The following is a 57,671-nucleotide window of genomic DNA, read 5'->3' as shown; positions in this document are numbered from 1 at the left end:
AATTCTCCAGCTTGCTCAGTAGTCCAGGCATAGGGACGCTGGTACAGGGGAATGGTGAAGACAAAATCATTGCTAAATACTTTCTGAATAGGATATTCAGTAGCTTGAATTTTGACGGTACTCATGGGTAGCTCCTTGAGCGACTATGTTGGCAAATGTTTCGCTAAGGTTAGTGTTCCCTGCCGTCGCTACTAAATTGAAATGCTGCCAGATTGGTTAAGTTTTTTGATGGCTTGGTTGATTTAGGAATGAAGGGTGTGAATTTTGGCGGTCGTGGCAATAAAACAGACGCGATCGCTTGGGATAGATGCAGAAAGCTAGAGGTGCGCGATCGCTACACTATCGCAACCAGTTGTTGAATCATCACCGCCAGCGTTATCAAACCTAAAAGAGTCATCAATCCCGCAGGCATAAATTTGCGAGTTTTAAACAACCGGATGGCAAAGACAATGATGAGAACAGCGGTGACAACGGTTGCTAAAACTAGCCCCCAGGCTTTTCCCTGCAATAGCATCACGCCGCCGAGAATGAGTAATAAGCCGCTGATGCTACCAGAAATCAGCGACGCTTTGCTTTTAGCTTGAGCGTAGCCCATGATGCCGCCTACAATGGCTAGAATTCCATAAGCGATCGCAGCGATAGTACCCGAATTCATCTAGTTAAAACCTCATTGCTTGAGTAGAACTCATTTCTAACGTCGGAAGACAATTTACCATAGCTGAGATACACTACTCAGTTCAGTTCATTAATGGATACTCAAGCGATCGCCTCAATCGAATTTCTGCAACGTCAAGCTGCTTCTCTGTTACTTTATCAATCCGTCCTCCGTGGCGAAGTTGGCACGGCTTTCCTGAATCTGCTACAAGTTTTAAGCAGCAGCAACACTAATGGACTGGCTTGCCTGCAAGCTTACGGCACTTGGTTTCAAGCTTTAGCCGCCAGAAATCAGGGTTGGCAAGACTACCTGATTACCCAGATTCTCAGAACTGACAATCCTTTTAGCAAGCAAGTCCAGCAAACGTCTTTACTGTCTCCAGCGCTGGTAGCTGCTGCCCAGCAAGATTTACAAGCCTTGCAGAGCCTCTACAATTGCAGTAGCGACCAGTTGAGCCGGTGGGTGCAAACCGCAGCTAAGTTACTGGCGGCACCAGTTGCCTGGAACCAGCAGCAGGATAGGGTAGGCGCGATTCATGAATTGCCCATCTGGGAGAAATTCCAAATGTCAGAAAATTGGGTAGATGTGCTGGAATCTTTAGCCGCTCATTATCAACAATATGGAACAGGGTTGTTTTCCGTCTATCGGGCTTTACGGTGGCAATCTGGGCAGTTGGTAGGCATTTCCTATGCCGATCCCGTGCAGCTTCCAGAATTAGTCGGCTACGAATCGCAGAAAGACTCTTTGCTGAAGAATACAAAATTTTTACTTGCTGGTTATCCAGCTTTGCACGTTTTGCTCTACGGCAGTCGTGGGAGTGGCAAATCTTCTTTAGTGAAGGGGTTATTAAATGAGCCTGATACCGTCAACCTCCGCCTCGTCGAAGTTGCCAAATCTGACTTGAAAGATTTACCGGCAATTGTAGACCAGTTGCGGGGGGTTCCTCAGAAGTTCATCATTTTTGTTGACGATCTCTCCTTTGGGGAGGATGACGATGCTTTCAAAGCTCTTAAAGTGGTGCTGGAGGGGAATTTAACCGCCCGTCCTCAAAATGTGGTAGTTTATGCGACTTCCAATCGACGGCATCTGATTCGAGAATTTTTTAGCGATCGCCCTCGTCCCAAGAACAATGAAGAAATTCACGCCTGGGATACGGTTCAGGAAAAGCTATCGTTTAGCGATCGCTTTGGTCTGACGTTAACCTTTGAACCTGCCGATCAGAACACCTACTTAAGTATTATTCGCCATCTCGCAGCTCAAGCCAATATTTCCCTCTCCCAAGAAGATTTAGAGTATCGTGCCTTACAGTGGGCAACTCGCCACAACGGGCGTTCTGGACGTACAGCACGGCAATTCATTGACTTTCTCAGGGCAGATTTAGCCGTTACTGGTTCAGAATCTCGTAGATTAAACACATAATTAGAATCCTGTTCGTATGAATTAGAACTTAGGAACCGCTGACTTTATCTCACCAAAAATGATATGCGATCGGTTAAGGTAAGCAATCGGATTTTACTGGGTTTAATTGCCTTCGGTGTGAGTTTTTTCCTGAGCCTTATTACTAACCGAGATTTCCCAAAAGCCTTGGTTACAGGTTTAATTACTGTACCTGCGACCTATGCAGGAGCTATTGTTGTACAAATTAAACAAAGAAAGCAGAAGTTTTTTCTACAAAATGAAATTCGAGCGATTTCTGACGAAAGACAAAATTTAGAAGATGATCTCTATTATTTGGAGTCAAGCCTAAACCAATTGCACGGACAAATAGCAGAAAGCTATAACCGAAGAGAGGTCATTAATCGGGAAGTATCCACTTTAGGAGCCTATAGATACCAACTAGAAGAACAAGGGTTTATTCTCCAAACTCAACTTGAGGTTCTGGAAAGACAAAAAACAGAACTTAATGAATCCTTGTTGGCTGCAACAGCGGAAAAACAGAAAATAGAAACTAGCTTAAATTCCCTAAAAACAGAACTCAAGAAACTGCAAGAGCAAGTTACAGATAATCAGAATCAAAAAACAATTCTTGAGCAAGAAATCACTAACCTTAAAAAACAAAAACGCCCTTTACAATCAGAAGTAGATAATCTGCAAGCTCAGATTCAGACGCTGGAAGCACAGAGAACAGCGTTGAATCAATCTCTGGTGTCTTTGAAAGTAGAATTAGGTCAATTGCAAGGGCAAGTATCCTCTTTGAAGTTGGAATACAAGCAGTTAAAAAGTTGGAATTTGAATTCCCAAAAAGCTCAAAAAGGGCAATCCCAGGCAATCCCTTTTATAGAAATACAAAAAAAACAATCATCAGAAAATTTATCAGCGGAATGGATTGCTCTAAAAACAAAACTTACAAATGATGATATTCAGATAATCAAAGCCATAGTAGAGCAAAAAAATCCAGGTACAACGCTCAAGAAAATTGCTGAGACAAATATAACTATGCCTCAACTATTGATAGATGCAATAAACGAACATGCTATAAATACCATTGGCGATTTTATTATTGAACCAGGTTCGGCATCGATTCCGCCTGAGATTGCAGAAGAACACTTGACAAAAGTGAAGAAGATGCTCGAAACTTAGTTTTATAAAACGAACGATTTATCAAAATTTATTATAAAAACCTAAATAAACCAAATCAAAAACCTTACTTCATTCCCCGTCGGTGAGACGGAATGAGAAACGTCAAAGCTTTGCTCGCCTTAGCAACAAATAAACTATTTTAAAAAATGACAAAACTCAAAATTACCAAAAGAATATCGAATGCTTTAATCAGTTCTCTTGGTGCAGGTGTTGTTCCTAGAATTGGTCTGGAACATATTGCTGTCGGACGAGAAAAAGAAGTCAAAGCTATTTTACAGGATTTCGAGAATATTGGCGAAGGCGGTGCCGGATTTCGCTTCGTTGTAGGACGCTATGGTTCCGGTAAAAGCTTTATGCTACAACTGATTCGTAACCACGCGATGGAAAGAGGTTTCGTAGTAGCTGACGCTGATTTATCTCCGGAAAGGCGACTCGCAGGAACTGACGGAAAAGGGGTTGCAACTTATCGAGAATTAATGCAGAATCTTTCCACCAAAATTCGCCCAGAAGGTGGCGCTTTCACGCCGATTTTGGAAGGATGGATTAATAATATTCAAAACCAAGTTGCACAAGAAAGCGGGATGCGACCCAACGACACTGGTTTTGACGATCAAGTGGAAGAGAAAATTCGGGAAGTCGTTAAGGATATAGAAGGCTTAGTTCACGGGTTTGACTTTGCAAATGTCATCATCGCCTATTGGCGCGGCTATCGTTCTGATGACGATGATAAAAAGGAGGCGGCGCTGCGTTGGTTGCGGGGAGAATTTGGGACTAAAACTGAGGCAAAAACCGCGCTGGGAGTGCGTGTCATCATTGACGATGAGACTTGGTATGACTACATTAAGCTAGTTGCCAAGTTTGTTGCCGATATTGGCTATAAAGGACTTTTGATTTTAGTGGATGAAGCTGTTCATCTATATAAAATTACTCATACCGCTTCCCGTCAAAAAAACTACGATAAGCTATTGGCAATGTTCAACGATACGATGCAGGGAAGAGCAGAAAATCTCGGCATTTTTATCGGAGGAACGCCCGAATTTGTGGAAGACAAACGCCGGGGGTTGTATAGTGATGAAGCATTGCGATCGCGCTTAAGCAGCCGTGTCAAAGGAGGTCATCAGGATACCTCAGCACCCGTCATCCAGCTAGAAATATTAACCCAGCAAAATATATCCGAGCTTTTGCACCGATTGGTAGATATTCATGCTACCCATTACAACTATAATAAAACTCTGAAACCGAGTGACTTGCAAGAGTTTATGCAAGAAGTTGTCAATCGCTTAGGTGCAGACAAATTCTTGACCCCACGTGAAGTTGTCCGCGACTTTATCAGTATTTTGAATATCCTCCAGCAAAACCCCAGCATCTCTTTTAGAGAACTTATTCATGGTTCTAATTTTAAACCGACTTCTCCCGACAAAAACCCAGAGGTAGATGGGAATACCGAATTTGCAGAATTTACCCTATGAGCGAACAGGCTTTTGATAAATTAGCACCTTTTATTCAAGAATATATCTACACCCAAGATTGGACTGAATTAAGAGACGTTCAAATTGAAGCCTGTAGAGTTATTTTTGACACAGATGCTCACTTGTTAATCGCCGCTGGAACCGCCTCCGGGAAAACAGAAGCAGCTTTTCTTCCCGTTTTAACCTTATTACATCAAAACCCATCTACAACGATTGGGGCACTTTATATTAGCCCGATAAAAGCGTTAATTAACGACCAATTTGAGCGTCTAAATGACCTTTTAAAAGAAGCAGATATTCCAGTCTGGCACTGGCACGGTGATGTTTCCCAGACTCGGAAGAAACAACTTCTAAAAGACCCGAAAGGGATTCTGCAAATAACACCAGAATCTTTAGAAAGTCTCTTAATTAATAAAAATACTCAACTGTTTCGCTTGTTCGGAGACTTACGTTTTGTCATTATTGATGAAATCCATGCCTTTATGGGTTCCGAACGGGGTTGCCAAATTCTCTGCCAGTTGGCACGCCTTTCAAAATTTGTAAAAAATCCCACCCGTCGGATTGGTTTATCGGCTACCCTTGGCGATTACTCACTCGCTGAAGACTGGCTGCGACTGGGAACCGAAACGCCAGTCATTACTCCGGATATCGAGGGAGGAAAACGAAAAATCAATCTGGCTTTAGAGCATTTTTTTGTTTCTCCCGTTGAACCAGATGAGACTGATGATTTAGTTTTTAGTCCTTACTACAGGCATATCTTTAATATCACGAAATCTCGAAAAAGCCTGATTTTTGCTAACAATCGCTCAGATACAGAATCAGTGATTGCCAGTCTGCGTGAAATAGCTGAAACTGAAGGATTACCAGATATTTATCACGTCCATCATGGCAGTATTTCTACCTCGTTAAGGGAAGCGGCTGAGGATGCGATGCGCGATACAAAAGTTCCATCGGTTACTGCTGCAACTATCACGCTTGAATTAGGAATCGATCTCGGTCAATTAGAGCGAGTCATTCAATTAGATGCGCCTCTTTCGGTATCCAGTTTCTTGCAGAGATTGGGACGTTCGGGAAGGCGAGGAAGTGCGGCAGATATGCGGTTTGTTTGCGCGGAAGAGGAGCTATCAACAGAGGAATCACTTCCTAATCAAATTCCTTGGCAACTGTTGCAATCTATCGCGATTATCCAACTTTACTTGGAAGAACGTTGGATTGAGCCAATCAAGCCGGTTAAATATCCTTTTAGCCTTTTATACCACCAAACAATGAGTATTTTAGCAGCGATGGAGGAACTCTCCCCTGTAGCTTTAGCTCAGCAAGTTTTAGCTTTACCACCTTTTGCGGCTATATCTAAAGATGATTTTAGGCAATTGCTACGAAACTTGGTAGGGCTTGACCATATTCAGCAGACTGAGGGAGACAAATTAATTATCGGATTAGCGGGGGAGAAAATTGTAAAAAATTTCCATTTCTACGCCGTTTTTTCTGACACAATTGAGTATGCTGTCAGGGACGAATCGATGGAAATTGGCAGTATCCTGATGCCTCCGCCTGTTGGCAATTGCTTTGCCTTGGCAGGGAGAACGTGGGAAGTTTTGGATAGCGATGTTAAAACAAAAACAGTTTTTGTCAAGCAAGCGCAAGGTCAAGCGAAAATTTCGTGGCATGGTGGAAGTAGCAATATTCATACAAAAGTTCTTGAACGGATGCGAAAGGTTCTTTTTGAGGATACGCAGTATAGCTATTTGCAAAGTAATGCTAAAAAGCGCCTGAATGAAGCTCGTCAATTAGCTCGATTTTGGGAACTTGAAAGAAATAACATCGTTTCATTAGGAAGCAAAACTTGCTGCATTTTTCCTTGGATGGGGACTGTCGCTTACCGCACCCTGGAAAGGTTTCTAAATTTCTTTGGTAGAGAGTCTCTGGATATCAAGAAAATTGGGGGGCAAGCTCCATACTTTATGACGGTTAAACTTGGAAAAGATGGGGTTGAAGAGCTTGGCTCGGAAATCCTGACATTTTGCAATAAAAGGATTACAGCGCTAGATTTAGTTGCTGTTGAAGAACCTTTAAAAATGCAAAAGTATGATGAGTTTATTCCTAGCAACCTGCTTCGCAAAGCTTTTGCTTTCGATTGTCTAGATGTTGGAGAACTGAAAAACATTATTAGTGGCTGGTAAATGGGAGAATAGAAAGGCTAAAGAACACGTAGAACAAAGTTTAAGGCGAAGCGATCGCATCTATCTATAAATGTCATTTACTTATACCCGAACAATTCGTTTTCAGGATACCGACGCCGCTGGTGTTGTCTACTTTGCCAATGTCTTGGCAATGTGTCATGAAGCTTATGAAGAATCGCTGATAGCGTCGGATATTAATCTCAAGTTATTTTTCGGCAACCCAAATGTTGCGATTCCTATTGTTCATGCCAGCGTTGATTTTTTCAGTCCGATGTTTTGCGGGGACAAGGTAATTATTCAGTTAATTCCTCAACATCTTTCGTCTGAAAAAGTTGAAGTTAATTACCAGTTTATTGCAGAGAATCGGGTAGTCGCGCAAGCAATTACTCGGCACGTTTGCATTGATTCAGCTACTAGAAGTCGAAAAGAAATTCCGGCGGAGATGATTCGATGGCTCCAGCAATGGAAGGAAGAAGAGGCATAAACCGCAAAGAGGCAAAGGACGCGAAGAGACAGTATAAGAGAGAGTTTATAGAGTGCGTTACACTTCATTATGCTGTCACTCAAATACCTGACTATAAGCAATTTTTTGTAGCTGTTCACGGTTTGCTTTTCCCTGAGCGTTTCTTGGTAATGTTTCTACTGGCACCCAATATTTAGGGCGTTTAAATTTGCTCAATTTATCTTCAATTTCTATTTGTAGAGTATAAGTAGAAATGTCTGATTTACTGGGAACATAAACGGCTGTTACAACTTGCCCCCAGTTAGAGTCAGCTAAACCAATTACGCAGACATCATCAACTAAACCTGTAGCTCGAATTGCGGCTTCTACTTCAGAGGGGAAGACGTTTTCGCCACCCGTGATTATTTTGTTACTGCTACGACCGATAATATTTAAATTACCTTGTTCGTCAATAAAACCTAAGTCATCTACTTGGAAATATTGTTGGTTAGGAAATTTTTCGGGATAGTAACCAAGTGCCAAAGAACCAGATTGAATAGTAATAGTTCCTACTTGGTTGATTTCTAATATCTCGCTGCTAGAACTACAAATTGTTACTTTGGCATGGGGGAGAATCTGACCGCAATTGTTAGTACCGTTGAGAAAATATTCTGGTTTGAGGGTGGCAATTTGCGAGGCGGTTTCTGTCATGCCATAAGTGGGTGCTAAGCGGATGCTGTGGCTTCTCGCCTCTTCCAGAAGTTCTATCCACGCGGGGGCACCTCCCAAAAGCACTGTCTGAAATCCGGATAACCAGGCGGTTAAATCTGGATTGTGGAGGAGACGTTGCAGTTGAGTGGGTACTAATGATAGAAAGAAATTAGATGGCTCAATCTCGCATTGTTCCCTAAATTCTAATTCTTTGAATGGCACAATTGCCAATCTTCCGCCAGAGGTGAAAGAACGCATAAATTGCATCAAACCGCTGACATGATACAGGGGCAATACACAAAAAGAATTTACTTGATTTATTTGAAAATACTGTTTAAAACCTTGTACGGATGCCATTAAGGTTTCCCAGGTGTGGATAGCAAATCGAATCTGCCCTGATGAACCTCCAGTGGGAATCATAATCCAGTTGTTGATAGTTGTAGAGACGCGATTTTTGTCTCTACAAGATGAGGAGGTTAAAGGATAAGGGCAATCTCCCCAAATTAGGTCTGGTTGGACTAAATCAAAAACTTGTTGCCATTCGTGTTTAACCCAATTGGGATTACAAAGAAAAACTGGGCAACCAGCGGCACAGGCAGCGATGAAGCTGGCAATAAATTGGATTGGTTCTCGCTCTGCTAGTAATATTTTTGGTTTATTTTCCGAGTTCGCAAGCGGGGTTAATTGATTAAATAATTGCTCGGCAATATTAATAAATTTGCGACTGTCGTAACCAATCAGCCAATCATCGTTAGCACGCTTTTTAAGATAGTCTAGCGGCGATTCCATAAGTTCTTCAATCAGATTTCTTCATCTTCGTCAAACCAGTGGTTGATGCCAAAACCAACGGCTCGATTGTGACGAGATAATTCTGCTGCTAGCTTTAATGCTGCCTGTCTACCAATCGCGGTTTCAAAGACGGAGGAGAAGACGGCATCAATTTCATGTTGTTGGCAAAATTGGCGCAAACGGGATGAGGAACCGGCGATGCACGGCTTAATCACAAAAATTCCCCGCCAACCCTCATGGTACGCAGCTTCCATCTGGTCAATTGTAGCCACGGATTCATCTAAGGCGATCGCAGTGGCGTAGCACATACTTAATTCCGCCATCCCCTGAAATTGAGCCACAGACAGCGGTTGTTCGAGAAATTCAATTTCTACAGGTAATTCCTCCGCCTTAACATTGTCGCAAGTCCACAGCCACAGGTTTGCTTCCTCGTAACTGAGTCCTCCATTCGCATCCAAGCGCAGTTTTGCCGATGCTGGCAGTGTTTGGATAAGTTGTTGGAAAATTTCTAGTTCGTTGGCAATTGGATAAACGCCAATTTTCCATTTGAAGGTGCGATATCCCTGGTTCCAAAGCGTCTGCCATTGGCTTAAGGCAGCTTCGCCAGCAGGTAATAAGCCGCTGTAGGAAATAGACTTGGCGAATGAATTCGCGGCTACACAAACGAAGTCCGCCTTCGCAGACTGTAGAGATGCGAAACTTTGCGTCTCTACAAATAGATTTGATAGATTTGAAAATTGCCCTTCGCTTTGCTCAAAGCTAAATTCTGGCAGGTTTGGTTCGTATAGCTGCGACTTTACTCGGCAGGTATCTTCCCAAGCGGACTCGAAGCCAAATTGACAGGCGGGAAGGGCAGATGGGATGGAGAAAATCATCTCATCGGTAATTTCCTCCGGCAGCTGGCGACAAAATGACAGGGCTTGCTCTAAGGTTTCGGAACCAAACCAGCTCAGGGGGGCGATTTCGCCCCAGCCGACTTGCCCGTTCTCATCAGTGAGGCGGAGGATGATGCCGTCTCGAATGTCCCAGTTGCCGTGACTGGTAGAGAGCGATCGCACAAACCTCCGCCGGTAAGGACGAAACTCAAACCGATATTGCATGAGCTATAACGGCAGTACAAATCCCAATCCCAACAGCAGTCCACTCCAAAAATGTAGGGCTACTGCGATGAATTTGCTGTTACTGACCTTCTGCGGTTGATCGTGATACTGATGGACGTGGCGGCATAATTTGATGGCGAAAGGCAAACTCGCAAAGCTTAGCAACGTCCAAACGGGGAAAATTTGCAAAACGACAAATAGCCCGGTTAGCGCATAAATGCTGCCGCTAAACCAAGACAGCAGCTGCGATCCTGTTTTAGTGCCCAATCGGACAATAGGCGATCGCTTCCCGGCTGCCAAATCGTCCGCAACCTGGTGAAAATGAGAGCAAAACAAAATTAAACTCGTGGCAATCCCTACAATAATAGACGCTGCGAGGCTGGTCATCGACCAGGTGCCGGTTTGACTATAATAAGCTGCCGCCACTGCTAGGGGGCCAAAGCAAATAAAGCAGATAATTTCCCCCAAACCCTGATAGCCTAAGCGAAAGGGAGGCCCCTGATAGCTGTAGCCCAATGCACAGCTCAGGAGTACCAATCCGATGACTGTGAGGTCTTGTTGCCACCATGCGATCGCTAAGATTCCCAGTACACCAACCCCTAAAAATAGATTTGCCAGCCAAAAAATTAAAGATTTGTTACCTGTTAAGTTAACTAGAGAGTGGGCTTTGTTCTTATCAATACCCGTCTCCGAATCAAACACATCATTGCTGAGATTCAGCCATGCAATAATCAAAATTGCTGACATTAAAAATGTAGAAAATATTGCTCCCTGAAGCACTTGAGTTTCAGCAAAAGCAACAGATGTTCCCACCCAAATTGGAATAATAGCAACGCTGTACATGGGCGGCTTAATCGCTGCCATCCAAAGCCCGGTGTCGCTGATGTTTGCCCCTCCACTGTTGGGATGATTAATCAATTTCGTATCCATTAGTCTCAATTTATGTTATTACCAAGAAGCTACCAGATTTTACAACTCTAAAGCCGTGATAGGATATTTGCTACAGACTTTGTTACAAGCCCTTTAGTAGGGTGACAGAGGTTTCCAGTTGTGTCTTGACCTATGGAAGACTAGCCTATGTCAAATTTTAAGCAGGTTCTTTCAAAACTAGCTCCTCGTTATGACCTCCCGCATATTCGGCTCGGTCAAATCACACATTCTATCTAAACAGTGTAGATTTAGATACAATGTTTAAGAGTTTTTAAAATCTAATCAATGAAGATACCCCTGCGGTAATCATCCTGAAATTCAAGTTAAGGAATCATTGAAAGTATGACGACAAGCTTAAAAGCAGGCGAAAGTTGTAGAATAGAAATCCAACACAGCAACCAATACATAGGCTTAGCCTTATTTTTCAAAAAATATTTTTGGGGGATTATTAAGAATTTAAATAAGGTTATTAGTAAGCAAACCTTACTTTTAGAAAAGAGGGGAAGGCTGGCAGATACGACCAGTTTTCAACGGACTGCTATTATTCTATTGGCTCTTAGGATAGGTCTGTTCGATTACTAAACAATAAACCAGGAGCCACAGCTAATCAGTTGTATTAACATCAAATTGCCAACCTATCCTCCCTTCCATGCTAGTCACACCCTCTCTTAAAAATCTTTTTCTAGACACTCACGAACTGCATCAGTTTCTTTTAGCCTTTAAGCAGACCGCCGTACAAAAAGAACAGACACAGATCCTGAGTATTTCTCAAGAAATTCCAGCAGTCGATCCGTTGGTTGTCCTTCAGGCGATCGCGAGACCCGACCAATTACACTTTTACTTTGAAAAACCAGCACAAGGAGAAGCGATCGCAGCCATCGACACCGCAGCGGCGCTAACACTAGAAAGCCCCAATCGGTTTGACAAATCCCAGGAGTTTATTCAATCTTGCCTTGCCAATACCACGAGTATTGGCGAACTTACTCTACCTTTTTCGGGCGCTCATTTTTTCTGTGCTTTTACATTTTTTAATAAAAATCTAGAATCGGATTCTCCTTTTCCTTCCGCCACCGTATTCCTACCCCGATGGCAAATTTCACTAAAAAATCAGACTGCGGTAGTCGTCGCAAATATTCCAATTGATACCGAAATCAATGTTCAAAATTTAACTGAAAGCTTATGGCGTACATTTCAGGCAATCAGAGTTACTGGTTTAGAAAGGTTTCATAGTGCATCTTTTCTCGATATTGCAATTGATGCCAGAAAACTATTTAAGAAACACGATGTTGCAGATGTAAACCATTTTAAATCATCGGTGGTTAAGGCTTTATCATCAATTCATGCAGAAAAAATTCATAAAATTGTTTTGGCTCATGCCCTTGATGTTATCTCTCCCATTCCTTTCCAGTTAATTCCCTCCGTCAATCATTTACGAACTCGCAATCCTGATTGCAATATTTTTTCCACCAGTAACGGCAAGGGACAAAGTTTTATTGGTGCAAGTCCCGAACGTTTAATTAGTATTCATAACCATGAATTAGTAACGGACGCTCTGGCAGGTTCAGCACCCAGAGGGAAAATAGCCAGTGAAGATGCGGAATTAGCGAATCGGTTACTAACCAGTGAAAAAGAAAGACGCGAACATCGAGTAGTCATTGATTTCATTCGCGATCGCCTCTTCCAGCTAGGTTTAAATCCTCAAGTATTGTCCCAACCACAGCTATTGAAACTCTTAAATATTCAGCATTTATGGACACCCATTCAGGCGAAAATACCGGCAGGCGTTCATCCCTTAGAAATCCTGGCTGAACTCCATCCAACACCAGCCGTTGCTGGCGTCCCCAGTGAGAGTGCCCAGAAAGAAATTTGCCGCTATGAAACCTTCAATAGGTCATTATATGCCGCGCCGCTCGGTTGGATAGATCGCCAAGGAAACAGTGAATTTGTTGTGGGAATTCGCTCAGCACTCATAGATGGCTGTCGTGCCAGACTCTACGCCGGTGCCGGTATCGTTGCTGGTTCCGATCCAGACAAAGAATTAGCAGAAATTCAACTTAAACTCCAGGCACTTCTAAAAGCCTTAGTCTAGGCGAAACTCTCTATTCTCTCTTTCTTCCTTTGCTTCCTATAGCGCTAACGCGCATGGCTTTGCTAGAGCGTCTTTGCGGTTCATTCTTCTTTTAAATGCCTGTTGATTTTCGTAACACCAACTCCCTTTGGGCTTCAATCCTAACCGAAACCTTAAAACGACTAGGATTAACCACAGCCGTTATTTGTCCGGGTTCTCGTTCAACACCTCTTACGGTTGCTTTCGCTCAAACTGATGAGATAGAAGCCATTCCTGTTTTGGACGAACGATCCGCTGCATTTTTGGCATTAGGAATTGCGAAAAAATCTGGATTGCCGGTGGCATTAGTTTGCACTTCTGGAACTGCCGGGGCAAATTTTTACCCAGCCGTAATTGAAGCCAGGGAAAGTCGAATCCCGCTTTTAGTTTTAACCGCCGATCGCCCCCCAGAATTGCGAGATTGTCATTCTGGACAGACGATCGATCAGGTGAAATTATTTGGCAATTATCCCAACTGGCAAGCTGAGTTAGCGTTGCCTTCTCTAGAGATGGGAATGCTGGGTTATCTGCGGCAGACAGTGATGTATGCGTGGGAAAGAACGCTCTTTCCAACTCCAGGCTCCGTTCATCTTAACATCCCCTTCCGCGACCCTCTCGCCCCAATTCCTGACGGTGCTGTAGAGATGCGAAATGGTGCGTCTCTACTAGAAGAAGATTTCTTTGCAAATTGTCAGCCATTAGGAGCAACTTTCAACCTGCAACCTACCACTTTCAACACCCTACAGGAGTGGATGGAATGTGATAAAGGAATTATTATCGCTGGGACTGCACAACCGAAAATACCGGAAGAGTATGCGATCGCGATCGCGCACCTCTCCAAATCTTTAAAATGGCCTGTATTAGCTGAGGCGCTATCTCCGTTAAGGAACTATCGTCAACTGAACCCTTATCTAATTTCTACCTATGACTTAATCCTGCGTAATCAGCAGTTGGCGCAAAAACTAACACCAGAAATGGTCATTCAAATCGGTGAATTACCCACGAGTAAAGAACTGCGAAACTGGCTAGAGAAAACTCAACCGCGCCGATGGGTAATTGACCCCAGCCACCACAATTTAGATCCCTTGCACGGCAAGACAACCCACCTGCGAATCTCTGTAGAACAGCTATCTCAAACCTACCCAAATGAACTTGTAGAAACGCAAGCGATCGCGTCTTATCTCAGCAGTTGGTGTGAAGCCGAATCAAAGGTGAGGAAAGCCATCGACCTAACGATGGCAACAATAGACGTACTTTTTGAAGGAAAAGCCGCTTGGTTACTTTCCAAGACGCTACCACCGGGCACTCCTCTGTTTATTTCTAATAGTATGCCGGTGCGAGATGTAGAGTTTTTCTGGGCACCCAACAATTTTGGAATTCAGCCCTTTTTTAATCGAGGCGCAAATGGCATTGATGGCACCTTATCAACTGCTTTGGGAATTGCACATCGCAATCAAAGCGCTGTGATGCTGACGGGTGACTTAGCTTTATTGCACGATACTAACGGCTTTCTACTGAGAAATAAATTTATAGGACATTTGACCATAATTTTGATTAACAACAATGGCGGCGGTATCTTTGAAATGTTGCCGATTTCCAAATTTAACCCACCCTTTGAAGAATTTTTTGTCACCCCACAGGATATAAATTTTGCTCAGCTTTGTGCTACTTACAATGTAGAGCATGAATTGATTACATCCTGGGAACACCTGAAGCAACGATTAAATCCATTGCCATCTCAAGGAATCCGGGTTCTGGAGTTGCCAACCAATCGCAAGGTAGATGCCAAGTGGCGCAAGGAGAATTTAGGAAAATTTGCAGCGGATATCCTGTGAACGTTAACTCTAGCGAATCATTGAGCCTTTCATTCTAACGGATCGTCAGAATCTTTCTCCTGCTGTCTCCTGTCATATTCTTCAATAAATTGAGCGATCGCATTTTTCTGTTCTTCTGTTAAACAATCCTTTTCAAGAAGGTTCCTAAGCCGGTTAATCACTAAAGATAGGTCAACGTAGGGTTCAAGTAAATTCGACTCAAACCCGTAGCCTGTGGTTTGACCCACATTAGACTCAGATTTTCTAAATGCTTTCTCAAAAAACTTCTCAAAAAAATTAATCAGCCCTTCGTCGTTTTTAATCGCCTCTTCAACCCACTGTTTAACTTCATCCTCGCTTGTTTGCTCCCGCCAATAATACAGGATATGTGCTAAACCTGGCGTTTGTAATAGGGAGTTTTGCTGCACAGCGTTTTGCACCTTATTTAAGGCAACTTCTTCAAGCTCATCAAGGTGTTGTGCGCTGACAAGTCTTTCTTCTTCTGGATTTGATTCACTAGCTCCAAACTTACCGTATTGTTGACCTAGGGCGACTACTTTGCCCACAATTGTTAAAACTGCCTTACCCTTTGACATCGCCTGTTTCAACACCTCAAACCGTGCTGGTTCCTCAAGACGACGCAACATCTGTGAGATGATGCGCTCGATTCTGATATCATTTCCAAAATCAAACATTCCGCACGGTTCGTCTTCAGGACGCAAAAGGCGATCGCCCACATCAAATAAAGCTTGCACAATTGAAGGAATGCTATTTAAAGGAATTTCTTTTTCAGTGTAATCTTCAAGTTGTTCCAAAAATGTCCGAACTTGCGTCGTACCCTCAGGACGTTTTTGATTAGCGAGTTCTACAAGAGTTTCTCCAAATTCCTTCGCATCGTCTGACAAAGCAAGGATAGCTTTCATCTCAGTATTCGATAGTTCACCTTCTGGTAACGCCAGACGGAAGTAAACTGGAAACATTTCTAAGCTGCATACCCGGAGTTGTCTGCGCCATGTTAACTGCTGTTGTGCTACGTAGTTAGAATTACCCCAAATGGCTGATAACTTAGGAAAGAGGCTTAATAGCAGCCGTTTGACTGGCTCTTTATCCTCATCTTGAAGCTGGGCAATCCAAGAATTGTAAAGGGGTTTTAGTTCGCCTACTTTAGCGCTTAGAAAACTGGTGGTATTGATGTCTCCTGCAAAAGCTTTAGGATTTTTGCGAATTTTGTCATATATCGTTGGGCAAAAGACTCGCAACGACTCAACAGCAATGAAATCCACTGAATTTACTTCACCTTGAACTGCCGGGTACGTCATGCTTAAGGTGTTGGTCAAACGAGTAATATCGCGAGTGTTGGTAATAAAGTGGTCTATCCCTTGATAGTAAATATTGCCCCAATAATTTCTATCTAATAGCTGCGTTGGGGTGTCAGAAAGTACGCTATTCAGTTTTTCAAAAAGTAGCCTGCGGAGTAAAATTTTATTGGGAATCGGTAGCTCAAAAGGAACTTGAACAAGTTTTTCAAGATAGGCTTCTCCAGTTGTCCCCTGCGTGCCTGCAAGTGCTTTAAGGGCAATTTCTTTATCGCAGACTAGGACATAGACAACATTTGTAAAATTTGGGATGGCTTTGACAACGCGAAACAACTGTCTAATTTCGTCAGTGGCAAGCCTGTCAATATCGTCAATTGTTACCACGATTCGCGGATGCTGCTTTAGCAGTGTGTCTTCGACTTCTTCTTTTAAGTCGGAAGTATCCTTTTGCTTATCGTCAAATATTTTTTCTACTACCTTACCTGCTGGAGCGTAAGGAATAGGAATTTCAGCAAACAGTTTACCAAAATCAGCTAGTCGATCTTTTAAGCCCTTCGGTACAGATTTGAATTCACTCAAAACAGCCTGTAATTGGTCAATGAAGCTCCTTGTGATATCTTCGTGCCCGGAAAATAACCAGGGATTAAAGGGTACGATAATTGGTTGCTCGTTCTCTGGTTTTTCCTTTAGGTAGTGAACTAAAAAATTCAACAGTGTTGATTTGCCAGAACCCCAGGAACCGTAGACTGCAATCACGAAGCCTTCCGGAAAGCTCATTTTGCAAATACTGTCTGCTAGATATCTTGCAAAGGTCGCATATCCTAATCGATCTGCTTTCGGATTGGTTAAAGCGTTATCTGACGATAAAGCATTAAAATTCTCAGATTCGACTTCGGAATTCTTCTCAGTCTGTCCCATAAAATGCCTTGTTTTACCCCAATCGTCATGATGACACAGCGATCGCTCAAGCCTCCTCTCTCTTGAGGTTCTACCTAGTCACTGTAACTTTGACGCTGGGTTAAAATTCTCAAGCTGAAACACTGTACAACTCGAAATACAGCACAACTCTCTATGCAAATCAACTGGCAAACTGCCAAAACCTACGAAGACATCCTCTATCACAAAGGCGACGGCATCGCCAAAATTACGATTAATCGCCCGCACAAACGCAACGCTTTCCGTCCCAAAACCGTCTTTGAACTTTACAACGCTTTCTGTGATGTTCGTGAAGATACCAGTATTGGCGTCGTATTATTTACTGGCGCTGGTCCTCACACCGATGGTAAATACGCCTTTTGTTCTGGCGGCGATCAAAGTGTGCGGGGACAAGCTGGGTATGTAGACGATGAGGGCATCCCCCGCCTAAATGTCCTAGATTTGCAACGCCTAATTCGTTCCATGCCCAAAGTCGTGATTGCGCTTGTGGCAGGTTATGCCATCGGTGGCGGACACGTTCTGCACCTGATTTGTGACCTCACTATTGCCGCAGAGAATGCTATTTTCGGGCAAACTGGCCCTAAAGTCGGCAGCTTCGACGGGGGATTTGGTGCCAGCTATCTTGCCCGGATTGTTGGGCAAAAAAAGGCGCGAGAAATTTGGTTTCTCTGCCGCCAGTACAGCGCACAGCAAGCACTAGAAATGGGCTTAGTGAATTGCGTCGTGCCTGTAGAACAGCTGGAACAAGAAGGCATCCAGTGGGCTAATGAAATTTTAGAAAAAAGCCCGATTGCCATCCGGTGTCTAAAAGCTGCTTTCAACGCCGATTGCGATGGACAAGCTGGTTTGCAAGAACTCGCCGGTAACGCCACCTTGCTTTATTACATGACTGAGGAAGGAGCCGAAGGCAAGCAGGCATTTTTGGAAAAACGTCCACCCGATTTCCGTCAATACCCTTGGCTACCTTAGCCGTTCGCAATTAGTCGTTCGCAATTAGAAAAACCCGTTTTCTGAAAAAAACGGGTTTAAAGAGTCATCTTTTATAAAAAAGTATCCCACGAGGCTCTTAAATCAAAAATCGCACCTTGCCTTAAATAAGGTGCGATTCTAAAGAAAATCTTTATTTTTTTAAAGGTTTCCGCAAGTTGCCTTAACAAACTGCAAGGTAAGCTTGCTACCGTTTATTTTATTCATACAAGCAGTGCCTTTTCTTCTACTGGCTGTTGGGCAGTAGGGACATTCTCTTCCTGGGACACAGATTCTTGAGAAGAATTCACAGAACATTTGAATGGCAGCGCTTCCGGTATTTTCACCGTTTCATCCTGCCAGCGCATCATTACTTCGAGACGTTCCCAAGAAGGCGCGAATGCTGGAAGTGCTAAAGAACAGGCTCCCCAACCGCCTCGAACGGGCACGCCAAGTTGTTGACAAAGACCACCACGACGCCCTTCCGGGTTATAAAACCGACAATACCGACAAGCAGAAGTTACAGTATTTAAGGTCTTCATGGGAGTCCTCTTGAGGAGAATTTTTATCTATGCCTAATCTTAAAATTCCCGATTAGCGGTTGTAGTGTTAGGAATTAGGTAATCTATATTCCCCGTCTATGTTCTAGCGATCCCCAAGTATAAATACTGATTTAGATTTTCTTTAGCTTTTGGTCATAGACAGATACATAGAGCATTAAAAACAGACACATTTATCTAAAGCGTTTAGTCTCACGAACAATACTATTTTTTAACAAAACCCTATGGGGATCAAGAGAAACATTGAAGGTATTCGTTCTCAAAAAAAATAAATTTAGCTCTTTAATTCAGTCTTTTATCTCTTGATTTAAATGGCAAACTTTGCATTTCTCAACTAAATCTAGATTTTTTCTCCGAAAATTCTCTGAGTCAGCCTGAGTCGGGTAAATAAAATCATTACATTGCCTGCCACTACTGGGGAAGAAAAGGGCAAGTAAGCACGTCAGAGTACGGGCGAAGCCATCAGGAAATAAAGTGACGCTATAAATCCAGGGCAAGGGCACAAACGCTTTGCCTGAGAAGGCTTTCGCACAGAAGGCTACACAGCGGTCTAAGTTACAAGATGTAACGGGGAGGAAACTGACATCTGTTACGTAAGCTACAAAACAACTTCACATTCCGATTTGAATGAGGGACTAAGCAGCTAAACCTGAATAAAATCAAGCAATGCAGAGGATTCGTAGGGTATGAGGGGTGCCACTACAGAAAGCAAGTGTTTCCCGCGACCTACGACCAATCCCTGTTTCGGCTCAATTGCACCGAATCTACTGAAAGCTAGCCTTTCCATTGCCTGATCGCACACAGGGCACACACAGCCCAGCGTTGGAGTTCTCCTGGAGGGGTGGGACACTGGCACTGGGGGCAAAGCGGTGAATGTTGCGATCGCTCTCGCACTCCCTCCGCCCAGCGTTGAAAAGCTTCGTGGGGTTCTTTCGGTTTCGTCTTCTGGCTCAACGACGGTGAAGAGGTTCCCTCAGCAACTCGACTAGGATGCTCTTGCCACGCCAACAATTGTTCCTGTGCATACCCGGAACGACTCGAACCAGACTTCTTCTGCCACTGAGCCGTCGAAAAGCGAATATCAACCAAATTGCTACCTAGATGGGCATTCAACTTTTGCAAGATCCGCTGACGCTCAAAAGTCAGCGTTTGTGCCCAAGCAGCGCTGGATGTAGCAACCGACAAAACGCCTCTCGATATGGAAATCGGTCGCGTCTGAGCTTGTACCGCCACTCCCACCACCGAAGGCCAACACTGAAGTAACCGCTGAAATTCTTGACCAGCCTGCCACGCCGCCTGATTTTCGATAGACCCTAAGATATGATGAAGAGATTTAAAAGACATCCTACAAATCCCCCGCTAAATGGCAGAACGATCCGTCCTCATGCTCGATCGTACTCAAAACCAAGACAGCAGATTCGGGTTACGGTTGCCTTGAAGCAAAAAACAGCGTGTAATAAAGAGATCCGTCAGCTCTCGAAGATTCGTCAGTAGCTAAAGCTATGAGTCAAGGTCATTCGGTTGAGTCTTCTACCCGCCCCTCCCCCGCCCAGTCCATCAACCCAGCCTTGCAGGCAGCTCTGGGCAGTCTCGACGTACAGCTAGAAGAAGAATTATCTCGATACCGACGCGAACGAGGGGGACGTGGGACGTCGCCTGCCCCTCGCATGAATCACGATCGGGTTCGCAACAAACCTATCGATTTAATTTCTGTGACGGCTACAGGTGGCAGGAATCAATCGCCCACCCCACCGCCACCACCCCCGTCGCCAGCTGCCCCACCACCAGCTGCCCCACCACCCCCGCCGCCAGCCAGCGTTCCACCACAGGCAGCCAATCTGGAAGGCAAAGGAGTTGAGACAACCATCCAGAATCAAAACCAGAATCAAACATGGTATACACCGCCCGGACCTGCGTCATCTTTTGACTTATCGGCTCCCTCGGCGGAACTAGCAACCCTCACCACGCCGCCCCAGGAGCCAGATTGGCATCCAGAACCCGCAGCAAATCCACCGGAGTTCGTTAATCCAACTGCAACCCACGTCCCTCCAAATGACTATCTGGAATCTTCCGAACAACTTCTGCGAAGTTTGGTGGAAGAAGAGGCGTCAACGCCTCGTCGCTCAGAACGCAGTTTTCTGGATAGCCTGCTGACTCCCCTAGGGGTTGGTTCCATGTTGTTGTTGCTATTTTCAACTGCCACCTTAGGCTATTTGGTGACGAATCCGGGCAGCCTCAGTTTTCTGGGTTTTGATCGCTTCGGGGAGTCAGAGACGCCCACTGTTACTCAAAATCCAACTGCAACAACTCCAACTGCAACAACTCCAACCACCAATGCCCCAGCAGCCGGAGCTGCGCCAAGCGGTCCAAACCTGGCGACTGACGAATTTGTGGACGTAAATTTGGATACCCTAAGCACTTTGCCATCTTCCAGTCCACCTCCAAGATCCAATGTGGCAGGCTTACCCAAAACCCAAGTAGCGGTGCCAACAATTTCCCCGTTACCCAGTTCACCTACCCCCGGCAACTCCTCGGCTGGGCAATCTGGCTCGGTGCCGCTCCCAGGTCTGCCGCCAGCGGCGACAGTGCCCCTTACACCCGCCAGCCCTCTGCCAGGATTGCCACAACGGCTCCGCTCTGGACAACCGAGCGTACAACCGAGTGTGAAACCCTCCCCGACTGCTGCGGCAACTCCTGCGCCGAATCCAGAGGGCTTCTACTATGTGTTTGTAAAATACAATGGCGAAAGCTCCTTGCAACAGGCGCGAAAGGTGGTTCCCGATGCCTATTTATCACCAGAAGGCACTCAAATTTATCTCGGTGCGTTTAAGAAAGAGTCTCAGGCTCAAACATTAGTCAAAGAGCTTCAGACACAGGGGATTTCTGCGGCGGTCGATCAGCCTTAAGCTGGAGGTGGTTGAGTTGGAAAGTAACCTAGCATTCTGTTAACGTTGCTACTGGGACTGCGATGCCCTAAGAGGGCGACTGCTTTTAGGGGTTCGCTGCCGTTTTCACGATCGCGTGACCGCGCTCTACTGAACCCGTGCGTTGTGAATGGAGAACTGACATGGGATTGATCGACCGCATCTTGCGAGTAATTCGAGCCAACATCAACAGTCTGATTGGACAAGCGGAAGATCCAGAAAAAATCCTGGAAGAAACGGTCATGGAAATGCAGGAGAATTTGATTCAACTGCGACAGGCGGTAGCTCAAGCGATCGCTACCCAAAAACGGACTGAGCGACAATGCAACCAAGCGCAGTCTACTTCCCAAGAATGGTACAATCGCGCCCAACTAGCACTGCAAAAAGGTGACGAAAACTTAGCTCGTCAAGCCCTCACCAAGCGCAAATCCTATCAGGAAACCGCAGAGGCAATGCAGGCGCAGATCGATCAGCAAAATCAAGTCGTCGGCAGGCTCAAGCAAGATATGCGATCGCTAGAAAGCAAAATCTCTGAAGCCAAGACGAAAAAAGATATGTATATCGTCCGCGCTCGTTCAGCTCAAGCATCTGCGAAAATTAACGAGATGCTAGGTGGTGTCAACACTGCCAGTTCCCTGACCGCCTTCGAGCGCATGGAAGAGAAAGTCTTGCAACTGGAAGCACAGTCAGAAGCGATCGCTGAACTCGGAAGCGATGACCTGCAAAAGCAATTTCTCTCCCTGGAAGATGCTGGGGATATTGATACCGAATTAGCTACTATGAAAGCTCAGCTGAGCCAAGGCACCGAAGCACCGCAACTGCCGTCTAGTCAGCAGGCACTTGACCCTAGCCAAGATGCCGAATTACAAAAAATCCGATCCCAACTGGAAAGTTCTTGATCTGGAAACTACCGCTTTGGACTAGAAGTTTCTAGACTAGGAAGAAAAGTGTTGGGTCTTTAACGATTCCTGAAGGTTGCCCAAGTCACTCTTGCCTAGCGCCCTAGACTAGAAATGGGGTTTGGAACAATTGCCGACTACTGCACCGATGGAAAATCTGACCTCCTAAATTGAACTTGCTCAAGGCTACGAAGAGAGCCTGGAAATACCTACATTAGTACACGCCAAGAGGATAAACAGCGTCATGGGATTATTCGATCGCATTAGCCGAGTCGTCCGAGCCAATCTTAACGATGTGGTCAGCAAGGCTGAAGACCCAGAAAAAATTCTGGAACAGTCCATCATCGATATGCAGGAAGACCTGGTGCAGTTGCGTCAGGCTGTTGCCAGATCCATTGCCAGCCAAAAACGGACTCAGCAACAATACAACCAAAACCAAACTGAAGCAAACAACTGGCAACAACGTGCCCAGTTAGCTCTACAAAAAGGCGATGAACATCTCGCTAAAGAAGCGCTGATACGCAAGAAGTCAAACGCTGACACTGCCGCTACCCTAAAAGCTAGCTTGGATCAGCAAACCACTCAGGTGGACACCCTCAAGCGCAACCTAATTGCCCTAGAAAGTAAAATTTCCGAAGCCAAGACCAAGAAAGATATGCTCAAGGCACGGGCACAAGCTGCCAAGGCTCAGGAGCAGTTGCAAGGCGCAGTCGGACGGCTGAATACCAGCAACGCGATGGGTGCTTTTGAGCGGATGGAAGAAAAAGTTTTGGAACTAGAAGCTCGTTCCACGGCGGTTGGAGAGTTGGTAGGGAATGATTTAGATCAGCAATTTGCCATGCTCGAATCTGGCAACGATGTTGATGACGAATTGGCAGCAATGAAAGCGCAGTTGGCTGGTTCTTCCACCACTCAAGCGCAACTACCGGCAGGAAACCCAACCACTTCCTCTACCCCTAAATCTAATTCCGCAGTTGACAACGAATTAGAAGACCTGAAAAAGCAATTGGATAACCTGTAGGCTCCTGCACTTTTCGATAATTTATCTACGAATCAAAGCTCTGATAGACCGCTCTGCATCCATTTGACACTCATTGGTGATGGGATTTGGAGCGTCTATCTTGCCATAATTGAATGACTTAAGGCAAATTACACTGAGGCAAGCACCCTGAAAATAAATTTCCGGCTTAAAGCTAAACTAAGCTTTAGCTTACTTGTAAGTCTTTGAACCCATTGAAACGGATTTTAGCTTTTAGATAGACAAAACTTTAGTTTAGGGCTGAAGTCAGCGACATTCCTCTTAAGTTAGTGCCATTCGACTGAAGTAGGCGAATGCAATTAAATTGAAGATTTTTGTAGGTTGAACTACCTGCGTTCGGGTGTGTTTTCTGCGTTGAGGAGCATGGCAAGTTGAAGATTTTAGGATGACTTTTCGCTTGCTGGCGTGCATTTTAGCTAAAGTGAGCATCATTGATGCCATAGGGGTAAAGATTGGTGATGCCGAGCATGCCCAAGTCGGTGATTTAATTTTGACAAAGCCGTGAATCAGTTGTTAGTAATTAGACATAAGTTCGCTTAAAAAATAAACTTCAAACTACTTGAAATAAGAAAATACAGATACAACTGTCCAGATTACAGCTCTGAATAAAGCTTTTGTACTCATCAAGTGCGATCGCAAATTTCCTTGATGTACCCCCATTCCCAACGAACCGCCTGAGGTACTGTATTACAATCAATAAGGCGTAAACCTTGATTGCTTTCCTGCCCACTGGCAACGGTTTTGAATACCGTGTTAAGTAGGTGAAGCAATAATATAAATGTCAATCGGGGGTGACATGAGCAGCACAATCTCAATTAATGATGCAGAGTTTGAAACAGAAGTCCTGAAAGCCACTCAGCCAGTATTAGTGTACTTCTGGGCGTCTTGGTGCGGCCCTTGCCGCCTCGTAGCACCAGCCGTGCAAGCCGCTGCGGAAACTTATGGCGATCGCCTCAAGGTCGTGAAAATGGAAAGCGACCCCAATCCCGAAACTGTGGCAAAGTACAAAGTAGAAGGTCTTCCAGCTCTCAGGCTGTTTAAGGACAGTGAGGTGATTGAATCTTATGAGGGAGCGATTGGGAAGCAGAAATTAATGAGTATCCTGGAAACTCACCTGTAAACAGTCAGTAGTCATTCGTCATTAGTCATCGCTCGGTGAGAGACAAAAAACACCGGACAACAGACTAAGGACTAGCGACTAAGGACTAAGGACTAAAGACTAAATATGCAGTTCGCCAAGCGTTTACAACCCCTGCAAACCAATGTGTTTGCCGATATGGATCGGGCAAAGGCAACAGCCAGGACAGCGGGACAAAACATCATCGATCTATCGCTGGGTTCCTCCGATTTACCGGCGTCAGATCGGGTTATCGACGCGATCGCCCAATCTTTATCTGACCCCAAAACCCACGGCTATTTGCTGTTTCACGGCACTCAAGCTTTTCGTCAAGCTGCCGCTCGCTGGTACACCCAGAAATACGGGATTCCGGTTGACCCGGAAACCGAAGTGCTGACCCTGATTGGTTCCCAGGAAGGCACCGCTCATTTACCCTTGGCAGTGCTGAATCCAGGGGATTTTGCCTTACTGCTTGATCCAGGTTATCCATCCCATGCGGGAGGAGTTTACCTAGCCGGTGGTCAAATTTGCCCGATGCCACTACGGGCGGAAAATGGGTTTTTGCCGGTGTTTGAGGAGATCCCCTTGCCGGTTTTGGCTCAGTCACGGATGATGGTACTGAGCTATCCTCACAATCCCACAACTGCGATCGCGCCCTTATCTTTTTTCCAGACAGCGGTTGATTTTTGCCAGCGTCATAATCTAGTGCTGGTTCACGATTTTCCCTACGCCGATCTCGTATTTGAAGACGTTGCGGTTCCCTCGATTTTACAAGCCGACCCCGAAAAAAGCGTCTCGATCGAGTTTTTTACTTTATCGAAGTCTTATAACATGGGCGGCTTTCGCATTGGCTACGCAATTGGGAATGCAAATCTGATCCGCGCCTTGCGCCAGGTGAAAGCGGCAGTTGATTTCAACCAATACCAAGGAATTTTGAATGGAGCGATCGCTGCCCTGAGTGGCTCTCAAGAGGGTGTTAAGGCGGCAGTTGAAACCTTCCGCCAACGCCGGGATGCCTTTGTCAAAGCGCTTCACAGAATTGGCTGGGAGGTTCCTACCCCATCTGCCACCATGTATGTTTGGGCTAAATTGCCAGAACCGTGGGCACAGGACTCCATCGGCTTTTGCACCCATCTGGTAGAAACTACTGGCGTTGCTGCCTCACCCGGTGCCGGTTTTGGTAAATCTGGAGAAGGATATGTACGGTTTGCGTTGGTACACGATCCAGAGGTATTAGAAATGGCGGTTGAAAAGATATCCCCAGTAATGTCTAAGTGAAAATGATAGCGATCGCTGCCTAAAACATCTGCAAGTATAAGACTTGCGCCTGACAAGACTTAACGCCTGCCCCTCGGTGCCAAGTAAATAGTCAAATTAAATGCACAATAGCTGATTAGCTTCACCTCAAAAAGAGAGCGGAGCTATTTTTTTGAAGCGTTCAACATAACCGTAAATTTACGGTAAATTTACGGTCAGTTCTTTGAAATCTCTATAAATTTCGCGAAATAAGAAATAACTGGAAGTACAAAATCTAGTTAGAAACAGTAAGTTTTTAGGCAGTTAATGCAGCCTAGATTCAAATAGATGCTTTGTCTTCAGCACTCAGCCTTATCAGAAAGCGGTAGCACCAGACGGACAGAGGCGATCGCTTGCCTCTGGAACAACTAAAGACTGGCAATGCCCCTAAAGGTTATGTAGCTTAAATGCCGAATAGCTTATGCTCCTGGAAACTACTCTTGACAGAATTTCAATTTTAGATATCTTCCTGATTTTAGGCTTATGTCTGTGATTTACCTGTATTCTTACGGTCAGTATACGGGGAAATCAAATCGTTTTTCCCCTCCAATCTTTTACTCAAACTTTACTAGAGATCATCAAAAGTTTACTAATTAAGACAGATTATTTGAATATATTAGATACAGACAGGCAAATAACAAGACCAGGCTAAAAAAACGGGCTATTTATCATAGTTCCTGCTTATTTAGAACTGTGAACCCCGATCTAAAACTGACCGCGCCCTAGCTACTGTGCGCGTTATCAAGCAAAACTCATCTAGACAGAAAACTTGTGGAGACACACAAAATGACAGGTACTATCAAGAAAATTTTGCTCAGCGCTTCAGTGTTGGCAAGCCTCAGTGCGATCGCTAGCGCCCCAGCATTTGCTGGAACCCTCACAGGCGCAACCATCACGGGAACTGACATCATCAAATATGACTCGAAGGATGGTTATACCTATGCCAATCCATCCGCTGATTTGACCAATATCTTGAGTGGCGATAGCAGCAATCCCACTGGAAACGTAGAGCTATTTTCCAGCAGCGAAAATAACACATATAAAAGCCTGACCGCCTTTAAAAACGCTCCGGTAACTAGCTTGAGCGGAATGATTGGCGGCAAAAATATTACCTTCAGCAGTCTGACAGGGCTAGACTGGTTTACAACTGACACGGGTTATACTACAGCCTATGGAGCGTCAAACCTTGCTAACAAGTGGTTTAGCGAATTCGTCAGCAAGGCCGGGCAAACTGCAAACGCATTGTTGTATAACGTCTTTTTGAGCAGCGGCGGATTCCAAAAATCAAGTGACGCCAATATCTCTTATGTCAACCAAGACGATGCTACTGGCAAGATTAGCTTTGGGCTAGCGGGTCACAGCGATTTAAGTACCCTTTATTCTTTTGTGCCAAAGGGCTTCCAAGCCAGCGAAGTTGTCAAAGTCACCTATGAGGGGAAGACTGAATATAAATACAACTTCTTTGCCACAAACTCTGGACTGTATGAAAAAGGTGAGTTTGACAAAACAGGCAAAAAGTCCTCACACACCGGCAACTACGAACTGACAATTGATGGGGTTCCACCCACAACAGAATCAGTTCCCGAACCCTCAGCGATGCTGGGTCTGCTAAGTGTAGGTGGTTTCTTTGCTGCCAAGCGCAAGATGCTGAAAAAAGCCTAAATTCTGCAGTCACTGCGGTTCTATATAAAAAGCTAGCAGTGTCAATGGTTCGCTAAGAATCGTAAATTTATCGGCACCGTCACTAGAAAGAGGCGGGCCGATTTTTTCTTTATACAAACATCACAGTAAATTTACGGTATCTTTACCAACTTCCCCGTAAATTCAACTAAGTTATGACAGATACAGTAAAAAAATAGACAAATATACTGAGGGTGCCAAGAAGTTCAGTCGCACCAGAAATAGGAAACCGAAAATACGCCTGAATGTCTGGTTGCGGTTGCTGTAGAAAAGCACAATCCTAGAACTGATGGAGACGTCAAAATGTTTAAGAATGTAAAGTTATCAATCGCTACTGCGGGACCAGCCGTTGTCACTTTTGGCACAATTGGTATGTCTCCTGTTGAGGCAGCCCAGTTGACAAAACTCGATTATGTTGGGCAGGTTGATGCCACTGTTTCTTCATTCCTTGGGACAATACCTTTCACTCTAGATGTAGACAAGAGCTACATTATCGATAATCTCAGCGGTAGGCTGCAAGATGAAGGAGATTCAGAACTAACCATAGATAATCCTTTCAGTTATTTAGGAAATTATTTTGGTAGTTACCTCAGTAATAATGGTTCCATCAATTCTTTTAGCGGTTTTGGCTCCATCTTCAAGGGTTTAAGCTATAGTCAAACCGATTTTCTTTCTACATTTAATTTCTCTTACAACAAGATTACCGATATCTTGACTGTCAAAGACTATGAGTTCGATAAGATTAAAGTGTGCCTAAGTGGTACCTGTAATATTTCTGGTGAAGGTTCTGCATCGGGTACTGCTTTTGGATCTATACCTGTTCAGGCATCTGTGAATTTCAAGGTTTCCCAGACGGCAACACCCCTCGACGTACCCGAACCTTCCGCATTGTTGGGTTTAATTGGTTTGGGTGGGTTCTTTGCTGCTAAGCGCAAGTTGCAAAAAGCAGCATAAATTTTGCACTTTTCACAGTCTTAGGCTAAAAAAAGGGAGCTATCTGCTCCCTTTTTTTGTTGTAATTTAAGCGTTGCTTGCAATCCGGAATACCACCTCATTTCTCACTGTTTACGGTAAGAGATAAATTCCATTTTTACCCACTTCTTTTAGGCATTTTTCCAAGTGATACCATTTCACCAATTACCTCAAACAGATACTTCTGTAATGGAGGAACCCCCTCAATCCCCGGTTCACGGAACAAGGCAAGATTCACTCTCCCCGTACCCCCTTCAATCTCCTCGCTTTTCGGAGCAAAGATAAGGAAGAATTCTGATTCATGAGGGTTGGAGTAGAGTTCTCAATGGTAAATAATGTTTTTAAAAACGAGATGCGCCCGAAGGCAGTGTTCCTAGAATCCTTGGTCTTGGAGCTTCTGGAGCATCATGGGAACGAAACAGCTAACTTGTTTAGGAGTCTAATTTGAACAACTGAGGGATGAAAAGATGCTTTTCAGGCGTCACTCGTCTCGCACTATGTCCGGCTTGATCTGAAGGGTTTGTTTACCATAAAGACGCCATTCATGACCTCTGGAACAAATCATCAAAATTGTCTTGGCAAACTACTCGCTTATCTGAATTCATTCTGACTTTGCTGGGAGTGCTATATATTACAACGTTGCTGAAACTTTTTCAGACACTAGGAATTCCCTTAGCCTGACATACCCTAAGCCATACTGAAAAGATAAGTATCCTGCTAATACCCCAGCACGTCGATTTTTAAGTTCGCCTAAACCTGAACTTTGATCGAATGGAACTAAAATAAGAGCCTTGAGGTAAATCTCTCACCTTAAGCTTTCAGCCTGTTAAAACAGGTTGAAAGCTTTTGCTTTGGCAGTATTTGGGTCAGTTTTAACTGACTTTAGCTCTTAGCCCGTTGCCCAAGAAGGTTACCATTCGCGTTCCCGTTAGCGTTCGCGAATGGTAGGGTACTTTAGTTCAGAGGATGTCTGAAAAGTTTCTATTGCTACGTTGCGGCACCTTCGCTCCCTCTAAATCCCCCTTCAAAAGGTGAACTCATGAGTTGATTGTCCGCCTTTTTTCTAGCGTAGTGGCGCTCTCTTCGGGGGGCTGGGGGGACAAAAACGAATTTTGACACTTCTCAGACAGTCTCTCGGGGCAAAAGTTAAGTGCCATTCAACTTTGATCTATTGTTAATCGAATAACTTATTAATAAAGTTGTAGCTACACTGAGTGCAACGGATTCACTTAATGATCGTATCAATTTTAACTATCTTCCCAGGCAGATTTAACGGGAGCGGTGAGACTGAACGCTCAAAATTCAACTCGAATTCAGACTTCAGTGCTGAATCGTCTCCTAAACGAATTTTGCTCGTTGAGGATAACCAAACGAATCGACAGCTGCTAAGCGACTATCTTGGTTATCTGGGATACCAAGTTTTCTCCCTAGCAGGGGGGGCTGATTTTTTTCAGACGATGGCTGACTTTCAGCCTCACTTAGTTTTGCTAGACTTAAAGTTACCAGACATTGATGGCTATACGCTACTCCAGCAAATCCAACAAGGGTCAGACTGGCTCCACATTCCCGTGTTTGTCGTTTCCGCTTATGCTTTTCAAGCAGATGAAGAGCGTGCCATTAGTTTGGGGGCACGTCAGTTCTTTGTGAAACCTGTCAATCTAGTTTCTTTGAGACAAGCGATTGCAGAAGAAATTCGTTAACGACTTCGTAAACTTCTGGGAATTAAATCAATCGTTATTTACTTTTATTTTCGTTAATATATTTTTCCACAGTGAGGCTTAGATTTTGCACAGAAGAACTGATTCCCCTAACCTGAGATTCTACTTGTGCCAATAACAAAATCACTGTTTGGAGTTGGTTGAGCGTGTCATCCATAGCGTTCCGATATTGAGTCTCAAACTCTTCCATTTTCATAATTTGAACCAAGGGGAGGTGACTTAGCAAAAAATGTTGTTGTAGCAGCATTTTAAAACCAATCTCAACCTAAAAGTTGAAAGATTGGCATTATTCGTTATAACTTTATCTAACCTGGTAATGACTTCAACAAAGCTTAACTAATTTCCGGAAAGATATGCAGCTTTTAAGAATAAAAAATAATGCGAATTTTTACTGAGTCGGGAAGTCGATAAAAACATGAAGTACGGATTTACACTGATATTTGAAATTAAATAAAAATGGTTGTTACGAAATTTTACGAGGCAGGAAATCCGTTACTGTTTGTTCAAGGGCGTGATCTAAAAATTAACAACTGCTGCTGTCAAGGAGTGTATATAGGATGACAGATCCGCAAATCCTAAGAAATGGGAACGAATTATTTCCCACCACAAATCAAGCTGGCTATCTATCGGCTGAAGGAGCGATCGCATCTACAAAAATTCTGCCGCTTCTCAAAGAGCCAGAGCGCCTGGAAAGCCGTCTGAAAGAGATTCCGCCAGAACCAGGGGTCTATTTTATGAAGGATGTGAGCGATCGCATCCTCTACATTGGCAAGTCGAAAAAATTGCGATCGCGAGTTCGCTCTTATTTCCGCGACTCTCAAAAATTGAGCGATCGCATTATGATGATGGTGCGGCAAATCGCAGAAATTGAATTTATCGTCACCGACACTGAAGCCGAAGCACTCGCCCTAGAAGCCAACCTAGTTAAGCAGCATCAACCCTACTTTAACGTGCTGCTCAAAGATGATAAGAAATATCCCTATGTCCTGGTTACTTGGTCGGAAGAATATCCCCGCATTTTCATTACTCGCAATCGGCGTCTGGGAAAAGAGAAAGATAAATATTACGGTCCATTTGTCGATGCAGGTTTGCTGAGAAACACGTTACGAATCGCAAAACGGCTCTTTCCAATCCGCCAGCGTCCGCAACCTTTATTTAAAGATCGTCCTTGTCTGAACTACGATTTAGGGCGGTGTCCAGGCGTATGTCAAAAGTTGATTTCACCAGAAGAATACCGCAAAACAATCCAAAAAATCGCGATGGTTTTCCAAGGACGAGCTGGAGAACTGATTGATATTTTAACGGCGAATATGGAAAAGGCAGCTGAAGAGCTAAACTTTGAGGCAGCAGCTCGGATGCGCGACCAAATTGCCGGGTTAAAGTCTTTGAGTGCAGATCAGAAAGTGTCTTTGCCAGATGACACCGTTTCGCGGGATGCGATCGCTCTCGCGGCTGACGCCCAACACGCCTGCATTCAATTATTCCAAATGCGTGCGGGAAAACTGGTTGGTCGTTTAGGCTTTGTGGCGGAAGCTCAATCGGGGACGCCGGGAGCGATTTTGCAGCGGGTGTTAGAGGAACATTACGCAAATGCGGAGTCCGTAGAAATCCCGATAGAAATTCTAGTGCAGCACGAGTTGCCAGAAGGGGAAATGCTCACAGAATTTTTAACTGAGCGAAAAGGGCGAAAAGTAACGCTACTTGCTCCCCAACGGCAAACCAAGGCAGAATTGATTGAGATGGTAGAGCGCAACGCTCAGTATGAACTAGTGCGGATGCAACGATTAGGCGATCGCAATACCCAAGCAATGGAAGATTTAGCCGCCATTGTTGACCTACCCGACTTACCCCACCGGATTGAAGGTTACGATATCTCCCACATTCAGGGAGCCAATGCTGTCGCGTCTCAGGTAGTCTTCATTGACGCTATACCTGCAAAGCAGCACTATCGCCACTATAAAATTAAAAATCCCACCGTTACTGCCGGTCACTCGGACGACTTTGCCAGTCTTGCGGAAGTTATCCAGCGACGTTTCCGCAAGTATGCCGAAGATCCGCAAATGCAGCGAGTTGGGAATCCCGATTGGCCCGATTTAGTAATGATTGACGGCGGGAAAGGTCAGCTTTCATCGGTTGTCGCCGTACTGCAAGAGATGAATTTAATGGAAGACTTGCGAGTTGTTAGTCTTGCCAAGCAGAGAGAGGAGATTTTTGTACCCGGTGAGTCTTCACCGTTACAGACAGATGCAGAACAACCAGGGGTACAGTTGTTGCGGCGACTGCGGGATGAGGCGCACCGATTTGCAGTCAGTTTCCACCGTCAGCAGCGCAGCGATAAACTGAGGCGATCGCGTTTAGATGAAATCCCCGGATTGGGCTTTCAGCGACAGAAACAACTTTTAGCGCATTTTCGTTCCATTGATTATATCCGCGAAGCAACTCCAAAGCAGCTAACTGAGGCTCCTGGTGTTGGCCCTAAGTTAGCCCAGGAAATCTACGATTATTTCCATCCGGCTTGAAATGCCAAAAGCGATTCACCCTGATTTCAATAGCAATCTTAAGTGATTCATGAAATCCTCTGCTTTCTCTCCCTCTCTTACTTCGCGTCCTCTGCGTCCTTGGCGGTTCGTTAAAAAAATATCTTACAAATCAAAGAGGATTGCTGTAGACAAAATTTAAACCGTAGAGGACGAAAGAGGTGAAAAGCCGTATCTTCATCGGTTTGCTAATAGTTCTAGCGCCCTTCAAGGTGCTAGCTGACGAAGCACACCCACGTTTATTTCTAACTCAAAGACGGCTCGAACAAATCCGATCGGCAATTCGGGTGCCGCGATCGCATCATCAGCAAGCATTCGATGCCCTGAAAGCGCGAGTAACCCAGAACAACTGGCGCATTTATGATGGCAACCCGAATGACGGCAACTGGAACTATGCCCGTTCCTATCTGGCACGGGAAGCAGCGCTGTTGTACTTATTGACAAATGAAAATGAGTATGCACAGATTGCCTACCAAGCCCTCTACCTCATCCACCGAGATCCAGACCCGGATAACCGCCTGCCGGAAGCGCAGTATGGGCTATCTAGGGCGACGGTGGGACAAAATTTTGCGATCGCCTATGATTGGGCGTATCGCGGTTGGACTCCACAGCAGCGAGATTACATTAAAGACAAAATTAACATCGCCCTCGATACTTGGGAGAATTTCCGCCACCCCAACCTCAGTAATCCAGCAATGGCTTCTAACTGGGTAGCAGTCTGTCGGGGTGGGGAACTGGTGATGATGCTGGCTGTGTACGAGGAAGGCAACCGCGCCAAGCGATACAGTCAGCTCAAGGGGTGGCTAAAAACTCACTTACTCAACGCTTACGGTCAGTTGGGCTTAAGTCAGGAAGGGATTGGTTATGACAGTTATGCAGGGATTTTTTTAGTTCCAGCTGTTTATGCCCTCCGGAGTGTTGGGGATGCTGACCTTGACGCCGATTTTGCCGCGCGACATTTCTGGAAACTGGTCATGTACGCCGGTGGATTTATGATGAATGAATCGGGCGATCGCTACTTTCTTCAATCTGGCGTATCCGGTGCAGGCATCGGTGACGAAGGCTGGACGAGTCTCCTCCTGGGATCGGTACCCCCACGCTTATTGCCTTTCTACCGCTACTTTTACGATCGGCACATGGGAATAGATGCCCCAGGTACCCCAGCCGAGAAATTTGACAAACAGAGGGGCGCAACGATCTGGTCGCTAATCTATTACCCAGAAAGCGCCCCTTCCTTTAATCCAACAGGTGTGTTTCCCTCGTCTGTGGGGGATGACAAAAGAGGAGCTTACTTTTTCCGCGATCGCTGGCAAGATGAGAACGATATCCTCGTGTCGGTGATGGCAGATACCGATCGCCACCAGAATGCTTGGGATCAGTCAGAAGCCTTCCAACTTGGCTTACTTGCCTACAATACTCATTTCATCGGAGGACCTGCCAAAGTTTCTGGCAACCCTGCTACTTTTAGCACCCTCTTAGTGGACGGAAAAGCGCAGCGCGATCGCGGTACAACTGGAAAAAGTGAATTTTTCAATTCCACCCCAGATGGCGGTTACGTCATCATCGACGGTGGGGAGAAATACGCCAGTTTGGGCTTAAGCAGCGTCAAGCGCCACCTCCTGGTCAACTTTTCTAAAACTGATTCTAAAACTGATGGTACAGCGGTACTGGCAACACTCGATCGAATTCGGGATAAACAGAAGCATACCTATACCTGGCAGCTCAACCTTGGAGACGAGAAAGGCGATGGTGGTGTCTCTGCAACGGTTGGAATGGAAGGCGGTTTGCCAACTTTTTTGCTGCGCGGCGATCGAGACAGTTACCTCAAAGGCTGGGTGCTGCACCCGAAGGCGGCGCTAGTGACTACTGGCGATCCGTTGCAAGTCAGTATTTCCGGCGCAAATACCGAAATCTGGATCGCTACCTTTGTCGGCAGGGGAATCCCGCCTGTGGCAACTATCACGGGGACGGGGATGGCAGCTGTGCTGGACGTGGGCAAGGTGCGAGTCCGCTATGACGCAGATGCCAATCGAATGATCGCAGAATCCAGAGGCGACTTGAGAGAAGTCGGCAAGAAATTCCCCAAACAATAGCCGCAGTTGTCGCAGCCACTTCCCCTGTGTCACCCTTCTGGGAAGAACTAGGATAGACTCAACCTGCTGAATCCTGCCTGGGTATGATCTACTGTCTCAATCCTAATTGCCGCGATCGCCAGAATCCAGACGATTATAAATTTTGCCAAAGATGTGGCTCTGTACTATTACTGAGAAAACGCTACCGCATCCTCAAACCGATTGGCAGTGGCGGCTTTGGCAGAACCTATCAGGCAGTAGATACTGACTGTATGAATGCGCCCTGCGTGGTAAAGCAATTTTTACCCTCCTCAGAGATTCAAGCCAATCCGAAGGCGCTGGAAAAAGCAACCGCAATGTTTAACCAGGAGGCACTGCGATTGTTTCAACTGGGAGAACATCCCCAAATTCCCAGACTGCTGGCTCACTTTGAAGAAGAGAAACGCCTGTATCTGGTGCAAGAGTTGATTGCGGGACTCACTTTACGTCAAGAATTAGCAACTCAGGGAGCTTTTAGCGAACAAAAAATTAGACGGCTTTTGGCTGAGTTCCTGCCCATCCTCAAATTTATTCACGAACGTGGGGTGATTCACCGGGATATCAAGCTAGAGAATATTATGCGTCGTCACCGAAACGGCAAATTAGTCTTGATTGATTTTGGCGTCTCCAAACTGGTGACAGAAACAACGATGGGAAAAGTGGGGACAACGGTCGGTACGCTAGGATATACGCCGATGGAACAAATGCACGGTCACGCCTACCCTGCTAGCGATCTCTATAGTTTCGGCGTTACTTGCATTTGTCTGCTTACCCAATCTCTTCCAAAATTAGATGGTTCTGATGGTCTTTATGAACCGCTAGAGTGTCGCTGGATGTGGCGCGAGCGTCTGCCAGATGGCACAACTGTTAGTCAAGAGTTAGGGCAAATCTTGGATAAACTGCTTCAGCCTTTACCGAAGGATCGCTATAAATCTGCCTCCGAGGTTCTGCAAGCCTTTAACTCTACACTTGCTAAACCTTCGGATGTTAGGGTCACGACTGTACCCACGATGGCTTCCTCCCCCGCTCCTCTCAGGACATCGGGCATAAATTACAGCAAACTGCGGGATTTCCTTACCGCCCGGAACTGGAAGGAAGCAGATCGGGAAACACGAATGCTCCTGCTTAAAATTTCCCATCGAGAACCAGAAGGCTGGCTGAGAGTTGAAGATTTTCAAAAATTTCCCTGCGAACACCTCAGTACAATCGATCGACTCTGGGTAAATCACAGCGACGGGCGCTTTGGCTTTACTGTCCAGAAGCGCATTTGGGAAAAGATTGGCGGAAAACCTAACTTTGACTATGCCACTTGGTGTCGTTTTGGCGACCAAGTGGGTTGGCGTGTCAAAGGCAATTGGTTAAATTACTCGGATCTCACTTTCTCCGGAAATTCTGCCCCATCGGGTCATCTTCCCGCTGGGGGATTAGAAGAGACTGGATTGGGTCGCTGGGATTTGGTATGTTCTTCTCTGGTGGCAAGACTAGCCAAGTGTAAAATTTGCTAATGGCGAATGGCTTCTTGGCAGTGATTCATTCTGAGAAACGTCTCTCAAATAACTTAACACTACACTTATTTAGGCTGAGGGGCATAGCAAGGCGATGCCCCTACAGAACGTGCCCCTACGCAAGAAATCGGGGTGAATAAATCTACGCTCCTTAATAAAGACGACTTAACACATACTCAGCCATGTCAATTAGCGCTTGACGGCACTCCGAGTGCGGTAAATCTGCCAATTGTTGAACGGCGAGTTGGGCATGATGTGCGGCTAATTCGCGCGATCGCTCAATCCCCTGACTTTCTTCAATCAAGGCGATCGCTGCTTCTAAATCTCCCGCCTCTGTAAACTCTCGCTCAATGAGCGCCTCCAGGTAAGGTTTTTCTTTTAAGGCAAATAACACGGGTGCTGTCAGATTGCCACTTTTTAGATCCGATCCCGCTGGCTTACCCAAAGCTTCTGTCGAACCCGTGAAGTCAAAAATATCATCCACAATCTGGAAAGCCAAGCCGAGATGACGTCCGTAGCGATATAAATTTTCTGCTGTCTCCTGGGAGACATCACTGAGTAGTCCAGCCGCCTTGGCACTGTTAGCAATTAACGAGGCGGTTTTGTAGTAACTCTTCTCTAAGTAAGCTTCGAGGGACATACTGGCATCAAAGCGATTCAGCCCTTGCTGAATTTCTCCTTCTGCCATATCCATAATCACTTCTGAGAGCAGTTTCACTACTTCTAAGTTATCCAAATTTGCCAAATACCAAGATGATTGGGCAAATAAGAAGTCTCCCGCCAACACAGCGATGCGATTGCCAAACCGGCTATGAACCGTGGCAATACCGCGTCTTACTTCGGATTCATCCACCACATCGTCATGTACCAGACTAGCGGTGTGAATCATTTCTGTAATTTCTGCGAGACGTCGGTGACGTGGGGTAATGTCTTGATCCAGCATGGTTGCCCGCGATATCAGCAGGACGATAGCGGGTCTAACGCGCTTTCCTCCTGCCCCAAATAAGTGTTCTGCCGCCGCATACAGGATGGGGTGACGGGCACCGACCAGCTTTTTCAAATTCTCCGTCAGAACACGTAGGTCTGATTCAACAGGGGCAAAGAGGGAGGTCACTGAGGTCATGGATCAGCTGACTCTGGCTTAATAGTTACGAAATTTTACATTCCTTTCCCTTATTTTAAGCTAATGCTCCCCCACAGGGAAGTTTTGTTCCTTAGAAGATGCTCCTATCGCCTTTTTTTGAAATTGTATCGACTTGTAAAGTATCTAAAAAAATCCCTCCTACCCCTTGGGGATCTTGTGTTACTCTAGTATGTAAGGATTTGAAAAGCTTAATAACTTACTGAGCCAAAAAATTACAGAAAACACTTACGTGTTTGTAATAAATTGGCAAACGATGGCGGATTTTTGGTAGGCGGTAGCATTTCCGGCTTCCTGCATCTTTTTCTAGCGCTAATGCCCTAGGAAAACTAGCCATCTCAAAATAAAGGACTTTCAACAGGCACTGTAGATTAGCTTGCTATCTACGGAATTGCTGATAAAATCCCCAGACTCTTTTTATCAATTTTCTGGGGTGTTCGTTAAATTTCAGGATTTTTGGGGGCGATCGCGACCTCCATCATTCCTATGGATAACCCTATTCTCAAGCCAGCCATGTTCTCAAGTTTTGACTTGTGGGCGTTCTCTTAGAGAAAAAACTTCGTATAAAAAATTACATTCCGCTACTTGTGATTGTGCGACACTATGACGTATAATGATATGCCTCTGATTATCCCGGTTTTAGCTACTGGTTATTTATTAACCGTTTACCTGCTGTTGATTCTGGCGCAGCGAACTGTGAAAGGTGCGGGTAGGACGAAGTCCGTACCCTAGCGATCGCGACAGTAATGATTAGCAGTTTGCGGCACGCTCACCTCATCCATCCGTGATTAGCAGCCAAATTTGGGATTTGGCATTTTAGATTAAAGAACCCATTCTTCAATTGACTGCTACTCACTTAGCTCTAGCGGTAATTGCCGATGTAGTACTGTCGGTAAATAAACTTTTTCTACCGCAGGCGTACACCCCAGCCATTGTACTGAAAGTTTTGCAAACTGTTCGGGACAACCGCTCACAGCAAATCGAGTGGCTAGAGGGGGGCGGGTGTTTCTCAGTCCGAGTAAATCCAGCTCTTGAGCAGCCGCAGCCGCTACATGAACTGCCGGATCGCATAGCTTTACAGACCGAGGCAGAATTGTCTTGAGGACGGGGGCTAAGTGAGGATAGTGGGTACAGCCGTAAACAAGCGTGTCAATCCGATGGTGCAGTAACGGTGCCAGGTATTCCCGCGCCACTTCCTGGGTGTAAGGGTCATGGATGCGGTTTTGTTCAATCACCGGCACAAACTCTGGGCAGCCCACTTGCCAAACCTGGGCAGTGGCATCAACTTCTAAAATCGCGCGGCGATAAGCGTTGCTAGCGGCAGTGGCTGGGGTGGCGATGACCCCAATCCGATTGCCTAGCTCAACAGCCGCGCGGGCACCCGGTAAGATCACTCCCAAAATCGGGAGAGAAAACTCAGACCGCACTGCCTCCAAAGCGAGAGCAGAACTGGTGTTGCACGCCATGATCACCATTTTGACGCCCTGCTGCATCATCCAGATGAGAATTTCGCGCACAAAGTGCAAAATTTCTGCCTGAGAGCGAGTGCCGTAGGGCAGTCGAGCCGTATCGCCAAAGTAAAGAATCGATTCGGATGGCAGCTGCCGGTAAAGTTCTCTCAATACCGTCAGCCCGCCGACTCCGCTATCAAAAATCCCAATTCTGGCTCGTTGAAGAGCCTCATTTGTTATTTGTTCCTGATTCATGATTAATCAACCACTCCCCACAACCCGACATTTAGAGACTTTATTGTTGAATGTACTGTAGAATCCCGCGAGCGATCGCTCTTGCCATCTGGCTCTGGTAATCTGGCGAAGCCAACTTAACAGCCTCTTGTGGGCTGGTAACAAAACCAACTTCCACTAAAACAGCGGGCATCGAACTCTTCCTCAATACATAAAATCTCGCCTGCCGTACTTTTCGATCTCGGATATCAACGTTTTGCAAAATACTATTGTGAATGGTTTGCGCTAAACGCGCTCCACTAGAGTAATAGTAAGTCTCCAGCCCCTGTACATCGGGACGCCCACCAATTGCATTGGCGTGGATACTAACAAATAAATCAGCATTGGCTCGCTCAGCCATCGTTACTCGCGGTTGCAAGTCTACGAAATAGTCATCCTTTCGCGTCATCACCGCCTGGATGCCCTGTTGCTCCAGCAATGCCGCTACCTGCTGTGCAATCGGCAAAATCACATCGACCTCTCGTAGACCCCTATAGCCGATGGCTCCAGGGTCTTTGCCACCATGTCCGGGGTCTACAACCACAACCAATCGTCCAATGCGGGGGCGGCGTGATGGTGAAGGCGGATTATTAGTCGTTGGCAACGGCACGCGAACAGGCCCCGTGGGCGGAACCCGAACCGGACTTGTGGGGGGAATTACCGATCCAAGGCGACTTCGTTGCAGTTGCAGTGCTAAAAGTTGGTCGCTCACCTGATTGAGTTCCCCAACCTGCACCCCTGAGGCTGGTTGCACCAGAATGACCACAGTCCGCGAGTCTTGCTGCTGCAAACGCACCCGCCGTACCGAAGTGGTGGCATCCAATTGAGGTCCCCTAACTCGGTCAGCCAACTGAGCCGAAGGAATGGTAATTCGATAAACTCCCTCTCTTGCATCCCATCTGCCGGTGTACCTGACAGACGCATCCGCCCGAATTAATAACTGGGTTCCAGAAGAAGCGAGTTCAACCGATTGAATCGTGGCTAACTGATTATTCGGACGGTTGGTGGGGACGGGTCGGTTTGGTGGAGTTGAAGGCGGTCTAGACCCCCCCGAACTGGGAGAGGGTTGATTTCCAGCCAGTGGCGGACTTTCAATGTCGCCAGCACTCGTACCCTTCGGCAAGATGACAATGCCACCAAAATCGCTAACACTTGCTAGCCAGTCTGGACCTTCTCTCGTCACGTTCATCGTGACGCGAACGATTGAGGGTGAAGTATCGACTTGGGACAATAAGATGCGACTGACACCATAGCGATTCACCGTCGAAGAAGGCGATGAAAGACTGCGGGAAAGGGTTGCGCCTCGTAGGTCAAACGTAATGTTTTTGCGATCGCTACTCCGGTTCACCTTAATAATCTGCGGGCGACCCCCATTCGTCTTTAGGAAAAACCCATCTCGCGTTACCTGCACATCTTCGATTTGAGCAAGCGACCCAACTGTTACGTTTGGAGGTGTCTGACGAATCGGTGGGCGACTCAGCACTGGGGGCGGCGAAGGATTTCTAGGAGATTGATTGGGAATCGGCTGACGGGGTGAAGAATTTGGCCCCTGCGCCACTCGTTGGGGCCTTGGTAATTGCACCGACCACTGGCTGGGGGAAGCTCCTCGAACTAGCACTTGTTCTGGATCGAGGGTATAACCAGGGTCTAATTCAATTACCATCCGAGTCGTATTGCCCTCAAACTGTCCGACTCGCAGAGAACGCAGCGATCCAGGCAACTGCTGAGTTGCTGTTGGGCGTCCCAAGCTGGTACCGGGCAGATCGATGACTACACGTGTCGGGTTGGCAAGCAGTTGCGCTCGCGGTTGAACTCCATCATCCGTTCTAAAGTCTAGTCGGTTCTGATTGGCATCAAAACGCCAATACACCAGTCTCGCTGCATTAGCGGGAAGTGAAACGAGAAAAATGCTCAAGAAACTGGGTAATAGCCAGTAAAATCTCACTATCGTTGCTCCTGAAAAAGGCAAAGACCGTAATAATCGGCCTGTACGCTGTAGACCTGTTTCGGATGTTTTCGGTTCACATCCGGTGCATTGCAGTAAACAAAGTAAATGATTTTAGACTGGGTTGAACAATATCACGACTTTGGGCGCAATGCAGAATAATCGACTAGGCATAACTTTTTTCGCTGGAAAAAGCCAATTGCCATCGGAAGATGCCTGGTGTATGGAGTCTCTCATCAGAGATTTTTGCTCCCAGGGTTTGGCAATGATGACGTCTTGATGCTGCCTATCCCCAAGTCGTGCGAGTCAGCACTTTTCTCAAAGCGAGAGAAACCTTTTGAATCCAATAACCAACCCCAAGGGACGTAGATAAAGTGACTTAAGTTTCACAAAAACCGTTCACTGTTAGTTTTTTGCCAGTAGGTACTACGTAGTAGCTAGTAGGTGTTGATTGTATACCACCACTACCCACTACCCACTAATGACTAATCGCTTTCCCTTGCAGGAACCAATGCCGCCTCCTGAAACACGAACCGTAATCACAGAGGTGCTAAATAAACCTGTAAAAATGACCATCATCAATAATTGCGGAGACAAAGCACTGCTGGTAGAAACAACAGAGGCAAAGACTCGCCCAGCTTCGCCTCGTAGAATCATCCCGATGCCAATCGCTAATCGGTTGATCTGATGGATTGGGTGGAGTTGGATAGAGTGTGGTCAATTTTGCTGCGCGATCGCACAATTGAATCCAGCCGCTGAAATTAAAGTATAAATACTTACCATACCCCAGATGGCAGTGGACAGAGCGATGGATCGAGCTTCCCCTTGTTACTCACTCGATCCTCTGAGTTGCTAAAACGGTAACTGCTTACACTTCTTGGCTGCGGTAGTGGCAGATTAGGAACATACCACCGGCAATGCCGGAAAAGCTGCTAATGCAGTTCTAGTATGAAAAAACACGAGCCAATGAATCGAACCGTTCCATTTCCCGCAAGTTCCTGGTATCAGCGTCAGGCACTCTCTTTCGCCGTGGGTCTTTTAAGTGTAATCATGACTAATCCAGCGATCGCCCAAGAGAAAATGTTGCGAACCATCACTGTAACTGGCAGGGGAGAAGAATCGATTGCGACAACGTTAACGCTGGTGCGGCTGGGGGTTGAGGTTCAGGGTAAAGTGGCGGCAGATGTGCAGCAGGAAGCAGCACGACGCTCGACCGCAGTGGTGGAGTTGCTAAAATCTCGCAATGTCGAAAAATTACAAACCACCGGCATTAGCCTGAATCCGACTTACAGCTACGAAAACAACGTCCAGCGTCTGACTGGGTATACCGCCACCAACATCGTTAGCTTTCGAGTCAATAATCAAACAGCCGGAACGCTTCTGGATGAAGCGGTGAAAGCTGGGGCGACGAGGATTGAAGGCATTAGTTTTATTGCTGCTGATAGTGCGATCGCGACCGCTCAAAAGCAAGCTTTGCGCGAAGCGACTCAAGATGCCCAAGAGCAAGCTGATGCTGTTTTGAGTGCCCTGAATCTCACCCGCCGGGAAGTCGTGAACATCCAAGTCAATGGTGCTTCTGCGACGCCGCCACCCCCAATGCCCCTAGCTGACATGGCTTTGCGATCTGGGAAGGTAGAGGCGTCTACACCCGTGATTGGTGGAGAACAACAGGTAGAGGCATCGGTGACTCTACAAATTACTTATTAGGAATATCTGTGGGCTTTTGCCCACTTGATATTTCTGAGGAATTCGATAATGGATTTTAGGACAACTTGCGATCGCGCATGAACGACAACGCCTTATGCTAACACCAGAATACTTTCCGCTTCACTGTCTCCAAATTGGCTGATAATGTCGAAATTGTCCCGCAAGATTTGCACGATTCTATAGGTTGAACAATTGCCAATGCGAAGGTAGATGAATTTCGGCGGATGACCGTAGAGAAGACTCCGTTGATGGAAGTCAGAGTCTTTGGAAACAATGGCGAAATCATTCGCTTTGGTGTATTCCCAAATCAGCACATCCTCAGTTTGGATAAGTGCCAGGGTTTTAACGTGTGCTGAGTCGGGATACAAATCTGCAATCTGGGGAACGATTCGGTCGGAGAGGTTTTCGTCCAAAAGCAGTTTCACAAGGATGCCACGAATAGCTTTTTCTCACGATCTGCGGCAAAAGCAAGACAAGCTTTGATGTCTTCGGAGGTGAGTTCAGAAAAGTCTTCTAGAATCTCTTCTTGGGTCATTCCGCTTGCGAGATATTCTAAGATGTCGTACACCGTGATTCGCATTCCTCGAATGCAGGGTTTACCGCTGCGCTTACCCGGTTCAATCGTAATGATGTTGCGGTAGTCCATGAGTCTTTAGTGAAATACGTTGATGTCCATACATAGTATCGCCAGTGCAAAGCTAGACTGGGTGTAAAATTCCATGACCTCTGGAACACCTCCTTCCTGCCCGTTTGTAGCTGGCTCAAAAATTGAAGAGTCTTGGCGATTTGTCGGTCGTAAAGATGAATTACACACCATAGCATCCCGGATGAGCGGCGTGCAGCTAACCAGTGTTAATGTTGTTGACGACAAGCGAATTGGTAAATCTTCCTTGCTGTCTCACTTCTCTCATACTTGGGAACAGCGAGTGCTGAACCCTAACCGCTATGTGGTAATCTACCTTTCGCTTCAAGATGCCGATTGTCACACTGAAGAAGGGTTCTATCAGGCAGTAGCCGAAGCGTTGGTAAAGCCAGTTTCTGGATGGAAACTGGGCTTGAGAAACCCCTTGAAGGCTAAACCGCTTCATCGCCAAGCCTTCTCAGACGCTATCTAGAGATGGAAACAGCAGGGTGTGCTACCCGTTCTCTGCTTGGATGATTTTGAAAGTCTTTTGAAACGGACTGAGGAATTCGATAACGGATTTTATGATAACTTGCGCTCTTTAATGAACGACAATGCCTTGATGCTGGTGGTGGCTTCCCGAAAACCTCTGAGTGTTTACGGGAGTGAGTATCGGTTTGTCTCCCAGTTTTTCAACCTGGGTCACGTTCTCAATCTCGGCGAACTGACTACAGATGAGGTGATGCAACTGGCACGCTTGCCAGCGAGTTCTGTCAGTGGGACACCCCCTGCATTGAGTGTAGATGAGCAACACCATACCGAGAACTGGGGTAAGCGTCATCCTCACTTTCTACAGCTAGCTGGTAGCTGCTTGTGGGAAGCGCGTCAGCAAAATAAGGATATCCGATGGGCGAAAGCGCAGTTTGAGCAATAGTCTAGTCAGTTCAAGTCTAAATCTAATCGCCAGTGGTGGCGTCGTTTGCGGTGGTTAGTTTTGGATTTGCCAGCCCGCTTGGGTAGTATGGCTAAATTCATTGGCGGGACTGTGGATGATGTTACCAACTGGATTATCGGCTTTGTCATCCTGACTTTGCTCGTTCTGGTGGTGGGTGCGCTGCGCTGGGAGCAGGTGAAGGATTTACTGCAACAAGCCTTGAGGAGATAGCAATGAGCAAAAAGATCCCAGCACCTGGGTTTGGGACTTATTTGGCTGAATTTGTCCGTATCCTTTACTGGACTTACTTCAAGCCTTATACGTTCGCCAGTTGGTTGCGCGATATCCATCCAGCACTGAAGCCTGATACCAACCCCCTTTAAAATGCAGGCTGAGCAGGGTGGTTTCATACAAACAGAGAAAAATGAGAATAATGCTTGAAGGTGATTGAAAATCAACCAATGATTCGGATGAATATCATTGAACAATTACAGCAAATCCCAGACTATCGTCATATCCGAGGCCGGAGACATCCATTGTGGTTAGTGTTGTTACTCATCCTACTGGGAGCGATGACGGGATATTGGGGCTACCGACCATTAGAAGATTTCACACGGGTACATCGGCAGAGCTTGGTTGAACTGTTAGATTTACCGCCAAGCGTCCGCTTTCCTTCCTACTCTACATTCCGACGAGTGCTGCGGAAGCTGGATTTTCAGGCGTTGACCGACTTGTTTAATGTCTGGGCAGCAGAATTTGTGCCCTGCACTCCGGCAGAGCAACTAGCTATCGATGGCAAAAGTATTCGTTGTACATTAACCGACTATAGTCAGTCTTATCAAAACTTTGTCAGCAGCGTGTCGGTGTTCAGCCATCAACGGGGTGTTGTGCTGCGGATGCAACCGCTGCACAACAAAGAAAATAGCGAGCTGACGGTGGTGCAGCAGTTGGTGTCTGCCTTTACTGGGAATGCGGTGATGTTTACCCTAGATGCTTTGCACTGCCAAAAAAAACAGTGGCACTGATTCGAGAAAGTGGCAATGACTACTTGATTGGTTTGAAGCAAAATCAGCCCACACTCTGCAAAACAGCCGAGATACAACACACCTCACCGCCCCCCAGCCAGGCAACAGTTGTCGAGAATACTCACCCTCGCGTGAGTCAAGCGCCATGTTCAGGTGTTCCCGGCTCCACCAAAGCTGCAACGGCAATGGGCTGGACTCACTAGCTTCGTGAGCGTCGAACGTTCCGGTCAACGGGATGGTCAGCCGTTTATCGAGACTCAGTATTACATCAGCAGTCAGTCTCAAACTGCTAGTGAGTTTCTCCGTGCCACTCAAGCACACTGGGGGATTGAAAACCGGCTGCATTGGGTCAAGGATGTTACCTTCGCTGAGGACTTTCCATTACGACGGGGCGGTAATGCTCCGGTCAATTGGGCGATATTACACAACTTCTTTATCACGATTGCCAGATATCTTGGTTTCCGCACTATCCCACAGGCACAACGGGCTTTAGCTAACCAACTCCAGAAAGTTTTTTCTTTTTTTGTATGAAAGCACCCTGCTTTAAAATGCAGGCTGAGTTCCACACCAACCCGCGCCTGCACAACTATGCTCGACAGGTTTTATGGCTATCTGCCGTAGTACCAATCTTTGCTGTGCTGCTAGTGAAACCAGCGTACACCCTGGTCAGTAGTATGCCCCTTGATTGGTTTCTCATCTGCATATCATGGCTAATTGGCTTAGTAGGTTGGTCACTAGTGGTAGCCTCCTACAAAGAACTGAGTAGGCTGATTTCCTCACCCAACCTGTCGTAACGTATTGTGTAGCTTTAAATGCCGACAATTGAGTGACTGAGTATATAGGCGTAATGCTAGAGAGCTTGCCATGAAGTACCAAGTAGAAATGTAAAGTTCCAATTTTACTTTTGGGTCGGACAGTTATGCTTTTTTATATTTGTTCTATATAAAGATAAAGCTAATAAAGTTAATGAGCTTAATGAGCAACTATCCAGACTTTAGCAGCTATGGCTATCAGATTAAACGTTCCTTAGGACAAAATCGCCAAGGCGGACGCTTCACCTACTTAGCGACTAATACCAAGACTCAGCAGTCGGTGGTGATTAAACAATTTCAGTTTGCCCAACCTGGAGCCAGTTGGGGAGAATATGCCGCTTATGAGTCAGAAATTAAATTGCTACAACAGCTCAATCATGCCAGTATCCCTCGCTACTTAAATTCCTTTGAAACTCCAACAGGCTTTTGCTTAGTTCAGGAATATATAAAAGCTTCCTCCCTCGCTCAACCGCGTCATTTCACGCCAGAAGAAATTAAGCAAATTGCCATTGCTGTTCTAGAGATTTTGGTATATCTGCAACGGCAACGACTCACCGTGATTCATCGAGATATTAAACCCGAAAATATCTTGGTTGACCGTTCCCGACAGATAAAGGTCTATCTAGTAGATTTTGGCTTTGCCAGGATGGGAGGTGGAGATGTAGGTGCCAGCAGTGTGGTCAAAGGCACTTTGGGCTTTATGCCACCGGAGCAGCTATTTAATCGTCAGCTAACTAAAGCCTCTGACCTCTATAGCTTGGGCGCGACACTCATTTGCTTGCTGACTAAGACAAAATCAACAGAAATTGGCAATTTGATTGATAAAGATTATCGCATCAACTTTAAGCCTTTAGTCCCCAAGCTGAGTCGGCAGTTTATTGACTGGCTCTCAAAAATGACAGCCCCCAGTCTCCGAGAGCGCTATCCCAACGCGGTTGCTGCCATAGCAGCACTAAAACCAACTAATGTTGTAGACACAGACCCTATTCAAAAACTACTCATCCCTCTCAGAAAACTTAGCGAAAGTTTCTCGGATGCGGTTCTAAACACAGGACAATCAAGTGATGTTGGCGAACATGGCACAATCCCAAAATTAATCGCCCATCTTAGAGAACATGGCGTCAGTTTCTATAAAGTTGCTACTCAAACCCCAAAAGCTAGAAAGCAAACCATAGTTATTGGAACTACTCTGATTGTTGTCGGAGTAGGCATCACTTCTTATTGGCAGAACCGTCATGTGAGGCAGTTGCTGAACACCCAAAAATGTGTAGCCTGTAATCTCCAAAACGCCAACTTAAGGGATGCCTATCTGGAGGAGGCTGATTTGAGGGGAGCTAACTTGAAAAAGGCTAATCTGGAAGGTGCCTTTCTAAAGAGTGCCAAGCTGAATGGAGCTAACCTCGTAGGAGCCAAGCTGAATGGAGCCAACCTGGCATCTACCAGGTTGGAGTGGACTCGCCTGGAGAATGCCAACCTGCTAGGTGCTAACCTCGAAATGGCCGTCCTAGTAGGTATCAATTTGGCAGGTGCTGACTTGAGAGGTGTCACGCTCAAAGGTGCCACACTGGCTAATGTCAACCTGGAAGGTGCCAACCTAGAAGGCGCTAACTTGGAACATATCAGCTTACAAAGAGCTTTTAACCTGAGAAAAGCCAACCTGAAAAATGCCAATTTAGAACGTGCCAGTGCCTACTTAGGAAGAAACAACCTAGAAGGTGATGATCTGAGCGATTTTGATCTAGGAGAAGCCAACCTAGAACGTGCCAATCTCGCAGGTGCTGCACTGCCAGCTATCAACTTGAGAGGAGCCAACTTGGAAGGTGCCAACTTGGAAGGTGCCCATCTGAGAAGATCCAACATGGAAGGAGCTAACCTAAAAGGAGCTAATCTGGGCGGTGCCAATCTCAAAGGTGCCAACCTAGAAGGAGTAAATCTCGAAGGTGCCAACCTGAAAGGTGCGATTATGCCTAATGGCATCAGATATTTAAAGTGAACCACAAAGCACGTAAAGAAGTCGAGACAGTTATTTCCATCGTGCTGGAACGAGGCGGCGAGTATTTCCGGGAATTGAGGAAAAGTCTAACAGATAGCGATCGCAACTTACTACAGAGTCTAGTTTACAAAGAAGCGATCGCACACCAAGACACAATGATTTTGCAGACAAAAGAGGATGGCTAATGCTTCCAAGCGCTTTTGGTGGAGAAGTTTATCAAACGTGTAGTGATGGAAATTTGATATCTTCTCAACCCTCTAGCCAAGTCAGCATCCTTATAGTTGAGATGACGATCTCAGATGTCTAACCAATCCCATAATTCTTGTTGCTTTTTCTTCATGCTTCTGAGATGACGAAGGAGAACAGCCAAGGGATTGATTCCCTGTAATAATAGCAAAGTCATCCAACAGAGAGCCTTGAGTTGACTGAAGGGTGTCGGTCGGGTTAGCGCCTCATGGATGGCGATTCGGGCTTCATCAAGAAAACTGTCATACTCCCCAATAATTGTAGATTCATGGAACACACCAGCGTTAATGCCATGAATACCACTCACCCAGTCTCTTCCCATCAGAATTCTCTCCAATAGACTAACCTCAAGGTGGTATAAGTCGTGGTAGTGAATCCACCTGTCTCGGACTCGGACAGGCCGATCGCCGATTTTGACCAGAATTAGGCTGATACAACCCAGCATTTTCTTGAGGCTGACGATTCTGGGATTGTTTACGCAATAGCTGAAGTACAACCTCACAAAGGTAACTCGGAAAGTGCGATCGCCAGATGAACCAAATTTGTGTTTCTTGTCAGCACAAACTCGGTTGGGAGTTTGAGAGACTTTCCCTGTGGTTGGTGTTGGCGTGTCAGTGCTGGAAAGAGTCGGACTACAAGCTTCGTCCAGAACTAGAAACAAGTAATAAGGAACTTCAGAATAGCGCTTTTTCAATCTCCACCCTAGCTTGTTATCCGCTTGTGAACCGAGACACTGCTTTAAGCGGCGCTTTAGGTCACAGCGATATTCTTGTAGAGTGCTAGCTGGTAGGTGTTGGTGATACTTGTGAATGACAAAAGCCCGCAGCAGCAATTGCTTGAGGCGGGCAGCAAAAACGGTATCTTTAGAAAGGGAAGCCCCTCCTCCCCACAATGCTTGGTTTAAAGCCATTTTTTGTCGTTTCGAGAGTTGATTTTGTTGAAGCCGCGTCCCCAATGTCTTCTTCATGTTCCGCAATTGGTATCCGAATGCTTAATCACGTCTGTATATTTAGTTCGTGACAAGTTCAGATTTTTTTGGGAATTTGAGAAGCATTATTGATATGGCAATACCAGCAAATTAGTTTTTCGGGGTAGCACCTGAGGGACTCACTCCATTTAGAGCGAGTATTTTCGGGAATTGTGGAGAAGTTTGAAAAATAGCGATCGCAACTTCCTCCGGTGTCTAGTTTCTGGGGAAACTCTCACAGCCCAAAATCCCAAGATTGTCCGAAAACTGGTAAAGAAAGAAATATTGCATCAACAAGGCGATAGCGTTAGCGAAGCGAGGCGTTAGCCTAGCGCTGACTTGTCAGTTCGCATCCTTTTGCCTTTAGAGGAATAATAGGCAAGCGTTTCAGCAATTCCTTCAGGGTAATTTTATATATAAAAAGTACCATTAGCGATCGCTCGTGTCAGAATGCGATCGCCCGAAGGGAGAATGGTAATAGCCCCATTGCGCTTTGCGTATACTTCAAGATGCCTTTGTCTCAGTAGATTCAAATCTAACTTTTCGATATACAGCGTCTACGCTAAGCTCGACTTTATCCATTTGCAGCGATCGGAGAAAAGGGACAAGACATAAGTGTGAAGACCGCCAGAGTTAAACTGGCAATCAATTCTGAACAATGGCTGCTTGCCTTACTTCAATGAAAAATACACCATCATTACATCTTGGACATTACCTGAGAATAAACTTGTTCCACCCGCTCTAATTCCAAGTCGGAAAACTCATCGACAGCCCAGTTAGCCCAGCGTTGCAGCATATGAAACGGGTAAGTATGCGCCACTCCCAGGACTGGTATACCGGCAATCTTTGCAGCTTGAATTCCGGCTGGGGTATCTTCAATCGCCAGACACTCCGATGGCAGTAGGTGGAGATGAGGATACTGCTGATTGAGGCGTTCCACTGCTAGAAGATATCCATCCGGTTCTGGCTTACTAGCAGTGATGTCGTCACCGGCAACAATGACGCTAAAGAACTCAGCCACTCCGGCGCGAGTTAATACCAGTTCTACCTCGGAACGAATGGAGCCACTCACTACACCCAGTTGCAATTCTCGCATCCGCAATTGGTTAATGAAGTCTTCCAAGCCTGGATAAATTGGCAACTTTTCCAGCGCCTCCAAGCGTTGCTGGTAGGCTTGCGCCTTGCGATTCACCAATTCGGTTAAATAGCTTTCGGCAACAAACCTACCGCGATTTTTCAGCAGCTGATTGAGACAAGCGCGATCGCTCCTGCCTAAACAAAATTGTCGGAAATCTGCTGGTTTCGACCGCAGATTCTCTGAAATTAGAACTTCATCAATTAGTTCGCGGTGGATTGCCTCATCGTTAATAATGACCCCGTTAAAATCAAACAAAACTGCCTTCAAAGTCATGCCATTGTGCCAAAAGCTGGGGCACCAAAGCCCTCCAAATTCTCATTGTCTGCCGTGTTACTGGTCGCTGTCCGGGATGTTGATACCGAGTTAGAGTTTTTAACTGGGATGGGTTTGATGCCTCTAGTAACTTGGTGTATCCACAACACATCCTGAGTTTGCACCGCTTCAAATCCGACTGTTCCCATCCAGGCATCTACGCTATCACTGGCGTAAGCCCTAATGTACGGCTCTTCAAAAATATCACTTAGCCAATCTACTTGGCGAATCGTTTTCTGATTGCCATCGAGAATCAATACCTCTCCCCCAGAGGTCAGCAGGCGGAAGCTTTCCCGCAAAATGGCGCGAGATACTGGGGGTGGTGTCTCGTGGAACAACAACGAAGCCGTTACCAGGTCAAAGGACGCATCGGGAAGGCCAGTTTCTTCAGCATTCCCGTGCAAAAATTGGATGTTTCGCTGTGCTTTTTTGGCTTTGTAGTCAGCCATCACCAGCATATAAGGCGACAAGTCTAGACCAATGACTTCCGCTTGCGGGAAAGCTTGCTTTAACATCAGCGTTGTGGAGCCGGTACCGCAGCCTAAGTCTAAAATCCGTCGCGGTTGCCCCCCAATTGCATCAATCAAGCTTTGGCGTACCCAAGTTTCGTTGGGAGGCAAGGCGTACTGGGTAATCGGGTCGTAGGAAACCGCCGCACCGGAGTTAAGATAACCGCGCTCAATGCCGTGGAAGTTTTGGCTACTGTAGTAGGAAGGATAGGAAAGATTGGGTTTACGGAAGCGATCGCCCTCTTGCTCCCAATCCACACTCTCATAGAAACTCCGCAGCTTCTCTTCATCAATCAACAGCCGAACCACAGGTGCTAAGAAGCGCTCATAGATTGAGTTCTTGCCAACCGCCATAGGAATTTCTCTGCGTTGTTGTAGATTACCTGAGGAGGCGTTCTCCTCTTTACAAATCTTAATGCTATTTATAACTCAGAAACTCTTCCTACGGGCGTCTTTGGGAGATGACAAACCCGCAGCGCCTCATGTATTATAAAAGTAATACAAAAGTATTATTAGCAAAACTACCTCAGCGCAGATTGCGATCGCGACCGATAGTAGGCTTGCAGCGTCACGGATCTTTAATATCAAATATCAGCGGCAAACGTTTATGCCATACGAAAAGCTAGAAATTTCAACCCCAGTGCCAGTACTATCTTGGGCAAATCATGCCCTCGGTTCCGATGAAACTAAGATGGCAAAGAATGTTGCCTCCCTGCCATTTGTATTCAAACACGTAGCGCTAATGCCAGACGTTCACCTAGGCAAAGGTGCCTTGGTGGGTTCTGTAGTAGCGACTAAAGAAGCAATTATGCCAGCTGCTGTCGGTGTGGATATTGGTTGTGGGATGATGGCAATTAAAACACCATTTACCGCCGAAAAATTGGAGGGCAAGCTAAAGCAAATTCGTCTGGATTTAGAAGCAGCGATTCCGGTTGGTTTCAATGAAAACAAAGATGTTGAAAAAGCCGTTCTTAACTGGCAGGGTTGGCGAGATTTCAAGGAATTGCATTCAGGGGTGAAACACCTGGAAAGTAAAGCCATAAAACAGATGGGTTCTCTTGGTGGCGGGAATCATTTTATTGAAGTTTGTCTGGATACCGAGAACGCTGTCTGGTTAATGCTGCACTCTGGTTCGCGCAACATTGGCAATATGCTGGCACAAAACCATATTGGCACGGCTAAAGAACTCGCGAAACTAGCAAGCGATCGCTTACCCGATCCAGACTTAGCTTACTTTGTCGCTGGTACATCAGAATTTGCCACCTACTGGCACGATTTACAGTGGGCGCAAGACTACGCACGTTTCAACCGCGATGTGATGATGGCGCGTTTTAAGCGGATTGTCGAAAAGCATCTCGCTGGTGGTAAGCAGACTAAGCCACTGTTGTCAGTGAACTGTCACCACAACTACGCCGAAAAAGAAGTGCATTTTGGCGAAGATGTATATGTCACTCGCAAAGGTGCAGTCCGGGCACGTGAAGAAGATTATGGCATTATTCCCGGTTCAATGGGGGCAAAGTCCTTCATTGTAAAAGGGAAAGGGAATGCTGAAAGTTATTGCTCTTGCAGTCACGGCGCTGGACGTTTGATGTCTCGAAATAAGGCAAAGAATGTCTACACGTTGGATGATTTGATTCAGCAAACAAATGGTGTAGAGTGCCGCAAGGATGAAGGCGTTTTGGACGAAATTCCTGGCGCTTATAAACCGATTGAGCAAGTCATGGCTAATCAAGCGGATCTGGTTGAAGTTGTGGCGACGCTGAAGCAGGTTGTCTGTATTAAGGGTTAAGTAATAGTCAGAGAAATATAGAGACGCGATCGCTGCGTCTCTATATTTCTACATCTGCGTATTTACAGCAGTTTTTATCCGAGTCCAATCCAAAAATAGGGTTCTACTGATGCTTTTGGGTTCAACCGAGAGCGCTAGCTTATGCGTTCTTTGCCCGTTGCTGTTTTAATGCTACCTTGATGCAGATGGAAATGTCGTTGATGAAAAAAATTGGCAAATCGATCGAGAAACCTGGAATCAGCCTGATGGTGTTGTTCACCCTACCATGCCTTCGATGAGAACCTTATCGTTTGGAGCGGGTGCAACGGCTTGGATTTCGCAGAAGTTCATTCCAGAAAAACCCTTTGGTGGAGAACTCTTCTTTAGAGATGGCAACTGGCGAACGAGTGCTGCGATCGTGTATGGAGAAAATGATCAGATGTTCTCGAATCGTACACATTCGAGAACATCTGGGTTGTTTCTCTGATGAATCAGCGAGTTCAGGAACTTCAGAAATTTCGGGAAATTGGATTGGGAAAAAACGCTCCATGATTTCTGATTTGAGCGTTTTCCCTGAAGAGGAAACCCAAATATCCTTCGAGCAACTCAGTGGCGATAGCGAAGCGCTGCTGCGTTCGCCCTTGGCGTTGCCGAAGGCTAGCGCAGATCGCAAGATGATTTCGCTTCCTGGAGGCATGATTCTAATGCTTCCTGAAATGGTAACGGTTGATCAACCGATTCAGATTGCTGCGGGTCAACGAACAGCAGACCATCAATTGAAATATTTTACGGCTGACTATAATGCTGCTGGTGCGTTTACGTTATTAATCTCTGCAACGTTGCAACAGCAGACCTAAACATAACAGATTGCATAGAAGGAGTACATCATGACTCAATACGATTATGTGGTGATTGGTGCAGGTTCGGCAGGCTGTGTTGTTGCTAATCGCCTGACAGAAGATGGTGAAACAACCGTGTTGTTGCTCGAAGCAGGTAATCGGGCGACTAAACCTGAGATCCAAGTTCCTCTAGCCTGGACAAGTTTGTTGGGAACTGAAGTAGATTGGGCTTACTGGACTGAACCAGAACCACACCTCAATGGACGCAAAATCTTTCAGCCACGCGGAAAAGTTGTCGGTGGCAGCAGTTCGATCAACGCCATGATCTACATTCGTGGTAATCGTCACAATTTCGATCATTGGCAAGAACTCGGCAATCCCGGATGGAGTTATGAAGATGTATTGCCCTACTTCAAGAAATCAGAAAATCAGCAGCGAGGCGCATCAGAATTTCACGGTGTTGATGGACTCTTGAGCGTCACCGAGCCTCTAGCGCCTGCCGTCACCTCAGAGCGATTTGTTGAAGCCGCAGAGCAACTAGGCTATGGTCGCAATCCCGATTTCAATGGCGCACAACAAGAAGGCGCAGGACTGTATCAATTAACCATCAAAGATGGAAAGCGACACAGTGTAGCAGCAGCATTTCTCGTGCCGATTCTCGATCGCTCTAATTTAACCGTACAAACGGGTGCGTTAGTGACTCGGCTATTGTTTGAGGGAACTTGCACGGTTGGGGTCGAGTATCTGCACGAAGGAACGCTGCACCAAGTTTATGTTAATCAGGAAGTGATTCTATCAGCAGGTACATTTGAATCGCCTAAACTGCTGATGTTGTCTGGTATTGGCAATGCAGAATACTTGCGATCGCTAAACATTCCTGTCGTTGCTAATTTACCCGGTGTGGGTCAGAACCTTCAAGATCACGTTAATGTCCCAGTAACACACCAAGCAACTCAAGATTTGCAACCCGCCCCAACCAGCAACATCGCGGAAGCCGGATTGTTCTTACATACTGAGAGTAATTTGAATATTGCGCCAGATTTGCAGTTTTTCTCGGGTCCTGTTTTATGGGCACCTCCTGCTTATGCCCGCTCTGGTTCGGGATTTGCTGCTACAGCCTGTCTGAACCATCCCCAGAGTCGCGGCAGTGTTAGTCTGCGTTCTGCTTCCCCTGTTGACTCACTCGTAATTCGGATGAACTATCTCCAGAGTGAGTCCGATGTGCAAAAGCTGGTTGCAGGCATTAAAATTATCCGTCAACTGTTCCACTCAAATGCATTTGATGAGTTTCGAGGTGAGGAAGTTGCTCCCGGTGCTGATGTAACCAGTGATGAAGCACTTCAAGCTTATGTTCGGGAAGTGGTAGACACGAACTTTCATCCGGTTGGCACTTGCAAGATGGGAACTGACTCAATGGCAGTCGTAGATTCTGAGTTGCGGGTACATGGCATTCAGGGATTACGAGTTGTCGATGCCTCAATCATGCCAACGCTCACTACAGGAAATACCAACGCAGCCACCATCATGATTGGTGAAAAGGCAGCAGATTTAATTAAAGCTGCAAGTCAGGTTCCGACAGATGTACAGCCAATGGGGTTGCCTCCAGCATCTTTAGTAGCTCAGTAGCAAGGGACAATCAAGAAAACAAGCAGTGGGTTTGGTTAGCCATTGATGTTCAGAAGCGAGAAATTGTCGGTGGCTTAACCCGAACTCACGTTAGTTAGTTGTTTCTGACTGGATGCTAGAATATTGAAGTTAAACAGCTCATAGCTTATGGCTATTAGCTCGCAGCTTGGGGAATTAGCTCAGTTGGTAGAGCGCTGCGATCGCACCGCAGAGGTCAGGGATTCGAGTTCCCTATTCTCCATTAGAAATGTCGATTAACACATTATTTGTCGTCATTAACAGATTAATGTCGCTTAACGTCGTTTTTAACAAATTCGTGTCCTTAAATTAGTGCCGACAACCGTTAACAAATTAATGTCGTCGAGCGAATTTAATTACAAAGTAGGCGAACCTTTCAATCTCGCTTAAATTTGCCACACTATCTACAACTATTATTATTCAAATTACTGGCGCAGCTGTATAACTGTACGTTCGCAAATTAAATGTCGCGATTTGCAGATTAATGTCGTTTTTCGCACAATCATGTCGTTATTGGCAGTTTGATGTCGCTTTCCCCCCTTGAGCATCTGTTCGCAAATTATTGTCGTTGTTGATTGTGAACAGTCGGTTTGTGTGATCGCAGCGCTCCTTTCAACCCCCCTAAGTTGGTGACACTATCTACAACTATTATTATTCCAAGTGCTGGCGCAGCTCCATCACATTTCAACCCACCCCAAGGCGGGAGGGTTGATGAAACGGAGGCCACTTTGACCGGGTGAGTGATGCGGCAGCTTTCAACCCACCCCAAGGCGGGAGGGTTGATGAAACCAGCCGGAATATTCCAGAAACCGAATGGGACGACTTTCAACCCACCCCAAGGCGGGAGGGTTGATGAAACACAAACAGATTAGCTTTGGCTTTGTTAGCTATTGTCTTTCAACCCACCCCAAGGCGGGAGGGTTGATGAAACAAGCGTTGCGAGGTCAGATCCAAAGCTCCACTGAGGCTTTCAACCCACCCCAAGGCGGGAGGGTTGATGAAACCGCGCCCGCTGAAACCCTTGTCTAAACAAGCTGACAAATACATTTTTGTCGGCTGATTTTAAATTAGTCATTTCAGCTCTTTCCCAAGGAGAAAGATTACTGCCGTGAACATCTAAAATCAAGACGGGACAAGAGTTTTAAATGTCTGACGGCTACTCAGGGATATTGATCCCACTTTCAGCCGTCAGAAAAAAATTAGGGAGGGCTCCCCCGAAGGGGACGAGTTCGGAGCCACCACTGCGGTAATCCGCACCCTTATTAGCAAGGATGAGTAATCTGCACCTTTGTTAACAAGGGCTAGGGCTTTGGGAAAACTTACCTTCTCCCTCAGCCTCACCTCATTTTGCTGGGAGCGCACCTTTCCTGTATACTATATACTCCAGTATTCATACACGGGAATTTCCCGACCTATGAAGAAGGTATTCATAGGGGCAGCATCATGGCCGGGTAGCTACCAGGGTTCAGAAAGTAGGACTGTCTTCCGACAGTCAAACAAACCCTAACTTTACACTGTACAGAGGCAATAAGCATGTACAAGCGGCGCTATTAATCTCTTATTATATTTATATTGTCAAGGTTCAGAATCGGTTGACCTAGCTAGCTGATACTTTACGATTTTCATAAGCAGCTAGGACTAAATTCCTGGCTTTCTCTTGAGGAGTGTCCCCATGCGGTTGCTGTGCTTTTTCTGTGGCAATCCCAGCTCTTTGGGCTTTAACCTGAATACACTGGGCTAACCTGTTATAACTCCAACGGTGAATGCTGGCTCGATAATCCTTGGCATAGCAATCTTGAAGCTCTTGATAGCCGGGAAATCTTTGTTCGGCTCTGGCTTTCACTTCACTCTCAGCCGCTTCCCGGATATTTCTCAAGTCAGGTAGTACCTTGTCAAGCTTGAATTGATGGGTAAAGACGCTTGAGCTTAATGCGAGCATCAGCGGTAGTAAATTGCCAATCAATTTTTCGAGAATCTAGATTTCGTTGTTTT

The 57,671-nt window shown here is 45.9% G+C and carries 53 protein-coding genes, 1 tRNA gene, 1 pseudogene and 1 CRISPR repeat array (1 of these 56 running past the window's edge); of the genes and pseudogenes, 36 read left to right on the top strand and 19 right to left on the bottom strand.

Annotation, left to right across the window (positions count from 1 at the left end; genetic code table 11):
- A protein-coding gene (locus H6H02_RS07265; protein ID WP_190816102.1) for a DUF262 domain-containing protein crosses the window boundary here: on the bottom strand, window positions 1-125 show its 5' end (the start). Its footprint begins 1,555 nt before the window's first position; the window shows 125 of its 1,680 coding nt (coding positions 1-125); the start codon lies at window positions 123-125; its stop codon lies beyond the left edge, outside the window.
- Window positions 126-212: 87 nt separating this feature from the next.
- Here H6H02_RS07265 and H6H02_RS07260 point away from each other — a divergent pair, with 87 nt between their 5' ends.
- Entirely contained in the window at window positions 213-359 is a 147-nt protein-coding gene (locus H6H02_RS07260) for a hypothetical protein (RefSeq protein ID WP_190816101.1), read from the top strand.
- Here the strand turns inward: H6H02_RS07260 and H6H02_RS07255 are convergent.
- Entirely contained in the window at window positions 335-655 is a 321-nt protein-coding gene (locus tag H6H02_RS07255; RefSeq protein WP_190816098.1) for a TMEM14 family protein, read from the bottom strand. The genes H6H02_RS07260 and H6H02_RS07255 overlap by 25 nt on opposite strands.
- 93 nt (window positions 656-748) lie before the next feature.
- On the opposite strand from H6H02_RS07255, the gene H6H02_RS07250 reads away from it, so the two are divergent.
- The 5 genes from H6H02_RS07250 to H6H02_RS07230 all read left to right on the top strand — a co-directional run bounded on the left by H6H02_RS07250 (window position 749) and on the right by H6H02_RS07230 (window position 7,368).
- Window positions 749-2,074, top strand: a complete 1,326-nt coding sequence (locus tag H6H02_RS07250; RefSeq protein WP_190816097.1) for an ATP-binding protein — start codon at window positions 749-751, stop codon at window positions 2,072-2,074.
- 63 nt (window positions 2,075-2,137) lie between these two features.
- Window positions 2,138-3,235 carry a tellurite resistance TerB C-terminal domain-containing protein gene (locus H6H02_RS07245; RefSeq protein ID WP_190816096.1) on the top strand — a complete coding sequence of 366 codons (1,098 nt, stop codon included), beginning with the start codon at window positions 2,138-2,140 and terminating at the stop codon, window positions 3,233-3,235.
- 146 nt (window positions 3,236-3,381) lie between these two features.
- Complete coding sequence (locus tag H6H02_RS07240; protein ID WP_190816095.1) at window positions 3,382-4,704, top strand: ATP-binding protein; 1,323 nt, start codon at window positions 3,382-3,384, stop codon at window positions 4,702-4,704.
- Window positions 4,701-6,884, top strand: a complete 2,184-nt coding sequence (locus H6H02_RS07235) for a DEAD/DEAH box helicase (protein ID WP_190816094.1) — start codon at window positions 4,701-4,703, stop codon at window positions 6,882-6,884. Before H6H02_RS07240 ends, H6H02_RS07235 begins: the two co-directional genes overlap by 4 nt.
- Window positions 6,885-6,954: 70 nt before the next feature.
- A complete protein-coding gene (locus H6H02_RS07230; RefSeq protein ID WP_190816093.1) occupies window positions 6,955-7,368 on the top strand; it encodes a thioesterase family protein in 414 nt (137 codons plus the stop codon).
- A 75-nt stretch (window positions 7,369-7,443) separates the two neighbouring features.
- On the opposite strand, the gene H6H02_RS07225 is transcribed toward H6H02_RS07230, so the two are convergent.
- From H6H02_RS07225 to menA, 3 genes are read right to left on the bottom strand one after another with little or no spacing between them, the layout of a single operon-like run.
- Window positions 7,444-8,826 carry a 2-succinylbenzoate--CoA ligase gene (locus H6H02_RS07225; protein WP_190816092.1) on the bottom strand — a complete coding sequence of 461 codons (1,383 nt, stop codon included), beginning with the start codon at window positions 8,824-8,826 and terminating at the stop codon, window positions 7,444-7,446.
- An 11-nt stretch (window positions 8,827-8,837) separates the two neighbouring features.
- Entirely contained in the window at window positions 8,838-9,926 is a 1,089-nt protein-coding gene (locus H6H02_RS07220) for an o-succinylbenzoate synthase (protein ID WP_190816091.1), read from the bottom strand.
- Between the two features lie 3 nt (window positions 9,927-9,929).
- The gene (gene menA, locus H6H02_RS07215) at window positions 9,930-10,856 is read right to left on the bottom strand and encodes a 2-carboxy-1,4-naphthoquinone phytyltransferase (RefSeq protein WP_190816090.1); all 927 of its coding nucleotides are present in this window, start codon (window positions 10,854-10,856) and stop codon (window positions 9,930-9,932) included.
- A gap of 342 nt (window positions 10,857-11,198) precedes the next feature.
- On the opposite strand from menA, the gene H6H02_RS07210 reads away from it, so the two are divergent.
- From H6H02_RS07210 to menD, 3 genes are all read left to right on the top strand, one after another.
- On the top strand, window positions 11,199-11,438 hold the full coding sequence (locus H6H02_RS07210; RefSeq protein ID WP_190816089.1) for a hypothetical protein: 240 nt from the start codon (window positions 11,199-11,201) through the stop codon (window positions 11,436-11,438).
- A 67-nt stretch (window positions 11,439-11,505) separates the two neighbouring features.
- Window positions 11,506-12,945: an isochorismate synthase gene (locus H6H02_RS07205; RefSeq protein ID WP_190816088.1), complete on the top strand. Its 1,440-nt coding sequence runs from the start codon at window positions 11,506-11,508 to the stop codon at window positions 12,943-12,945.
- Window positions 12,946-13,040: 95 nt separating this feature from the next.
- Window positions 13,041-14,798: a 2-succinyl-5-enolpyruvyl-6-hydroxy-3-cyclohexene-1-carboxylic-acid synthase gene (gene menD, locus H6H02_RS07200; protein ID WP_190816087.1), complete on the top strand. Its 1,758-nt coding sequence runs from the start codon at window positions 13,041-13,043 to the stop codon at window positions 14,796-14,798.
- Between the two features lie 29 nt (window positions 14,799-14,827).
- Here the strand turns inward: menD and H6H02_RS07195 are convergent, their stop codons facing one another.
- Window positions 14,828-17,011 carry a P-loop NTPase fold protein gene (locus tag H6H02_RS07195; RefSeq protein ID WP_190816086.1) on the bottom strand — a complete coding sequence of 728 codons (2,184 nt, stop codon included), beginning with the start codon at window positions 17,009-17,011 and terminating at the stop codon, window positions 14,828-14,830.
- Window positions 17,012-17,164: 153 nt separating this feature from the next.
- On the opposite strand from H6H02_RS07195, the gene menB reads away from it, so the two are divergent.
- A complete protein-coding gene (menB, locus tag H6H02_RS07190) occupies window positions 17,165-17,998 on the top strand; it encodes a 1,4-dihydroxy-2-naphthoyl-CoA synthase (RefSeq protein ID WP_190816085.1) in 834 nt (277 codons plus the stop codon).
- Between the two features lie 221 nt (window positions 17,999-18,219).
- On the opposite strand, the gene H6H02_RS07185 is transcribed toward menB, so the two are convergent.
- Window positions 18,220-18,537: a hypothetical protein gene (locus H6H02_RS07185; protein ID WP_190816084.1), complete on the bottom strand. Its 318-nt coding sequence runs from the start codon at window positions 18,535-18,537 to the stop codon at window positions 18,220-18,222.
- A 792-nt stretch (window positions 18,538-19,329) separates the two neighbouring features.
- Window positions 19,330-19,899: a DciA family protein gene (locus H6H02_RS07180; RefSeq protein WP_190816083.1), complete on the bottom strand. Its 570-nt coding sequence runs from the start codon at window positions 19,897-19,899 to the stop codon at window positions 19,330-19,332.
- Between the two features lie 158 nt (window positions 19,900-20,057).
- Between H6H02_RS07180 and H6H02_RS07175 the strand changes: the two genes are divergently transcribed.
- The 8 genes from H6H02_RS07175 (at window position 20,058) to H6H02_RS07140 (ending at window position 30,182) form a co-directional block, all read left to right on the top strand.
- A complete protein-coding gene (locus H6H02_RS07175; RefSeq protein WP_190816081.1) occupies window positions 20,058-21,461 on the top strand; it encodes an SPOR domain-containing protein in 1,404 nt (467 codons plus the stop codon).
- Window positions 21,462-21,622: 161 nt separating this feature from the next.
- Window positions 21,623-22,378, top strand: a complete 756-nt coding sequence (locus H6H02_RS07170; protein WP_190816079.1) for a PspA/IM30 family protein — start codon at window positions 21,623-21,625, stop codon at window positions 22,376-22,378.
- A 244-nt stretch (window positions 22,379-22,622) separates the two neighbouring features.
- Complete coding sequence (locus tag H6H02_RS07165; RefSeq protein WP_190816077.1) at window positions 22,623-23,399, top strand: PspA/IM30 family protein; 777 nt, start codon at window positions 22,623-22,625, stop codon at window positions 23,397-23,399.
- A gap of 814 nt (window positions 23,400-24,213) precedes the next feature.
- Window positions 24,214-24,537, top strand: a complete 324-nt coding sequence (locus H6H02_RS07160) for a thioredoxin family protein (protein WP_190816075.1) — start codon at window positions 24,214-24,216, stop codon at window positions 24,535-24,537.
- Between the two features lie 105 nt (window positions 24,538-24,642).
- Window positions 24,643-25,812: an LL-diaminopimelate aminotransferase gene (locus H6H02_RS07155; RefSeq protein WP_190816073.1), complete on the top strand. Its 1,170-nt coding sequence runs from the start codon at window positions 24,643-24,645 to the stop codon at window positions 25,810-25,812.
- A gap of 804 nt (window positions 25,813-26,616) precedes the next feature.
- Window positions 26,617-27,492: an NF038130 family PEP-CTERM protein gene (locus H6H02_RS07150; RefSeq protein WP_190816071.1), complete on the top strand. Its 876-nt coding sequence runs from the start codon at window positions 26,617-26,619 to the stop codon at window positions 27,490-27,492.
- Window positions 27,493-27,813: 321 nt separating this feature from the next.
- Window positions 27,814-28,464 carry a PEP-CTERM sorting domain-containing protein gene (locus H6H02_RS07145; RefSeq protein ID WP_190816069.1) on the top strand — a complete coding sequence of 217 codons (651 nt, stop codon included), beginning with the start codon at window positions 27,814-27,816 and terminating at the stop codon, window positions 28,462-28,464.
- Window positions 28,465-29,714: 1,250 nt separating this feature from the next.
- Window positions 29,715-30,182, top strand: a complete 468-nt coding sequence (locus tag H6H02_RS07140; protein WP_190816066.1) for a response regulator — start codon at window positions 29,715-29,717, stop codon at window positions 30,180-30,182.
- A gap of 34 nt (window positions 30,183-30,216) precedes the next feature.
- Here H6H02_RS07140 and H6H02_RS07135 read toward each other — a convergent pair whose 3' ends face one another.
- On the bottom strand, window positions 30,217-30,390 hold the full coding sequence (locus tag H6H02_RS07135; protein WP_242040602.1) for a hypothetical protein: 174 nt from the start codon (window positions 30,388-30,390) through the stop codon (window positions 30,217-30,219).
- Between the two features lie 367 nt (window positions 30,391-30,757).
- Here H6H02_RS07135 and uvrC point away from each other — a divergent pair, with 367 nt between their 5' ends.
- From uvrC to H6H02_RS07120, 3 genes are all read left to right on the top strand, one after another.
- Window positions 30,758-32,719, top strand: coding sequence for an excinuclease ABC subunit UvrC (gene uvrC, locus H6H02_RS07130; protein WP_190816064.1), 1,962 nt, complete (start codon window positions 30,758-30,760; stop codon window positions 32,717-32,719).
- 179 nt (window positions 32,720-32,898) lie between these two features.
- Entirely contained in the window at window positions 32,899-34,830 is a 1,932-nt protein-coding gene (locus tag H6H02_RS07125; RefSeq protein ID WP_190816061.1) for a hypothetical protein, read from the top strand.
- Window positions 34,831-34,913: 83 nt separating this feature from the next.
- The gene (locus H6H02_RS07120; RefSeq protein ID WP_190816059.1) at window positions 34,914-36,353 is read left to right on the top strand and encodes a GUN4 domain-containing protein; all 1,440 of its coding nucleotides are present in this window, start codon (window positions 34,914-34,916) and stop codon (window positions 36,351-36,353) included.
- Window positions 36,354-36,504: 151 nt separating this feature from the next.
- Here H6H02_RS07120 and sds read toward each other — a convergent pair whose 3' ends face one another.
- Entirely contained in the window at window positions 36,505-37,476 is a 972-nt protein-coding gene (gene sds / locus H6H02_RS07115) for a solanesyl diphosphate synthase (RefSeq protein WP_190816058.1), read from the bottom strand.
- A 621-nt stretch (window positions 37,477-38,097) separates the two neighbouring features.
- On the opposite strand from sds, the gene H6H02_RS27550 reads away from it, so the two are divergent.
- Window positions 38,098-38,226 carry a hypothetical protein gene (locus H6H02_RS27550; protein ID WP_277922526.1) on the top strand — a complete coding sequence of 43 codons (129 nt, stop codon included), beginning with the start codon at window positions 38,098-38,100 and terminating at the stop codon, window positions 38,224-38,226.
- 116 nt (window positions 38,227-38,342) lie between these two features.
- Here H6H02_RS27550 and murI read toward each other — a convergent pair whose 3' ends face one another.
- From murI to H6H02_RS27015, 3 genes and pseudogenes are all read right to left on the bottom strand, one after another.
- The gene (murI, locus tag H6H02_RS07110; protein ID WP_190816056.1) at window positions 38,343-39,200 is read right to left on the bottom strand and encodes a glutamate racemase; all 858 of its coding nucleotides are present in this window, start codon (window positions 39,198-39,200) and stop codon (window positions 38,343-38,345) included.
- 40 nt (window positions 39,201-39,240) lie between these two features.
- A complete protein-coding gene (locus tag H6H02_RS07105) occupies window positions 39,241-41,163 on the bottom strand; it encodes an N-acetylmuramoyl-L-alanine amidase (RefSeq protein ID WP_190816054.1) in 1,923 nt (640 codons plus the stop codon).
- A gap of 539 nt (window positions 41,164-41,702) precedes the next feature.
- Window positions 41,703-41,847, bottom strand: a pseudogene (locus H6H02_RS27015) (cation:proton antiporter); the annotation flags it as partial.
- Between the two features lie 264 nt (window positions 41,848-42,111).
- Here H6H02_RS27015 and H6H02_RS07095 point away from each other — a divergent pair.
- The gene (locus H6H02_RS07095) at window positions 42,112-42,870 is read left to right on the top strand and encodes an SIMPL domain-containing protein (protein WP_347342577.1); all 759 of its coding nucleotides are present in this window, start codon (window positions 42,112-42,114) and stop codon (window positions 42,868-42,870) included.
- Window positions 42,871-42,962: 92 nt separating this feature from the next.
- Here the strand turns inward: H6H02_RS07095 and H6H02_RS07090 are convergent, their stop codons facing one another.
- Both H6H02_RS07090 and H6H02_RS07085 read right to left on the bottom strand, forming a co-directional pair.
- Window positions 42,963-43,295 carry a DUF5615 family PIN-like protein gene (locus tag H6H02_RS07090; RefSeq protein ID WP_190816051.1) on the bottom strand — a complete coding sequence of 111 codons (333 nt, stop codon included), beginning with the start codon at window positions 43,293-43,295 and terminating at the stop codon, window positions 42,963-42,965.
- Entirely contained in the window at window positions 43,292-43,516 is a 225-nt protein-coding gene (locus H6H02_RS07085) for a DUF433 domain-containing protein (protein ID WP_190816049.1), read from the bottom strand. Before H6H02_RS07085 ends, H6H02_RS07090 begins: the two co-directional genes overlap by 4 nt.
- 73 nt (window positions 43,517-43,589) lie before the next feature.
- Here H6H02_RS07085 and H6H02_RS26610 point away from each other — a divergent pair, with 73 nt between their 5' ends.
- The 9 genes from H6H02_RS26610 to H6H02_RS07045 all read left to right on the top strand — a co-directional run bounded on the left by H6H02_RS26610 (window position 43,590) and on the right by H6H02_RS07045 (window position 48,441).
- A complete protein-coding gene (locus tag H6H02_RS26610) occupies window positions 43,590-43,985 on the top strand; it encodes a hypothetical protein (protein WP_199329047.1) in 396 nt (131 codons plus the stop codon).
- Between the two features lie 57 nt (window positions 43,986-44,042).
- Window positions 44,043-44,426 (top strand): hypothetical protein, encoded by a 384-nt coding sequence (locus tag H6H02_RS26605; RefSeq protein ID WP_199329046.1) that lies wholly within the window; start codon window positions 44,043-44,045, stop codon window positions 44,424-44,426.
- A gap of 45 nt (window positions 44,427-44,471) precedes the next feature.
- Window positions 44,472-44,657 (top strand): hypothetical protein, encoded by a 186-nt coding sequence (locus H6H02_RS26600; protein ID WP_199329045.1) that lies wholly within the window; start codon window positions 44,472-44,474, stop codon window positions 44,655-44,657.
- A gap of 2 nt (window positions 44,658-44,659) precedes the next feature.
- Entirely contained in the window at window positions 44,660-44,809 is a 150-nt protein-coding gene (locus tag H6H02_RS07075; protein ID WP_190816047.1) for a hypothetical protein, read from the top strand.
- A gap of 60 nt (window positions 44,810-44,869) precedes the next feature.
- The gene (locus tag H6H02_RS07070; RefSeq protein ID WP_190816044.1) at window positions 44,870-45,451 is read left to right on the top strand and encodes an ISAs1 family transposase; all 582 of its coding nucleotides are present in this window, start codon (window positions 44,870-44,872) and stop codon (window positions 45,449-45,451) included.
- Window positions 45,442-45,654, top strand: coding sequence for a hypothetical protein (locus tag H6H02_RS07065; RefSeq protein WP_190816042.1), 213 nt, complete (start codon window positions 45,442-45,444; stop codon window positions 45,652-45,654). Before H6H02_RS07070 ends, H6H02_RS07065 begins: the two co-directional genes overlap by 10 nt.
- The gene (locus H6H02_RS07060) at window positions 45,605-45,982 is read left to right on the top strand and encodes an ISAs1 family transposase (protein WP_190816040.1); all 378 of its coding nucleotides are present in this window, start codon (window positions 45,605-45,607) and stop codon (window positions 45,980-45,982) included. The genes H6H02_RS07065 and H6H02_RS07060 overlap by 50 nt, the downstream gene beginning before the upstream one ends.
- Window positions 45,983-46,426: 444 nt before the next feature.
- Entirely contained in the window at window positions 46,427-48,256 is a 1,830-nt protein-coding gene (locus tag H6H02_RS07050; protein WP_190816036.1) for a serine/threonine-protein kinase, read from the top strand.
- A complete protein-coding gene (locus H6H02_RS07045) occupies window positions 48,253-48,441 on the top strand; it encodes a hypothetical protein (protein WP_190816033.1) in 189 nt (62 codons plus the stop codon). Before H6H02_RS07050 ends, H6H02_RS07045 begins: the two co-directional genes overlap by 4 nt.
- Window positions 48,442-48,551: 110 nt before the next feature.
- Here the strand turns inward: H6H02_RS07045 and H6H02_RS26595 are convergent, their stop codons facing one another.
- The 3 genes from H6H02_RS26595 to H6H02_RS07030 form a co-directional block, all read right to left on the bottom strand.
- Window positions 48,552-49,469, bottom strand: a complete 918-nt coding sequence (locus H6H02_RS26595) for a hypothetical protein (protein WP_199329044.1) — start codon at window positions 49,467-49,469, stop codon at window positions 48,552-48,554.
- Between the two features lie 697 nt (window positions 49,470-50,166).
- Window positions 50,167-50,880, bottom strand: a complete 714-nt coding sequence (locus tag H6H02_RS07035; RefSeq protein WP_190816031.1) for an HAD family phosphatase — start codon at window positions 50,878-50,880, stop codon at window positions 50,167-50,169.
- Entirely contained in the window at window positions 50,877-51,782 is a 906-nt protein-coding gene (locus H6H02_RS07030) for a class I SAM-dependent methyltransferase (RefSeq protein WP_190816029.1), read from the bottom strand. The genes H6H02_RS07035 and H6H02_RS07030 overlap by 4 nt, the downstream gene beginning before the upstream one ends.
- 253 nt (window positions 51,783-52,035) lie before the next feature.
- Here H6H02_RS07030 and H6H02_RS07025 point away from each other — a divergent pair, with 253 nt between their 5' ends.
- The 4 genes from H6H02_RS07025 to H6H02_RS07005 all read left to right on the top strand — a co-directional run bounded on the left by H6H02_RS07025 (window position 52,036) and on the right by H6H02_RS07005 (window position 55,902).
- On the top strand, window positions 52,036-53,217 hold the full coding sequence (locus H6H02_RS07025) for an RtcB family protein (protein ID WP_190816027.1): 1,182 nt from the start codon (window positions 52,036-52,038) through the stop codon (window positions 53,215-53,217).
- A gap of 347 nt (window positions 53,218-53,564) precedes the next feature.
- Window positions 53,565-54,053 (top strand): hypothetical protein, encoded by a 489-nt coding sequence (locus tag H6H02_RS27010; protein WP_347342576.1) that lies wholly within the window; start codon window positions 53,565-53,567, stop codon window positions 54,051-54,053.
- 30 nt (window positions 54,054-54,083) lie between these two features.
- Window positions 54,084-55,661, top strand: a complete 1,578-nt coding sequence (locus tag H6H02_RS07010) for a GMC family oxidoreductase N-terminal domain-containing protein (RefSeq protein ID WP_190816025.1) — start codon at window positions 54,084-54,086, stop codon at window positions 55,659-55,661.
- Window positions 55,662-55,829: 168 nt separating this feature from the next.
- Window positions 55,830-55,902 (top strand) — tRNA-Ala (locus H6H02_RS07005).
- A 458-nt stretch (window positions 55,903-56,360) separates the two neighbouring features.
- Window positions 56,361-56,683: a CRISPR direct-repeat array (repeat unit 37 nt; unit sequence CTTTCAACCCACCCCAAGGCGGGAGGGTTGATGAAAC).
- Window positions 56,684-57,276: 593 nt separating this feature from the next.
- Here the strand turns inward: H6H02_RS07005 and H6H02_RS07000 are convergent.
- Window positions 57,277-57,618, bottom strand: coding sequence for a hypothetical protein (locus H6H02_RS07000; protein WP_190816023.1), 342 nt, complete (start codon window positions 57,616-57,618; stop codon window positions 57,277-57,279).
- Between the last annotated feature and the right edge of the window lie 53 nt (window positions 57,619-57,671).

The sequence above is a fragment of the Coleofasciculus sp. FACHB-1120 genome (assembly GCF_014698845.1).
Lineage (GTDB): Bacteria > Cyanobacteriota > Cyanobacteriia > Cyanobacteriales > FACHB-T130 > FACHB-T130.
The sequence above is the reverse complement of the archived record's forward strand: the minus strand, read 5'-3'. Positions and strand labels throughout refer to the sequence as shown.

Excerpts from the sequence above, each read along its gene's own strand:
- H6H02_RS07255 (WP_190816098.1), bottom strand. The coding sequence starts at position 655 with ATGAATTCGGGTACTATCGCTGCGATCGCTTATGGAATTCTAGCCATT.
- H6H02_RS07250 (WP_190816097.1), top strand. The coding sequence starts at position 749 with ATGGATACTCAAGCGATCGCCTCAATCGAATTTCTGCAACGTCAAGCT.
- H6H02_RS07245 (WP_190816096.1), top strand. The coding sequence starts at position 2,138 with ATGCGATCGGTTAAGGTAAGCAATCGGATTTTACTGGGTTTAATTGCC.
- H6H02_RS07240 (WP_190816095.1), top strand. The coding sequence starts at position 3,382 with ATGACAAAACTCAAAATTACCAAAAGAATATCGAATGCTTTAATCAGT.
- H6H02_RS07235 (WP_190816094.1), top strand. The coding sequence starts at position 4,701 with ATGAGCGAACAGGCTTTTGATAAATTAGCACCTTTTATTCAAGAATAT.
- H6H02_RS07230 (WP_190816093.1), top strand. The coding sequence starts at position 6,955 with ATGTCATTTACTTATACCCGAACAATTCGTTTTCAGGATACCGACGCC.
- H6H02_RS07225 (WP_190816092.1), bottom strand. The coding sequence starts at position 8,826 with ATGGAATCGCCGCTAGACTATCTTAAAAAGCGTGCTAACGATGATTGG.
- H6H02_RS07220 (WP_190816091.1), bottom strand. The coding sequence starts at position 9,926 with ATGCAATATCGGTTTGAGTTTCGTCCTTACCGGCGGAGGTTTGTGCGA.
- menA (WP_190816090.1), bottom strand. The coding sequence starts at position 10,856 with ATGGATACGAAATTGATTAATCATCCCAACAGTGGAGGGGCAAACATC.
- H6H02_RS07210 (WP_190816089.1), top strand. The coding sequence starts at position 11,199 with ATGACGACAAGCTTAAAAGCAGGCGAAAGTTGTAGAATAGAAATCCAA.
- H6H02_RS07205 (WP_190816088.1), top strand. The coding sequence starts at position 11,506 with ATGCTAGTCACACCCTCTCTTAAAAATCTTTTTCTAGACACTCACGAA.
- menD (WP_190816087.1), top strand. The coding sequence starts at position 13,041 with ATGCCTGTTGATTTTCGTAACACCAACTCCCTTTGGGCTTCAATCCTA.
- H6H02_RS07195 (WP_190816086.1), bottom strand. The coding sequence starts at position 17,011 with ATGGGACAGACTGAGAAGAATTCCGAAGTCGAATCTGAGAATTTTAAT.
- menB (WP_190816085.1), top strand. The coding sequence starts at position 17,165 with ATGCAAATCAACTGGCAAACTGCCAAAACCTACGAAGACATCCTCTAT.
- H6H02_RS07185 (WP_190816084.1), bottom strand. The coding sequence starts at position 18,537 with ATGAAGACCTTAAATACTGTAACTTCTGCTTGTCGGTATTGTCGGTTT.
- H6H02_RS07180 (WP_190816083.1), bottom strand. The coding sequence starts at position 19,899 with ATGTCTTTTAAATCTCTTCATCATATCTTAGGGTCTATCGAAAATCAG.
- H6H02_RS07175 (WP_190816081.1), top strand. The coding sequence starts at position 20,058 with ATGAGTCAAGGTCATTCGGTTGAGTCTTCTACCCGCCCCTCCCCCGCC.
- H6H02_RS07170 (WP_190816079.1), top strand. The coding sequence starts at position 21,623 with ATGGGATTGATCGACCGCATCTTGCGAGTAATTCGAGCCAACATCAAC.
- H6H02_RS07165 (WP_190816077.1), top strand. The coding sequence starts at position 22,623 with ATGGGATTATTCGATCGCATTAGCCGAGTCGTCCGAGCCAATCTTAAC.
- H6H02_RS07160 (WP_190816075.1), top strand. The coding sequence starts at position 24,214 with ATGAGCAGCACAATCTCAATTAATGATGCAGAGTTTGAAACAGAAGTC.
- H6H02_RS07155 (WP_190816073.1), top strand. The coding sequence starts at position 24,643 with ATGCAGTTCGCCAAGCGTTTACAACCCCTGCAAACCAATGTGTTTGCC.
- H6H02_RS07150 (WP_190816071.1), top strand. The coding sequence starts at position 26,617 with ATGACAGGTACTATCAAGAAAATTTTGCTCAGCGCTTCAGTGTTGGCA.
- H6H02_RS07145 (WP_190816069.1), top strand. The coding sequence starts at position 27,814 with ATGTTTAAGAATGTAAAGTTATCAATCGCTACTGCGGGACCAGCCGTT.
- H6H02_RS07140 (WP_190816066.1), top strand. The coding sequence starts at position 29,715 with ATGATCGTATCAATTTTAACTATCTTCCCAGGCAGATTTAACGGGAGC.
- H6H02_RS07135 (WP_242040602.1), bottom strand. The coding sequence starts at position 30,390 with ATGGAAGAGTTTGAGACTCAATATCGGAACGCTATGGATGACACGCTC.
- uvrC (WP_190816064.1), top strand. The coding sequence starts at position 30,758 with ATGACAGATCCGCAAATCCTAAGAAATGGGAACGAATTATTTCCCACC.
- H6H02_RS07120 (WP_190816059.1), top strand. The coding sequence starts at position 34,914 with ATGATCTACTGTCTCAATCCTAATTGCCGCGATCGCCAGAATCCAGAC.
- sds (WP_190816058.1), bottom strand. The coding sequence starts at position 37,476 with ATGACCTCAGTGACCTCCCTCTTTGCCCCTGTTGAATCAGACCTACGT.
- H6H02_RS27550 (WP_277922526.1), top strand. The coding sequence starts at position 38,098 with ATGACGTATAATGATATGCCTCTGATTATCCCGGTTTTAGCTACTGGT.
- murI (WP_190816056.1), bottom strand. The coding sequence starts at position 39,200 with ATGAATCAGGAACAAATAACAAATGAGGCTCTTCAACGAGCCAGAATT.
- H6H02_RS07095 (WP_347342577.1), top strand. The coding sequence starts at position 42,112 with ATGAAAAAACACGAGCCAATGAATCGAACCGTTCCATTTCCCGCAAGT.
- H6H02_RS07085 (WP_190816049.1), bottom strand. The coding sequence starts at position 43,516 with ATGGACTACCGCAACATCATTACGATTGAACCGGGTAAGCGCAGCGGT.
- H6H02_RS26610 (WP_199329047.1), top strand. The coding sequence starts at position 43,590 with ATGACCTCTGGAACACCTCCTTCCTGCCCGTTTGTAGCTGGCTCAAAA.
- H6H02_RS07075 (WP_190816047.1), top strand. The coding sequence starts at position 44,660 with ATGAGCAAAAAGATCCCAGCACCTGGGTTTGGGACTTATTTGGCTGAA.
- H6H02_RS07050 (WP_190816036.1), top strand. The coding sequence starts at position 46,427 with ATGAGCAACTATCCAGACTTTAGCAGCTATGGCTATCAGATTAAACGT.
- H6H02_RS26595 (WP_199329044.1), bottom strand. The coding sequence starts at position 49,469 with ATGAAGAAGACATTGGGGACGCGGCTTCAACAAAATCAACTCTCGAAA.
- H6H02_RS07035 (WP_190816031.1), bottom strand. The coding sequence starts at position 50,880 with ATGACTTTGAAGGCAGTTTTGTTTGATTTTAACGGGGTCATTATTAAC.
- H6H02_RS07030 (WP_190816029.1), bottom strand. The coding sequence starts at position 51,782 with ATGGCGGTTGGCAAGAACTCAATCTATGAGCGCTTCTTAGCACCTGTG.
- H6H02_RS07025 (WP_190816027.1), top strand. The coding sequence starts at position 52,036 with ATGCCATACGAAAAGCTAGAAATTTCAACCCCAGTGCCAGTACTATCT.
- H6H02_RS07010 (WP_190816025.1), top strand. The coding sequence starts at position 54,084 with ATGACTCAATACGATTATGTGGTGATTGGTGCAGGTTCGGCAGGCTGT.
- H6H02_RS07000 (WP_190816023.1), bottom strand. The coding sequence starts at position 57,618 with ATGCTCGCATTAAGCTCAAGCGTCTTTACCCATCAATTCAAGCTTGAC.